Genomic DNA, 56,972 nt, shown 5'->3' on the forward strand with positions numbered 1-56,972 from the left:
GCCAGCCTGCTGGCGAGGAGGCAGGCACCTCATCCACAGGAATGCCCTCCTCGCGGGCAGGCCCGCTCCTACACTGGATCGGTAACCCCACAGGACGTCTCCCAAACCCTGTAGCCACAAAAAAGCCCCGATACCTTCCGGCATCAGGGCTTCTTCGGTTTTGTAGACAGTCGATCAGCCGCCGCCATTTCCTCCGTTGCCGCCAACCAGTTCCATCAGGCCCCCGATCATCTGGGTCACCAGCCTCAATTGGTTATTCAGGCCGTCTACCGTTTCCGAGACACTGTTGATCTGCAGGCCCAGGAACAGGGCCACCAGGACAAACACCAGGGTGGTCAGCATCCACTGGCGTCGCACCTTGCTCACCTGACTTTCCAGCTCTTCCTGGAATCGCGCATCTACACGGGCCATGTGTTGTTTCAGAGTGCGAATATCCTCGTTGGCTTCCTCGTAGGCAATCTCGAGCGTGGAGAGCCGGCCGGTAAGTCGCCTCAGGTAGGATTGATCGGCGACGGTCTGGTAGGGGCTGACATCGGGCTCAGCCAGTTCCGGCTCATCTTCGCCATTTGCCAGGATGGCGTCGATCATACGGATCAGTTGTTCCCGTTCAACCTGCTTTCCAATCACGCCGGCGGCACCTCTGGCCTTGGCGTCCTGTACGTACCGGTCGGCGTTCTGGGATGTGTACATGAAAACCGGGGTATCTCTGGATTCGGGACGGTGCTTGAGCTTCTCAAGTGCGTCAAAGCCGTTCATGCCAGGGAGGAGGTGATCCAGGAAAATCAGATCGAAGTGCTCATGTTGCACAAGGCTCAGGGCTTCTTCGGCCGAACCAACCCCTTTACTGGTAAGGTCGGCCTTTTCCAGCAATCTGGCGAGGATGATCCGCGCGGTGGAGGAATCATCAACGATGAGCGCGTTGCCACGGGGCATGTTTTTCTCCCTGTCAGTACGATGGCCCTCGTCTCACTGCGAGTTAGCAGCGTTGCGGTTCCTTGAGGGCTTGAAACACGGTAATTCTCGATGCCCGGCAATTCAAGTAGCCAGTTGGCAAATTGAGGGACAAGTTGTTGAACGATGGCCTCAATTTCCTACCAATGCACGTTCCTGCCGATCAGGGAAGCCATATTTCAAAGACCCCGCCACCCAGGCTTCCGCCGTTGCGGATACGTATGTCCCCATGGCGACCGCAGTTTTCATGCAGTCGGGCTATGGCCGTGGCAAAGTACAGACCGAGACTGGTTGATCCGGTCCTGAAGTCGGGGGCCTTGATCAGCGCATCCCCTGCATTTTTCATATGAGCCGGGTAGCCAGCGCCGTCGTCCTCGATGCTGATGACCAGCCAGCCGTCCTCTTCCCGGGCCTTCAGAGCGATCCTGGTGCTGGTATACCGGATCGCATTATTCAGGGTGCTGGCGATGATGCCGGCCACCAGCTCTTCGTCGAAATAGCCGGTGGTTTCAGCGCTGGTCTCGATGCTGTATTCGATACCGTATCCCTTCAGCAACGGTTCGTGGCGGGCGACCTGCTCGCTGAGGAAGTCAGCGACATAGTGCTCGTCACTATGAGCGGAAAGCTTGTGCTCCCCCAGTCGGTAAATTCCCAGTAACTGAACCAGATCGCTGTGGACGCGCTCCGCCTCATACTGGAGAGTATTCATTCGCGGGTTGTCGCCGAGCTGGGACTGTTGTTCCTGGCGAAGGTCCTCCAGGGTACTGAGGAGCATCCCAAGGGAATTTTTCATGTCATGCACCGCCGAGGCGATCACCATGGAAAAGTCCGGTACCGGAAGATCCTGAATCTGGCTGGTGGATTTCTCGTTGTCCCGACTCATTCGATATGCTCCAACTTTCTTCTCAGGGCCAGGTAGCGGCGGTACTGACGGTGTTGCGGGGGCAGGTTCTCAAGTGCCTGGAGGCAACGTCTGCACTGTGCTAGGGCGTGCTGTCGCACAACCTGGGTATCGCCTTCGTCCATCTGTTTCATCCGGATCTGGACCAGGTTAAGGTTTAGCGCGGCATGATTGGGCACGATGTCCAAAGCCTTTTCGAAGTGTCCGGCCGCCTCCCCCAAGGCGCCTTTTTCATAGGCCTGGATGCCCTCGCGGTTGAGGGTTCGTGCCTGGAGGCGTTGCTGCAATCCCACCGGCTCATCCATCAGGGTTTCGATCTGTTCCAGTACCTCTGGCTCCGATTCGAATTTCTGGGCCAGGGAAGACAGGAGCCTCTCGGCTTCCTGGTTATTCCCGAGCCGGTAAAGGCTCTTGGCCAGATCCAGTCCGGAATCAGCGGTAAGTTTGTCCTCCGGGAGGGCGGACCTTGCCTCTTCAAGGTATTTTTGGGCGGTCTCGCGATCTCCCCGGGCGGCCTGAATTCGTGATCGTACCAGCATGCTCCGTGCGCCAATATCCGGTGCTTCGGGAAATTTACGTTCCAGCTGCTTCAATATACGGAGGGCTTCGTCCGCCTGTTCTCGACCTTCCCCGGTCGGGTCCGCCTCACTCAGGTCGGACAGGGAGCGACCGAGGGCGAGGTGGTGTTCCGGGCTGTCGTGTACCGACCATGTGCCCAGGGTTACAGCGCGGCGCCAGGCTTCCGCGGCAGTATCGATATCCTGGTTCTGGGTGGCGAGGGTTGCCAGGTCACGCTGGCGCAGCAGGGCGTTCGGTGAGAGCTCGGCGGCTTTCAGCAGGATCTTCTGTGCCTGACCCGGTTTGCCGGTCCGCTTCAGGCTTTCAGCCATCAGATCATAGGCCTCCAGATAATCCGGATGATCTTCGATCAGCTGCTGGAGGTCGCTGGTAACCTCCCCGTGATACCCTTCCGCGAGCATGACCCGGGCCTTGCCGAGTCTGGCCCAGGACAGCGAACGCTGGCTGAGCACCTCGTCATAGATCTTGCGGGCCTGGCCCAGGTCGCCCACACGGAAATAGAGGTCCGCGAGGGTTTTGTAGATCCATGTCCGGTGGCGCCGGTGCTTCGGTAGCAGGGCAAGGCACTGCTGAATGGCTTCCGGGTAATCCTCGAGGTCCATCGCCCGGGTGATTGGCAGCAGTGCCTCCCGCCGCTCCGCGAGGGCGCCCAGGCGCTTCTCCAGCATGGCCCGATTGATAGGCTTGGTCAGGTAGGCGTCGGGGTGGTACTCCCGCGCTCCCATGACCATCTCCCGGGATGTCTCAGCGGTGACCATCAGAAACAGGGAGGAATGATGAAGCAGCTTTCGGTGGCGCAGTTCCTCAAGCACGTGCTGGCCACTTTTGCCTTCACCAAGGTTGTAGTTGCACAGCAGTACATCAAAATGATCGTAGGTACACCGTTGCACGGCGGCAGAGCCGTTATGGACGAGCTCAATCTTTTCCGCGCCGAGGGATCTGAGCATCTGGCGCATGGAGTTGCGGAAATTCTCAAAATCGTCCACCACCAGAAAGCGGAGTTTGCGCAAACTGGGACCATAGTCATGGCTGCCTGATTGATCTGTCATGTTCGCTTTTTCATCAGTTTGTTCACCAGTGCCCGAAGGGCTGCGGGCTTCACGGGTTTATAGAGAATGTGGTAATCCCGGCTCACTGCGTCTTCACGAACCTCTTCACCAAGATAGCCGGTTATCAGGACTCCGGGAATTGTCGCTCCGAAGTCACTCCTGAGACTGTCCATTGCGTCGAGGCCATTGCGGTCGTCGTCGAGCTGATAGTCTGCCAGCATGATATCCGGAGGGGAACCGGCCAGAACATCGCGGGCCTCGTCGAGGCTCAAGGCAGTGGATACATTGCATTTCCAGTTGGTCAGCAGGGCTTCCATCCCTTCAAGAATCTGCGCCTCGTTGTCGATACACAGCACCCGCAGTCCATTCAGCGTTGACAGCCCCCGGCTCGCGGAAGAGGACGGAGCCCGTTGTGGTACCGGCTCTCCAGCAGGAACAGCAGGAACCGTGATCGTGAAGGTACTGCCACGACCCACCTGGGAATGGACATTGACCGGATGGCCCAGCATCCCGCTGATGCGGTCAACGATGGCCAGGCCGAGGCCCAATCCCTTGTTGTCACGACCCTGGCGCAGGCGTCGGAATTCCTCGAAGATATGCGCCAGCTGATCTTCGGGAATGCCCGGACCGGTATCCCACACCTCGATTCTCAGATAGCCTTTCAGGCGTCGGCAGCCCATCAGTATCCGGCCACCGCTATTGGTATAGCGAATGGCATTGGAGAGGAAATTCTGGACCACGCGGCGCAGCAGTTTGGCATCTGAGCGGATCCAGGCCGTACTGGGCACCACGGTAAGGGTCAGATCCTGGTCCTTGGCAATGGCGCTGAACTCCGTGGCCAGGTGGCGCAGAAGGTCGTTGACGGGAAAACTGCTGATGTCCGGTTCGAGGGCTCCCGCATCCAGCTTTGAAATGTCCAGCAGAGTGCTGATGATCTCTTCGGCTGCGCCAAGGGAGCTGTCGAGGTGGTTTGCCAGTTGCCGGGTGTCGTCCGTTGTGACCTTGTTCTGTAGCGCCGAGGCGAACAGCCGGGCGGCGTTCAGTGGCTGCAGCAGGTCGTGGCTGGCGGAGGCCAGAAACCGGGTTTTGCTCTGGTTGGCCTGTTCCGCCACGGACTTGGCCTTGAGCATCTGTTCGTTGATGACCTGCAGCTCCTGGGTTCGTTCCTTGACCCTTTGTTCCAGGTAGATATTGGTTTCCTTCAGGGCCTGTTCGGTCCGCCGCATGGCGGTGATATCCTGGAAGGTGGTGACGAAACCGCCGCCCGGAATCGGACTGCCCTCAACCTTCAGCACGGTACCATCCGGCCGGTGCCTTTCATAGGACATGGGCCGTCCCTGCTTCATGGCTGCGCAGCGGTCATTGATGATTTCGTCGATACGCCGTGCCGGCAGGTTGGCGCTGGTCAGGTTGTAGCGCATCAGATCCTGAACCGGTCGGCCCACCCGGACATACCCCTTGGGGTATGAGAAAAGTTCCAGATAACGCCGGTTCCATACCACCAGTTGCTGCTGGTGGTTGACCACCGATACCCCCAGGCTGATGTTCTCGATGGCCGACTGCAGCAATTCCCGACTGAAGGTCATGGCCTGGGAGGCCTCATCGACGATGCTGACCACATCCTCAATCTGCATGTCGCGACCGGTGAGGGTGGATTCCAGCACCACCCTGGCTGTCGAGGCACCGATAACCGAGGCGAGCTGACGTTCGATGTATCGCATCAGATGACTGGATGCCGGGCGCTGCGGTGCCAGTCTCATGGCATTGCGGCGCTCGTAATTGGTGAACAGAGCTTCGGCGCGCTCCTCTCCCATGAAGCGCTCTGCCAGAGCCTGAAGGTCTGCAGTGAGGATTTCACCCTGCCATACCTGTTGCTGCGAGGTTTCCGCCCGGGGATGGGGTTCATGGAAGAAGGATGCCATCTGGATTTTTTCGCGGACTCTCTGACGGGTCAGCAGCGACAGGGTCACATAGGTCAGGGTATTGATGCCAAGTGACCAGATGATGCCGTGGCTGATCATATCCAGGTCCAGCCACAGCAGGGCGGTCGGGCGAGTCCAGCTCAGGCCCCAGAGTCCCTGATCGATAAGGGTCTCACTGAGCCAGCCAGTTGAGGCCAGGGCGGGGATCAGCAGGGTGTAGCACCACATGGCAAAGCCCAGGCCAAGACCCCAGATAGCGCCATTGTAGTTCCCACGACGCCACAGAATGCCGCCGATGAGCGAAGGGCCGAACTGGGCGGCGGCGGCGAAGGAGAGCAGCCCGAACGCTGTGAGACTGTAATCGGCGCCAGCGAGGCGATAGAAACCATAGGATGCGAGCAGTACCAGGAAAATGGTCACCCGGCGAATGCTCAACAGCAGGTGGCTCAGGTCCGCCCGGCGATTCATCCTTGGTCTGAAAAACTTCAGCAGGCCCGGCATGACAATCTCGTTGCTGACCATGGTGGCGATCGCCACCGAACATACGATTACCATGGCGGCTGCCGCTGAACCACCTCCGAGAAAGGCGAGTATGGCCAGCCAGGTCTGCCCTTCAAGGATCGGCAGACTCAGTATCAGCATGTCCGGGTTGACCCCGGCGGTGTGGTCGTGGAGCAGGCCGGCCGCGGCTATGGGAAGCACGAAGGCGCTGGCAATGACCAGGTAGGCGGGCATCGCCCAGCGCGCTGTGTTGAAGTCCCGGTAATCAGCGTTCTCCACCACCATCACGTGGAACTGGCGTGGCAGGCACAGTATCGCCAGCATGGCGACGATGGTCTGGGTGATGAAGGCCGGTGCCTCTATACCGTCCCAGGTCAGCTGTCCGACAAGATCCGCTTCGCGAACCTGGGTAAGCAGGTCGCCGAAACCGCCGTACATGCCGTAGCCCACGAACATGCCCACGGCGACAAAGGCCACCAGTTTGATCACCGATTCGAAGGCTACGGCCTGAATCATGCCACGATGGTGCTCGGTGGACTCCAGGTGGCGAGTGCCGAACAGCACGGTGAATACGGCGAGCACCAGGGTGATGTACAGGGCCGAATCGTTCCATGCCGGTCGATTGGCGATCTGGGCAACGTCATTGTCAGACAGGGCGCTGAAGCCCAGGGAGATGGCCTTCAGCTGCAGGGCAATGTAGGGCACGCTTCCCACAAGTGCGAAAATGGCGATCAGCGCGGCCAGGGACTGGGATTTTCCGTAACGTGAGGCGATGAAATCCGCAATGGAGGTGCTGTTACTGCGTTTGCTGATGTAGATGATCCGCCGCAGCACCGGTGAACCGAACAGAAAAACCAGCAGGGGTCCAAGATAGATGGGGAGGAACGCCAGGCCTTCCTGGGTCGCTCTTCCCACCGCTCCGTAAAATGTCCAGGAGGTAAAGTAAACCGCCAGGGAGAGGGCGTAGACATGGGGGCGGGCAAGTCTGTTGCGGTACAGGCCCGGGTGGCGGTCGCCTGCCCAGGCAATGGTAAACAGCAGGGAGATGTAGGCGATGGAAATGACTACCAGCAGCCAGACACTGATCACGTCGTGTCACTCCCCCTCATGGTTCAGTTGCAGACCCTCTGGAAAAGGGCGTCCTGCGGACCCAGGCGCCGGGCCTCACTGGTGTCGGGCTTGCCGTTTTCGTCAAGGGCGACCAGTTCACGGCTGGGGCAGTTCAGTAGCCAGGTGCCGCTGGACACACGGCCGCCATAGGTCTGGCGGAAGTGGTGAAGCTGTAACCGGACCGTCTCCGGACTGGCTGCGCTACGTCTGACACTGCTGGTATCCAATACCGTGATGCGGTTGATCTGGGGGTAGAAAAAGCTCCAGGGACGCCAGAACTCAGCCTGTGCCTCTGTGCTGACCACCACCGACTCCGGTGGCATACGAGTGGTCATATGGTCGTACCAGTTGTATTCCATGTAGATCTGAAAACCCATCATGCCCAGTCCGGCGAATACCGGGATCAGCCATCGGGGGGCTTTATTACGTGTCGCTGCGCGAATACCCATGGCAATGCCGGCAGCGCCAAGACCGCAGACAATGGTTGCAACAAAATTCCAGAACATAGTACTTCCTCGAGAAACCTCCGAAATACGCTGTGAGGTTCCGTAAAAAACGGGCCTCCTTGAAAAGGAGGCCCGTTCTGGATCAACCCGTTCAGATCAGCGTCTGAATGCGGGGCATATTATGTCTCAGTGATCCACTGCCTTGCCAGCACCGCGGGGATAGCGAACGCTTTCCACCAGGTCCTGGATCTCCTGAGGCGGTTCTTCGGTAGCGTTGGACACTACGAATGCCACCACGAAGTTGACCAGGGCACCGACGGCGCCGATGGACAGCGGGGAGATCCCCAGTACCCAGTTGGCGGCGGTGTCAGGCAGGTTGTTGGTTCCCGGAATGAAGAACCAGCCTTTGTACACGAAAATGTAAACCAGGGTGAAGACCAGGCCAGCAAGCATACCGCTGATGGCACCGGTGTTGTTTACCCGCTTGGAGAAGATGCCCATCATCAGGGCCGGGAACAGGGAAGCGGCGGCGATACCGAAGGCCAGCGCAACCACCTGTGCGGCGAACCCTGGCGGGTTTGCACCCAGATAGGTGGCGACCACGATGGCGACGGCCATGGCGATCCGAGCGGCCAGCAGTTCGCCTTTCTCGGAGATGCTTGGATTGATGGCGCCCTTGATCAGGTCGTGACTGATGGCGGATGAGATCGCCAGCAACAGGCCTGCCGCTGTTGACAACGCCGCTGCCAGACCACCCGCTGCAATCAGACCGATAACCCAGCCGGGGAGGTTTGCAATTTCCGGGTTCGCCAGTACCAGGATATCCCGGTTGTAGGAGAACTCGTTGCCTTCCCAGCCACGTGCCTCGGCCTCGTCTGCGAACTCAGGATTGGCGTCGTTGTAGTACTGGATGCGGCCGTCGTTGTTCTTGTCCTCATAGGTGATCAGGCCGGTGACCTCCCACTCCTGAATCCACTGTGGGCGCTCATCGTACTCGATGGGCTGTGCCGAAGTACCCTCAGGGTAGATGGTGGTCATCAGGTTCAGGCGAGCCATGGAGGCCACAGCCGGAGCGGTCAGGTACAGCAGGGCGATGAAGATCAGGGCCCAGCCGGCGGACCAGCGAGCATCAGCGACCTTCGGAACGGTGAAGAAGCGGATGATGACGTGGGGCAGACCGGCGGTACCGATCATCAGCGACAGGGTGAACAGCACCATGTTCAGTTTGTTGCTCACGTCGGCGGTATAGGAGGCAAAGCCCAGATCTGTAATGACCTGGTTCAGCTTTTCCAGAATCGGCATGCCGGATTCCGAATGGGTGGAGAACATCGCCAGGGCCGGGATCGGATTATCGGTCAGCTGCAGCGAGATGAAAATAGCCGGAATGGTGTAGGCAATGATCAGCACGCAGTACTGGGCAACCTGGGTGTAGGTGATACCCTTCATGCCGCCAAGTACGGCGTAGATGAAGACCACCACCGCGGCAATGATCAGACCGGTCGTGGCATCGACTTCCAGGAAGCGGGAGAAGGCGACACCGGCACCGGCCATCTGGCCGATAACGTAGGTGACGGAGGCGACAATCAGACACAGTACCGCCACCAGGCGGGCATTGCGGCTGTAGAAGCGGTCACCGATGAACTCGGGTACCGTGAACTTGCCGAACTTCCGCAGGTACGGAGCCAGTAGCATGGCCAGGAGCACGTAACCACCGGTCCAGCCCATCAGGAAGGTGGAGTTGGCGTAGCCGCCGGCCGCAATCAGACCTGCCATGGATATGAAGGAGGCGGCTGACATCCAGTCGGCACCGATAGCCGCACCGTTGGTGATCGGATGAACACCGCCGCCGGCAACGTAGAAATCGCTGGTGCTTCCGGCTTTCGCCCAGATGGCAATCAGGATGTACAGGAGGAACGAGCCCCCGACAAAAATGATGTTAATGGCAAATTGGCTCATTGGAGTTACTCCTCCTCATCCAGACCGAATTGCTTGTCCAGCTTGTTCATTCTCCAGGCATAGAAGAAGATCAGGCCAATAAAGGTCAGGATGGAGCCCTGTTGGGCGAACCAGAACCCGAGATCTGTGCCGCCGACGGGAATTCCGGCAAGCAAAGGGCGAAGCAGGATGGCGAAGCCGTAAGATACGAGGGCCCAGATGATAAGGCTCCCCAGTATCAGGCGAAGGTTCGCCTTCCAATACTGTACAGCATTGCTGTTTGCGTCGGACATAACAGGTCTCCTGTTTTGTTGTTGTAGGGTTTAGACGCTTGAAAGTTAGCTTAAGGTGACAGGCACCCGGTTGTAGGTGAGTCTCCAATGAACAGGTCTCTGGTGGGAGCTGTCCCGGGGGCGCAACCACGAGAGCGTGTTATTCATTGGTTTTACTCCTGCTGGTTAGCATCCCTGACTTTACCTGTCATAAAGTTAATGGATATTGGCAAAAGGTCTAAGTGAGTCGCGCCACTACATAGATAGCTGATTTTTCCCGATAAACAAGGCTTGATCGAGGTCCTTCGGACGCACTTGTCGAGACCTGGTTCACATCCTGCGCAGGGTGTTCAGGTGCCGGAAATACTTCAGCTTCCGATACAGCTCATCGAGGGTGTTTATGCCCTGTTTACGTGCCTCGTTGAAGGCAATCAGGGTGAGCTCGGCAGTGGCGAGGGCATCCGCGGCGGCATGGTGGCGGGCGCCTATCTCCAGGCCGAAATGCTCGGTCCAGTTATCGAGACGTTTGCTGCCCTCCAGGGCATTCGGGAAAAAAGCGGGCATCAGCTCGGCCACGTCAAGCCAGGTGTGGGTCTGGGTATAGCCCAGCTGTTGTCGCAGGGCCTTTTGCAGGAACTTCCGGTCGAAGGCGGAATGGAACGCCAGTATCGGGTCGCCGTTCATCCAGTACAGCAGCCTTAACAGGGCATCCCTGGTTTCATGGCCCCTGGTCAGGGCTTCCGGGCCAATGCCATGGATCAGGACGGTCTCGCTGATGTCCAGCTCGGGGCGGCGGAGGATCAGATCGAACTGATCGACAAGGGGGATCTCCAGGCGATCAATAGTAACGGCGCCAATGGCGATGACCTTGTCCTTGGCGGGATTGAGGCCAGTGGTCTCCAGATCCAGCACGATGAATCGCTGGTCATGCAGTTCCTGGTCGGCGGGTAATTTTGGCACCGGCAGGTCGTTCGGGTCCGGGTGGTCACCCGACCCCGTAAGCTTTTCGCTAATCCAGTCTTTCAGGTCTTCGAGCATGTACCTGGGGCCCCTAAAGCTGATAGGTGATTTCCAGTTTCTGCTGGAGTCGCTGAGCCTGGCGGAATGACTCTCGCAGAATGCGGCGATCGAGGGGGTTGAGGTTGTCCGGATTGATGTAGTTGGACAGTTCCTCCTCCCGTTCCAGTTGTTCCTGGTGGGCCCGCATGCGAATGGCCTGGATCAGGCTGTAGGCCTCCTTCCAGGCATTGGCGTCCTTGGCATCGAAAACGCCCTTGTCGACCAGCTCGTCCATGCGCTCAAGAGTGTTGGCGGTCGCCACGCCATGGGCAAGGGCAAAGACCCGGACCGACTCCACGAAGGGCGCCAGACCCTGTCGTTTCAGATCGAGGCTGTGGCGGTCCCCTTCCTTCACATAACGGAAGCCCCGGAAGATGGTCAGTGGCGGCTTGCGCTGAAGGGCATTGCCGGCCAGCATCTTCTGGAACAGGTCGTTCTTACGGATACGTCCCAGAACCTTGTCGAGTAATTCCTCCAGGGGTTCCCGGGGGCCAAAGACAGCCCGCATATCGAGGAAGATGGAGGAGTACACCAGGTTCTGGGGTGTGGAGGCGTCGATAAACCGGAGGAACCATTCGTCCCATTCGTCGACGCTCAGGCACAGCTTCGGATTACTGGCCATAATGTTGCCCTTGCACCAGGTGAAACCACACTCGGCCAGTTCCCGGTTGACCGTTTCGGCAAAGGGCAGGAGCTTCTCCCGCACCTGATCGGGGGTCATGCCGTCCGGCGTGGTAAAGAGGATGCCGTTATCCTGGTCGGTCAGCAGAGTCTGTTCCTGCCGCCCCTCGCTCCCAAAGGTCAGCCAGGTGAAGGGGATGCCCGGGTCGTTTTTCTTCAGGTTCAGTTCCAGTACGCGACGAACCGTGATGTCATTAAGGGTGGTGATGATCTTCACTACCTGACCGGAGTCCGCGCCATGGGCCAGCATGGAGTCGACCAGCCGGGAAACATGCTCTCTCAGCGTGATCAGGGCCTGCAGGTGTGTGGCGGTGCCGATGGTCCTGGCCAGGTGAACCAGGTCCACACGCTGCAGGGAGAACAGGTCCCGCTCGGAGACCACCCCGATCAAACACTTATCCTCATCAACCACGCAAATGTGGGCAAAGTGGTGTTCCGCCATCATCATGGCGGCTTCGAAGGCATCGGCGCTGGCCGGCAGGCTGCGAGGCTCAGGCGTCATGACCTGGCTGATGGGTGTGTCGAGGGTGCAGCGGTCCTCGGCGACAAGGGTCCGCAGGTCCCTGAGGGTAAAGATACCATGGGGATGACGCTGATCATTGGTGATAATGATGCTGCCGACGTTGTTGTCATGCATCTTGGCCACCGCCTTGCGTACTGGCGTGTCCGGTGAGCATACGATGGGGTTGCGCAGGGCGTAGCGCTCCAGGGGCGTATCCAGTGAGTTCGACGAGCCGAGCGATGCCATGGCACCTGACTGGATGCGCCGGTTCACCTGGTCCAGAAGACTGCTGACACCCCGCAGGCAGAAATCCTGGAAGGGTTCGCTCTCGGAAAACAGGATAACGAAGTGTTCGTGGTCCAGAACCAGGCAGAAGGTATCGCCGGATGCCCGGTGCAGGGTCTGGGTGGGTCGCTCTCCCACCAGGGCCGCCAGCGGGAAACATTCGCCCCGGCTGATTTCGAAGGTGGTTTCAGGTTCACCGCTTTTCGGATTCAGGCGCTCTCCACGGATGCGACCCTGCTTGACAACGTACAGAGAGGTGACCGGCCCGTCGTCCGGGGACAGTACCTTGTCGCCGTCGCCATAGAAACGGAGGCTGGCGTGCTCGGCAAACACCGCCAGGTGGGCGTCGTCCATCCCGGAAAAAGGCGCGTGCTCCCTGAGAAATGCCATGATGGACCGGGTGTTCTGAGGCAGTGAAGCTTCCTGTTCCTGGGTCATGGGTAGTCCGCTCCGATGAGGCTGTCCTGAACTCTTTTATTGTCTTTTGGTCAGTGTAACCCAAGACGCCCGGCGTCTGGTGTCGGTCTTTGGTCGTATAGTGACCAAGGCACACCCCGACCCGGTTTACCGCTTTATGCCGCTGGTGGGCGGTGGTAAAGTGCCTTTTTCAAGTTGCTCAGCCTGGCCAGTACCATGACTTCGAAAGACGAGCGCCTGATATTTCTCGAGCAGATGAAAGATGTCCGTCGCATCCGGCGGCCAAACCGGGCGGAAGTCTCCACGCCGAGGGAGCTGACGCCGGGTCACCTGGAGCGTCAACGTTCAGCCGTGGATTCACCGTTGCGGGATGCCAACCCCCTCACGGCGGCGGATGTGGACCCGTTGACTGCCCACGATATTCTCAGCTGGCAGCGTCCCGGCGTCCAGCACGGCGTGTTTCGCAAGCTGCGCCTGGGCCACTATCCCATCGAGGCCCGGCTTGATCTGCACAGGATGACGGTTGAGACGGCCCGCCGGGAGGTGTTCAGGTTCATCAGGGATTGCGTCCACTATGGACTGCGCTCCGTAATCATCCTCCATGGCAAGGGTGAGCGTAATCCCGATGGCATTGCTCAGTTGAAGAGCTACCTGGCGAAGTGGCTGCCGGAGCTGGAGGACGTCCTGGCGTTTCACTCAGCCCAGAAGCACCATGGTGGTACCGGTGCCGTCTATGTCATGGTGCGCAAGGGCGATCAACAGAAACAGCGTAACCGGGAGCTCCACGGAGCCCGTTAACATTGGCCCATAAGGTGGATTGAATGAAGAAAGCAATCGCAGTATCCATTGTCGTCCTTGCCCTGGCGGGCTGTGAAAACCGGACTATCTGGGACAGTCAGGGCAAGGTAAAGGAAGCCACCACTGACCGGGAGGTCTGGGACTCCAAAGGCAAGCTGGGTGACGGGGAGCGCAAGATCTGGAACGACCGCGAAGGCAAGCCGGTGATCAGGTAATGGCAGGATTTGACGTGATCCGCTACGGCCAGGCGGCCCGGGAAATCTGCGATGCCGGACGGTTCCTGTATGGTCGCGGCTGGTCGCCGGCCACCAGCAGCAATTACTCCCGGCGGATCGACAGCAATCACCTGGCGATTACCGTCTCGGGCCGCCACAAGGGCCGCCTGGCGGAACAGGACGTGATGGTCGTCGACCTGACCGGTAAGCCGGTACAGAGTGACTGCCGTCCATCGGCGGAGACGCTCCTGCATACCGTGCTCTACAGCGACAACGAGGACCTTGGTGCCGTGCTTCACACCCATTCGGTGAAAGCTACCGTACTGAGCCGGCTTGTGCCCGCGGGGGAACACCTTGTCTTTGAGGATTATGAACTGCAGAAGGCATTCGCCGGGGTGAGCACCCACGAAGGCAGGGTAGAGGTGCCGGTGTTCGACAACACCCAGGATATTGCTGCCCTGGCGGCCGACACACGGCAGTGGCTGGCGGACCATCCGCAACAGCCCGGGTACCTGATTCGCGGTCACGGCCTGTACACCTGGGGGCGGGACATGGCGGAGTGCCTGCGTCATGTGGAAGCGTTTGAATTTCTGTTTGAATGTGAACTTGAAACCATGAGGGTCCGCGGATGACTACGCTGAGTATTTTTCAAGAGAGCCGGCCAGAAACTCCCGAGCAGGTGACCCAGAACCCACAGGAGATTGCCCGCCTGCTGAATGAGAAAGGCATTCGCTTCGAGCAGTGGGCGACCCGTTCGCTGCCTGCGGACGCCAGCACGGACGCCATTCTCGAGGCCTATGGGGATGAGATCGCGCGGCTGAAGCAGGAGGGTGGTTTTGTGACCGCAGACGTGGTTGGCCTTACGGCGGACAACCCCGAGAAAGAAGCCTTCCGGCAGAAGTTCCTGGACGAACACACCCACAGCGAGGACGAGGTACGTTTCTTTGTGAGGGGGCAGGGACTATTCTATCTTCATCTGGATCAGCAGGTGTACGCGGTGCTCTGCCAGCAGAACGACCTGATCAGTGTTCCCAACGGCACCCGCCACTGGTTCGACATGGGGCCGGAGCCGGAGTTTACCTGCATCCGGCTGTTTACCAATCCGGAAGGCTGGGTGGCGGAGTTCACCGGTGAGGAGATTGCCAGCCAGCTGCCCCGTTATGAGCGACTCGCCGGAGCGGCATGATGATTCGGGTGATCATAACCGACATAGAGGGTACCACCAGCTCCATCTCCTTTGTCCATGAGGTGTTGTTTCCCTACGCCCGGGAGCATCTGGCCGGTTTCATACGGGAGCGGGAGCAGGAGGATCCGGCCGTCCGGGAGCAGCTGGATGAAGTAGCGGGGGTCTCCGGGTGCGACCGCGATGACGTGGAAGGCCTGATCCAGGTACTTGAGCAGTGGATCGACGAGGACCGTAAGGAAACGGCGCTGAAAACCCTCCAGGGACTGCTGTGGGAGCAGGGCTACCAGAGGGGCGCCTTCGATGGCCACGTCTATCCGGATGCCGCCGAGTACCTGCGTTTCTGGCATGACCGGGGCCTGCGGCTTTATGTCTACTCCTCTGGATCAGTGAAGGCCCAGAAACTGATCTTCGGCTTCTCCAGCGAGGGCGATCTGACTCCCTACTTCAGCGGCTACTTTGACACCAATGTGGGTGGCAAGAAGGAACCATCCTCTTACCAGGCCATTCTGGGGGAACTGGGGGTGGAGCCTTCCACGGTTCTGTTCCTGTCCGATGTCGAGGATGAACTCAGGGCGGCAGAGTCGGTGGGTCTCAAAACCTGCTGGCTGATCCGCGACGGTGACCTGCCCGGGACCACCAGTCGCCCCGTTGCCCGAGATTTCCGTGAGGTCGATGCCAAGCTCCTCAAGCGTTAGCGCCCGTCCCCCGGCTACCCTGCTGCTGGTGGGAGTGCTGGCGGGCTGCAATCCTTTCAGTGCGCCCCAGAGCCTTATGGATGAGTACGTGGAACGCACTGCCCGCGTACTTGACCAGCCCTATCGACTCTCTGCGATTCCACCCGCTGACTCCCTGCCCAGGCGCCGTGACCGGATACTGCAAATGCCCGAGGTTGAGCTGGGCATGCTTGATTTCCTGTCGCTGTTTGGCTGCGACCTGCAAGCCGTGGCGGGAGAACGGGCTTCCATTCTGGGTCGGGTGATGCAGCCCGCGAACCGGCTTCGTTACGAGGTTCGCTTCATAGAGGCGGCAGAGCAGTGCCTGCCAAAAATCGACGATGAGGGACTGAAGGAGGAGGTAGCGCAGGCCATCCGCAGCAAGCGTGAGAATCTTCCCATCGCCATCTGGAACGCGACCTGGGGCGTGGAAGAAATGGAAAAGCTGTTCACTCTCGCTGAAGGACCCTATCCGGTGGAAGCGGCCCCCGTGGCCAATCTTGCCGCCGACCTGCGCAGCCTGAACCACATGCTCGAACCACTGTTTGCCGGTAATACCGGGGTCAGTCTGGAAGGACTTGGCGCGATTCATCAGCAATGGCAGGCTCACGATACTGCCGGTCAGTTGATCCTCTCGGCCCGTATGCTGGTCACCCGCCTGGACGACGCCAGTGATGTGCTGGCGTCAAAGCTGGAGGACCGGCCTCTGTGTCTGGGGGGCAAGCCCAACAGTCAGTCGGACATTGTCCAGGGCATGTTCTTCCGTGTCTTCATCGAACGGGTTCAGCCCTACCTCGCCACAATCCGGCGAGGCCGGAATCAGATCATCCAGCCCCTGACGACCCTGGCTGAGCGTCAGGAAACCGTTATGCCCCAGAGTTTCCGGAGCTGGTACCAGACCTATCTGAGGCTGGGCGGCGACAGCCTCTGGGCGCAGCTGGATCGCAGCCAGCAGCGCCATATCGAATTGTGGCAGCGGCAGTTGGAGCAGTGTGGCCTGCGCCCCGGAACCTGACCGGCTTCAGCGTTGGCTCTCCGGCGTCACCCGCAGTATTTCCTCAATCGTTGTCTGGCCCGCCGCCACTTTCTGGGCACCGCTCAGTCGAAGGGATTTCATGCCATCCCGATAGGCATCCAGGCGTAACTGCTCCAGTTCGCAACGGTCGTTGATCTGGCCGGCGATGGTGCGGGACATACCCAGGATCTCGTAGACTCCGGCCCGGCCCAGGTAGCCGGTGTCGCGACACTCAAGGCAGCCCACGGGCCGGAAAACCCGTTTGGGGACGGGCGCCTTCCAGGGCCTGGTAAGGGTGGTCCAGGCATCTTCCTCGACCGGGGTGGCCTCCTTGCAGTGGGGGCACAGCAGCCGGACCAGTCTCTGGGCCATCGCGCCGATAACCGTGGCGCGGATCAGATAAGGGGGGATGCCAAGTTCAAGGAGTCGGGTGAAGGCACTGGGGGCGTCGTTGGTGTGCAACGTCGATAACACCAGGTGGCCGGTGAGGGCCGCCTGAACCGCCATTTCCGCTGTTTCCAGATCCCGGATCTCGCCGATCATGATGATGTCGGGATCCTGTCGCAGCAGGGCCCTGACGCCGGAAGCGAAGGTCAGGTCGATGTTGTGTTGCACCTGCATCTGGTTGAAGGCCGGCTCCACCATCTCGATGGGGTCTTCGATGGTGCAGATATTCTGGTCCGGCGTAGCCAGTTGCTTGAGGGTGGAGTAGAGAGTTGTGGTCTTGCCCGACCCGGTGGGCCCGGTCACCAGCACAATGCCATGGGGGCGGCTGGTCATATCATGCCAACGATCCCGGTCCTCGACGGAAAATCCCAGCTGCTCGAAGGTCTTGAGCAGCACTTCCGGGTCGAAGATCCGCAGCACCATTTTCTCGCCAAAGGCCGTGGGCATGGTGGCCAGGCGCAGCTCCACCTCCCGGTTGTCGGGCTTGCGGGTCTTTATGCGGCCGTCCTGGGGGCGACGCTTCTCGGCCACGTTGAGCCGGCCCAGTATCTTGAGCCGGCTGGTGACCGCCGTACCCACCTGCTCGGGAAACTCGTAAACATTGTGCAGCACACCGTCGATACGGAACCGGACCCGGGTCGTTTCCCTCCGTGGTTCGATGTGGATATCGCTGGCCCGCTGATCAAACGCGTACTGCAGCAGCCAATCCACAATTTTGACCACATGCTGGTCATTGGCGTCATGGCTGGCGCTCTGGCCGATGTCCAGCAACTGCTCGAAGTTATTGAGGTTACCACCACCCCGGGCCTGCGCTCCGCCCGCCTTGCTCACGGAGCTTGCCAGCTGGTAGAACTCCACGGTATAGCGGCGAATGTCCTCAGGGTTGGCCACCACTCGCCGGACAGGGCGTTTGAGTACATGACGGAGATTGGTTTCCCAGTCGCTCTTGAACGGCTCCGAACTTGCGATCACCGCTTCCTGCTCGGTGACCTCCACCGCAAGAATGTGATGGCGCTGGGCGAAGGCATAGGACATGGCCCGGGCAACGGCGGGAGCGTCGATCTTGAGGGGGTCGATGTGATAGTAGGGCTGACCGGCCCAGCGCGCCAGCCATCGGGTCAGCTTTTCGAGATCCAGGCTGCGGCTGTCCTTCAGGCTGCTGAGACCGGCGATGGCGATTACTTCCAGCGGGTGCCTTGCTCGGGCCTCAGCGCCCAGATTGGCAGTCAGCACCCGGTCCGCGTCCTCCCGGCTGATTTCGCCCTGATCGGCGAGGGCGTTGCATAGCTCCCGCAAGGTCAGGGTGTGGTCGGGCGTGGTCTTGCCGGCGACGGTTTCCAAGTCTCAGAACCTCCTTGTGTCGGTCATGGCCGATTCACCTTCAGGTGCACCATGGCGACGGTAAACAGCGAGCCGGTGAGCACGGCCATAAGAACGGGTATCGCATCGCCCTCGCTCAGCCATGCCGAAACCACCGCCTGGGTGAAGTAGAAAATCACCACGAAACTCATCCAGATATAGCCCCGGTTATGGCCCCGTAGCACCACCCAGGCGAAGGGCAGCAGCGGGATCAGCTTGACCGCCAGCATCAGAGCGACGGATACGTCCTCGACCGGATCGGGCCAGAAGGTGGAGATAACCAGCAGGGCCAGTACCAGAGTATAGAGCGCAATCGTCAGGGCGCGGGTTGTCTTTGCGGTTTCGGAATACAGCATGGAATGTCCTGACAGGTGAATGGGAAATCAGTTCGGGGAGACGTCAGGCGAGCGCCAGCGCGAGCCTGGCGAGCCTTTGGCCGAGGGCCTGGCAAAGGGATTTTTCGTGGTCGCTGACGGACTTTTCCACGTCCGTTCCAGCCCAGTGGGAAGGCCCGTAGGGCGTCCCGCCGGTCTCGGTCTCCGACAGGGCCTTTTCGGTGTAGGGCAGGCCGCAGAGTACCATGCCGTGGTGGAGCAGGGGGACCATCATGGTCAGCAGCGTGGACTCCTGACCACCGTGCAGGCTACCGGTGGAAGTAAAGGCGCCGGCGGGTTTTCCCTCCAGGGCACCACTGACCCAGAGGTCGCCGGTTGTGTCCAGAAAGTGCTTGAGCGGTGCCGCCATGTTGCCAAAGCGCGTCGGGCTGCCCATGGCGAGACCGGCGCAGTTCTCAAGGTCCGCCTTGGTGGCCCAGGGCGCGCCCTCGTCCGGGACCGCCGGCTCCGTGGCTTCGGTATCGGGAGAAACCGGCGGTACAGCCCGGATTCTGGCCTCGATGCCTTCGACCCTGGCGACGCCCCGAGCAATCTGCGTTCCCAGGGTGGCTGTATGGCCGGTACGGGAATAGTACAGCACCAGGATGTAGGGCTGTTCACTGGTCTTGGTGGTCATGGCAAGATCCTGTGGCTGGATAGGGATAATACAGGTAATTACGGTTTACAGGAGCTCCAGGACCTTTTCCGGCGGCCGGCCGATCACGACCCTGCCACCATGGACCACGATGGGGCGCTGGATCAGTCCCGGCTGCCGGCTCAGGGCCGCCAGAAGCTGCTGTTCCGAGAGGGCCTCGTTGTCCAGTCCCAGTTCCTTGTATTCGCTTTCCTTTATGCGGATGATATCCCTTACCTGACACCCCATGGCGCTCACCAGTCCGGCGAGTTCGTCGGCTCCGGGCGGCGTTTCCAGATACCGGACGACCTCCGGCTTCACGCCCCGCTCCTCCAGCAATGCCAGAGCCTGACGGGACTTGGAGCAGTGGGGGTTGTGGTAGATGCGTGTGGTATCGGGCAGCGGATAATGATCGGCCATGATGTCGATGTCTGTCCTGGAATGAAGTTCTCGAAAAACAGTTTGCCGGCGGCGTCAGCCGCAGTAGAAGGCCCAAGTCTATCAGGAGGTCCGATGCGGAAGTACCCCGTTTTTCTGGCAGTGACAATCGCGGTAACCATCGCGTTGGCGGGCTGTGATGAGCCGCCCGGGACCGGCTCGTCGGGGAACGCGGGTGACGGCAACCCTAGTTTCGCCACCGCCACCGGAGACTCTCTGGGGTGGTCGTCTTTGCGGGGGGAGTGGGTGCTGATCAATTACTGGGCGGAGTGGTGCAAGCCCTGCCTTGAGGAAATTCCGGAACTCAACGAAGTGGATGCCGTGGACGGTATCCGGGTGCTGGCGGTGAACTTCGACGGCATCAAAGGCCAGGCACTGGTCGGCCTGGGCGAGCGCATGGGTATCGAGTTTACCATGCTGGCGGAGGATCCGGCGCCCGAGCTCGGCTGGACGCTGCCTGGCGCTCTGCCTGCCACCTTTGTCGTGACACCGGACGGGGAACTGAAAGAGACACTGCTGGGCCCGCAGACCAAAGACGGGTTGCTGGCTCTCACGGGGCAGGACTGAATGCCCCGGTTGGGGTAGAATCCGGGATTGAATGAATAGCGGGAAAGCGAGCACCATGAGCCAGAATTTTGTCCACCTTCGTGTCCATTCCGAATACTCCATGGTGGATGGCCTCATTCGCGTCAAACCGCTGGTAAACCGGGTCAAGGAACTCGGCATGCCTGCGGTGGGGCTGACCGAGCAGTCCAATATGTGTTCCCTGGTCCGCTTCTACAAGGCAGCCATGGGAGCGGGAGTCAAGCCCATTCCGGGGGTGGATCTCTGGCTCGAGAATCCGGATGAACCGGGAAATCCCTTCCGCCTGACCCTGCTGGCCCGCAGTCAGCAAGGCTACCTGAACCTGACTGAAATTGTTTCCCTCGGTTATACGGAAGGCCAGCGTTACGGCAAGCCCATTATCGCGCGGCCCTGGCTCGAGGCCCGCCGGGAGGGCCTGATCGCCCTTTCCGGGGCCAAGATGGGGGACGTGGGGAAAGCTCTGCTGGCGGACAAGCCTGAGCTGGCCCGGGAGCGACTGGCCTATTGGATGGAGCTTTATCCGGACAGCTACTACCTGGAGCTGCAACGCACCGGGCGGGTGAACGACGAGGAAAGCCTCCACCAGAGCGTCGCGCTGGCGGTGGAGACCGGTTGTCCGGTGGTCGCCACCAACGATGTCCATTTCCTGCATCAGGAGGACTTCGAGGCCCACGAGGCCCGAGTGTGTATCGGAGAAAGCCGGACCCTCGCTGATCCGCGTCGGGAGCGCCGCTTCAGTGACCAGCAGTACCTGCGCAGCGCCGAGGAAATGGTGGAACTGTTTTCCGATATTCCCGAGGCCATCGACAATACCATCGAGATCGCCCGCCGTTGCAGCGTCCCGGTGCGGATGGGGGAGTACTTCCTGCCCAAGTATCCCATCCCGGAAGGGATGACCATGGACGAGTATTTCCGCAAGGTCTCCGAAGAGGGGCTTGAAGAACGCCTGGCAAAAACACTCAGCAAGGACGACCCGGAGTATGACGCCAAACGGGAAGCCTATTACAAACGCCTGAACTTCGAGCTGGATATCATCATCCAGATGGGGTTCCCCGGTTACTTCCTGATCGTGATGGACTTCATCAAGTGGGCCAAGAACAATGGCGTGCCGGTGGGCCCGGGCCGGGGCTCCGGTGCCGGCTCCCTGGTGGCCTATGCCCAGCTCATCACCGACCTCGACCCCCTGCAGTACGATCTGCTGTTCGAGCGCTTCCTGAATCCGGAACGGGTGTCGATGCCCGACTTCGACGTTGACTTCTGCATGGAGGGGCGCGACCGGGTCATTGACTACGTTGCCCAGAAATACGGCCGCGAGGCGGTGTCCCAGATCATCACCTTCGGCACCATGGCCGCCAAGGCGGTGGTGAGGGACGTTGCCCGGGTCCAGGGTAAGTCCTATGGCCTCGCTGACCGGCTTTCCAAGATGATCCCCTTCGAGGTGGGTATGACCCTCGAAAAAGCCGTGGAGCAGGAGGAGCCGTTACGGGACTTCCTGGCGCAGGATGAGGAAGCCCAGGAAATCTGGGAGATGGCCCTCAAGCTTGAGGGTATCTGCCGTAACGCCGGCAAGCACGCCGGTGGCGTGGTGATTGCACCCACCAAGATCACCGATTTCTCGCCGCTGTACTGCGACGACGAGGGCGGCAGCCTGGTAACCCAGTTCGACAAGGGTGATGTGGAGGACGCCGGCCTGGTGAAGTTCGACTTCCTTGGCCTGCGGACGCTCACCATCATTGACTGGGCGCTGGACATGATCAACCCGCGGCGGGAGAAGCGGGGCGAGGCGCCCCTGGATATCAGCGAGATCCCCCTGGACGATTCGCCATCCTTCGACATGCTGAAGAAAGCCGAGACCACGGCGGTGTTCCAGTTGGAATCCCGGGGCATGAAAGACCTGATCCGTCGCCTGCAGCCGGACTCCCTGGAGGACATGATCGCCCTGGTGGCGCTGTTCCGGCCCGGGCCGCTGCAATCCGGCATGGTGGATGACTTCATCGACCGGAAGCACGGTCGCCAGCCCATGTCCTTCCCGCATCCGGATTACCAGTACGAAGGCCTCAAGCCGGTTCTGGAGCCCACCTATGGGGTCATCCTGTATCAGGAGCAGGTCATGCAGATAGCCCAGGTCATGGCGGGCTACACCCTGGGCGGAGCCGACATGCTGCGGCGGGCCATGGGCAAGAAGAAGCCCGAGGAAATGGCAAAGCAGAAGCAGATCTTCCTCGATGGCTGCGAGAACAATGGCATCGACAAGACCCTGGCGGAGAACATCTTCGACCTGGTGGAAAAGTTCGCTGGCTACGGCTTCAACAAGTCCCACTCTGCCGCTTACGCCCTGGTGTCCTATCAGACCCTGTGGCTGAAGGCTCATTATCCTGCCGAATTCATGGCCGCTGTACTGACCGCGGATATGCAGAACACCGACAAGGTGGTGACCCTGGTGGAGGAGTGCCGGGCCATGGGACTGGACCTGGTGCTCCCGGATGTAAGCACCTCCGAGTACACCTTTACCGTGAATGACGAAGGCCAGATCGTCTATGGCCTGGGCGCCATCAAGGGTCTCGGTGAAGGGCCCATACAGAGTATTGTCGAAGGGCGCCGGGAGGGAGGGGGCTACAAGGACTTGTTCGATTTCTGCTGCCGCGTGGAGCTGAAAAAGGTCAACAAGCGGGCTCTTGAGGCGCTGATCCGGTCCGGGGCCGTGGACAAGCTGGGGCCGGGCCGGGCCCAGATGATGGCCAGTATCGAGAAAGCGATCCAGCAGGCGGGCCAGCAGTCCCGCAATGAATCGGCGGGGATGACGGACATGTTCGGCGACATTCTGGGCGCCGATGAGGGAACCGATCCCTTCGCGGATGTGGCCCATGTGCGGGAGTGGCCCGAGAAGGAACGCCTCAAGGGCGAGAAGGACACCCTTGGCCTGTACCTCACCGGTCATCCCTTCGATGAGTACGAGAAGGAAGTCCGGCGATTTGTACGTTCATCCATCGCCGAACTCCAGCCGTCCCGCTCACCCCAGCGAATCGCGGGTCTGATCGTTGCCCAGCGAACCATGAAAACCCGCACCGGTTCGACCATGTGCTTCGTCACCCTCGACGATCGCAGCGGTCGTATCGAGGCGACCCTGTTTTCCGAGGCGTTTAACGAGAATCGTGAGCTGCTCCAGTCCGATCAGGTCATAGTGCTGGAAGGGCAGGTGAGCCACGACGATTACTCCGGGCAGATGAAGATGCGGGTCAGTTCCGTGATGGATGTGGCCACCGCGCGACAGTCCTTCAGTCGCGGCCTGCAGCTCAGGCTGGAGGCAAAGCAGCTGCAGAACGGTCTGCTCGACAAGCTGGACAGTACACTTCGACCTTTTCGCAGCGAAGGCAGTCCGGTGTGGATCGATTACGTCAGCGACAATGCCAGTACCCGTATTGAGCTCGGTGAGAGCTGGCGTGTGCAGCCTGACGACAACCTGTTGCACGAGCTGAAATACCTGGTGGGGGATAGTGGCGTTGAACTGGTCTATGATTGAGATTTGCACGCGGGCTGTCACACTCATACCAAGGTCCGCTTTTTTTCAAGGCATTGCGTTGCTATCTTTACCCCAAGCTTAAGGGGCTTCTGGAACCGTCCGGACAGATTCCGGTGGTGAAGATCTTCAGACGCTCCCAACCCTGCGGCGCCCGAGGTGGCGCCGACAAGACTCAAGTTGACGGAACACCATGAACCCAAATTATCTGGACTTCGAACAGCCTATCGCCGACCTGGAAGCCAAGATCGAAGAGCTTCGGCTGGTCGGGAACGACACGGAAATCAACATCACCGATGAGATCAACCGGCTTCGCAGCAAGAGCATCAACCTGACCGAGAGCATCTTCTCGGACCTGGCGCCCTGGGACATCGCCCGGCTGGCCCGCCATCCCCGCCGGCCCTACACTCTCGACTACGTCGAAATGATGTTCGAGGACTTCGATGAGCTCCACGGTGATCGTGCCTATGCGGATGATCTTTCCATCGTGGGGGGCACCGCACGTCTGGACGGCCAGCCGGTGATGATCATTGGCCACCAGAAAGGACGTGAAGTCCGTGACAAGGTGCGCCGCAATTTCGGCATGCCCCGCCCGGAAGGCTATCGCAAGGCCCTGCGCCTGATGGAGATGGCCGAGCGGTTCCGGATGCCGGTGCTGACATTCATTGACACCCCCGGTGCCTATCCCGGCATCGGCGCCGAGGAGCGTGGCCAGAGTGAGGCCATCGCCCGCAACCTGGCGTTCATGTCCCGTCTGAAAACGCCGATCCTCTCCACCGTGGTGGGCGAGGGCGGTTCCGGTGGCGCGCTGGCCATAGGTGTCTGTGATCACCTGTACATGCTGCAGTACTCCACCTACGCGGTCATTTCTCCCGAAGGTTGCGCATCCATACTCTGGAAGAGTGCCGACTATGCGGCCCAGGCGGCGGAAGCCATGGGTGTGACCGCAGAGCGCCTGAAAGAGCTGGGCGTGGCGGACACGGTCATCGGGGAGCCCCTGGGGGGTGCGCACAGAAATCCGTCCGAAATGGCCGACACCCTGAAGGAGGAATTGCTGAAGGGTCTGCACGAGATGGGGAGCCTCAGCCAGGATGAACTGGTCGCGCGCCGCTACGAGCGCCTGACCCGCTATGACACAGGGCGGTAGTCACCGCCTTCCCGAATTCCCCCCGGAAATGCTGGCGCCGCTGCAGGCGCTGGAGATCCGGGGCCGGGTCCGGGTCGCGCTTTCCGGTGGCCTGGACTCAACCCTTCTGCTCTACCTGGCCCGAAAGGTGTTTGCCGATCGCGTCAGTGCCATCCACGTTAACCATCAGTTGCAGCCCGCGGCCGGTGCCTTCGAAGCCTTCTGCCGCGATACCTGCGAAAGACTCGGTATTCCCCTGGACGTGGCAACGGTGACATTGCCGGGATCCTCAGAGGGTCGGGCCGGAGGTATCGAAACCGCTGCCCGGCATGCCCGGTATCGCGCTTTCGCGGAACGGCTTGAAGCGGATGATGTGCTGTTGATGGCCCATCATGGCGACGACCAGCTGGAAACGCTGCTGTTCCGGTTTTTGCGGGGCAGCGGCGTGAAAGGGCTTTCGGGTATTCCGTCACAGCGGTCCCTTGGACCCGCCCGTCTGGTACGTCCTCTCCTGGGATTCCCGCGGTCCCTGCTGCGCCAGCAGGCCCTCGCCGCGGGCATAAGGTGGGTGGAGGATCCCAGCAACGCCGGTGAGCTGCAGGACCGGAACTTTCTCCGTCATCAGATTCTCCCGCAACTGGTCCAGCGCTGGCCCGAACTGGGTAAACGTCTGTCCGCCACCGCGAAGGCCTGCGGCGAGGCGGCGGAACTTGCGGATGCCCTGGCCCGGGAACAGTTCTCCCGCCTGAGCGATCAGCGTGGACGGTTGCAGCTGGAGGGATTGCGTCTGCTGTCCAGGGTGGAGGTAAGGAACCTGTTGCAATGGTGGCTCGGGGGCAGGCTTGATCGCACCCTGACAGATCAGGAGCTGGATGATCTGCTCTGGTCGGCAGCGGACCGAAAGCCCGAGATCAGGGCCGGGGAGTTTGCCCTGCGCCGCTTTCAGGAGCATATTTACCGGGTCTCCCCAACTGCCCCGCCGGTGTTCTCCGGTGTGCCTCTGCTCGCCGGGCAGCCGCTGCGGACAGGCGGCTATCAGGTGTGCCTGCGGGCTTCCGGGGCCCCGCCTGTCCCGTCACCGGAGTTGCGGGTGGGTACCAGGGCGGGCGGCGAGGAAATTCGTCCGAGACCCGGCGGGCCCTCCCGGGCATTGAAGAAATGGTTGCAGGAGCAGGGTGTTCCCCCCTGGGAGAGGGCAGGCCTGCCCCTGGTGTGGCATGATGACGAGCTGGTGGCAGTGGCGGATCTCTGGTGTCATCCGGACTGGAAAAAACCGGCTGGTGCCAGTGGCTGGTGGATAGACTTGCGGCGGGAATGTGATTGAGCGGTGGGGGGCTTTCTGGTAATCTGGCGCCCCATCTTGAGATGACAATCTCCCTCCTTTACTGAACCTGACAATCACGGAATCTGCATGACGCGTTATATTTTCGTCACCGGCGGTGTTGTGTCCTCATTGGGGAAAGGTATCGCATCGGCCTCCCTGGCTGCGATCCTGGAAGCGCGGGGCCTCAAGGTCACGATTCTCAAGCTGGACCCCTATATCAATGTGGACCCGGGCACCATGAGCCCGTTCCAGCACGGTGAGGTCTTCGTTACCGAGGACGGTGCAGAAACCGATCTGGACCTGGGCCACTACGAACGCTTCATCCGAACGCCCATGACCCGCCGCAATAACTTCACCACCGGCCGGGTTTATGAGGAGGTTATCCGCAAGGAGCGTCGTGGTGACTATCTCGGCGGCACCGTGCAGGTGATTCCCCACATTACCGATGAGATCAAGCGTCGCGTCGTGGAAGGCGCCGCCGGCGTGGACGTGGCTCTGGTGGAAATCGGCGGTACCGTCGGGGATATCGAATCCCTGCCGTTCCTTGAGGCCTGCCGTCAGTTGAAGGTTGAAGTCGGCTCCCAGCGGGCACTGTTCATGCATCTCACCCTGGTGCCGTACATCGCCACCGCCGGGGAGATCAAGACCAAGCCCACCCAGCATTCCGTCAAGGAGATGCGCTCCATCGGCCTGCAGCCGGACATCCTGCTGTGCCGTTCCGAGCACGAAGTGGACGCCGGCTCACGGCGCAAGATCGCCCTGTTCACCAACGTTGAAGAGCGGGCCGTCATTCCGTTGCAGGACGCCAAGTCCATCTACGCCATTCCCCGCATGCTCCACGGCTTTGGCCTGGACGGGCTCATCATCGAGCGTTTCAATCTCAAGGCCGGCGAGGCTGATCTGAGTGAGTGGGACTCGGTCGTGGATGCCCTTACCTATCCCCAGCAGGAAGTCACCATCGCCATGGTGGGCAAATACATGGAGCTGCTGGATGCCTACAAGTCCCTGATCGAGTCCCTGTTGCACGCTGGTATCAAGACCAGGACCCGCGTGAAGATCGAGTACATCGACTCCGAGGACATCGAGCGCAATGGCACCAGTGTCCTCGACAAGGCGGACGCCATCCTGGTACCCGGCGGATTCGGTGAGCGGGGCGTGGAAGGCAAGATCCGCACGGTCCAGTATGCCCGTGAGAAAAAGGTGCCTTACCTGGGCATCTGTCTCGGAATGCAGGTGGCGGTTATCGAGTACGCCCGTCATGTTGCCGGCCTGGAGGGAGCCCACTCCAGTGAATTCCGGGAGAACTCGCCGGCACCGGTGGTCGGACTGATTACCGAGTGGCTGGACGCCAGTGGCAATCGTGAGGAGCGCAGCGAGGAATCCGACATCGGCGGAACCATGCGTCTGGGCGCCCAGGACTGTGTACTGACCGAGAATACGACCATCAGTGCCTGTTACGGCAAGACCGTGATCCGGGAGCGGCATCGTCACCGCTATGAAGTGAATAACCATTTCGTGCCCCAACTGGAGCAGGCCGGTCTGCGGGTGGCGGGTCGATCCACCGACGGTAAGCTTGTCGAGGTCGTGGAAGTGCCCGATCACCCCTGGTTCGTGGCCTGCCAGTTCCACCCGGAATTCACCTCCACGCCCCGGGATGGTCATCCACTGTTCAAGGGATTTGTGGAAGCGGCGCTGAAGCATTCGGGGCGATGATCGGCCCCGGATGTTCTGACCAAGGACTGTAATTCAATGGCTCAACACACTCTGTCCATCGCGGACCTGACCATCGCCAACGACCGGCCTTTTGCTCTCTTCGGAGGCATGAATGTGCTGGAATCCCGCGAGCTGGCGTTCGAGATAGCCGAGGCCTACGTCGACGTCACCCGTCGACTCGGCATCCCCTATGTGTTCAAGGCATCCTTCGACAAGGCCAATCGCTCGTCCATAACCTCGTTCCGTGGACCTGGCCTCGAGAAGGGCCTCCAGTTGCTGGCGGATATCAAGGAGCGATTCCAGGTTCCGATCATTTCCGACGTCCACGAGCCCTGGCAGGCGGCGCCCGCCGCGGAGGTCTGCGACGTAATCCAGTTGCCGGCGTTCCTGAGCCGCCAGACGGATCTCGTTGTGGCCATGGCCAGGACCGGCGCTGTGATCAATATCAAGAAGGCTCAGTTCCTGGCGCCCAGGGAGATGGCCCACATTATCCGCAAGTGCGAGGAGGCCGGTAACGACCGGGTCATTCTGTGTGAGCGCGGTACCAGCTTCGGTTATAACAACCTGGTGGTGGACATGCTGGGGTTCGGTCAGATGAAAGATCTCGGTGTTCCGGTGTTTTTCGATGTCACCCACGCCCTGCAGATGCCAGGTGGTCGCTCGGATTCCGCCGGTGGGCGCCGTGCCCAGGTTGGGGATCTTGCCCTGGCGGGAATGTCCCAGGGGCTGGCGGGACTTTTCCTGGAAGCGCATCCGGATCCCGAGCAGGCCATGTGCGATGGTCCCTGTGCCCTGCGCCTCAGCCAGCTTGAACCGTTCCTGAGGCAGGTCAAGGCAATGGACGATCTGGTAAAGGGCTTCGAGCCCCTGGATACCGCCTGAATGCCACAAGCACTGTCGGACCAACCGTGTGCGCCGGCGGGGCAGTCTGAAGTTCCTGGTTACAAACGTTAAGCAAACTTTCCGGAGATAGAGCAACATGACCAAGATCGCAGATATCAAGGCCCGTGAGGTCCTGGATTCCCGCGGTAATCCAACGGTGGAAGCCGATGTCATTCTCGAGGACGGCACCCTGGGCCGCGCCTGCGCCCCATCGGGAGCCTCCACCGGTTCCCGTGAAGCGCTGGAGCTGCGCGATCAGGACAAGAGCCGCTACCTTGGCAAGGGCGTAACCAAGGCCGTGGCCGCGATTACAGGCGACATCCGTAATGCCCTGGTGGGTAAGGATTCTGCCGATCAGCGGCAACTGGACCAGATCATGCTCGATCTCGACGGTACGGATAACAAGGCCAAGCTGGGCGCCAACGCCATTCTGGCGGTTTCCCTTGCCGCCGCGAAGGCGGCCGCCATCTCCCTGGGCAAGCCTCTTTATGAGCACATCGCCGACATCAACGGCACCAGCGGTCGTTTCTCCATGCCGGTTCCGATGATGAACATCCTCAACGGTGGCGAGCACGCGGACAATAACGTCGACATCCAGGAGTTCATGGTTCAGCCGGTATCCGCGAAAAGCTTTGCCGAGGCCCTGCGTATTGGTGCCGAAATCTTCCACAGTCTCAAGAAGGTGCTGAAAAGCCAGGGTCTGAATACCGCAGTGGGTGATGAGGGTGGTTTTGCCCCCAACCTGCCCTCCAACGAAGCTGCCCTGGCGGCCATCAGGGAAGCCGTTGAGGCAGCTGGTTACAAGCTGGGCACGGACGTGACCCTGGCGCTGGATTGCGCGTCCTCGGAATTCTATCGCGAAGGCCAGTACCAGCTCGCTGGTGAAGGCAAGAGCTTCGATTCCGCTGGCTTCGCCGATTACTTGGCCGGGCTCTGTGAGCGTTTCCCCATCGTCTCCATCGAGGACGGAATGGATGAGAGTGACTGGGATGGCTGGAAGATTCTGACCGACAAGCTGGGCAGCAAGGTCCAGCTGGTGGGTGACGATCTCTTCGTGACCAATACCCGGATCCTCAAAGAAGGCATCGAGAAAGGCGTTGGCAATTCCATCCTGATCAAGTTCAACCAGATCGGCAGTCTTTCGGAAACACTGGACGCCATCAGGATGGCCCAGGATGCGGGCTACACTGCGGTGATTTCCCACCGCTCCGGTGAGACCGAGGACACCACGATCGCGGACCTGGCCGTCGCTACCTGTGCGGGCCAGATCAAGACAGGGTCCCTGTGCCGTTCCGACCGAGTGGCCAAGTACAACCAGCTGCTGCGTATTGAAGAGGCGCTGGGTGGCAAGGCCCCGTATCGTGGCCTGAGCGAGATCAAGGGCCAGGGTTAGGCAATCGGGTAGTGCAGGATCGCAATGTCTGAGCTAGACTCTGGGGGCCGTCGGTGTCTGCAGGATAACCTTTTGCAGAGCCGGCGGTTTTTTGGCTCCAGGAGTGGGCGGCCCGTACCCCATGGGACGGCGGCTGCTGACGGTTCAGGATGAAGGCCGTAACAGTGAAGGTTCAAGGATTCCGGTAATGAAAGTGCTCTGGTCCGTCATGGTGGTGCTGATTGTCCTGCTCCAGGTCCGCCTGTGGGTTGGGGAAGGCAGCTTTGCGCAGGTCTGGAGCCTGAGCGAAACCATAGCGGAACAGCGCCGGGAAAACGCCCAGCTGGCCGCCCGCAATGACCGCCTCTACGCCGAGGTACGCAACCTCAGTGCCGGGCAGGGTGCCGTCGAGGAGAGGGCCCGTAAGAACCTGGGGCTTATCCATCGCGATGAAACCTTCTTCCTGGTTGTGGAACCCTGACTTTCTGGTCCTTCACGCTCTATGACATCCCCCCGATCCTGGCTTGTTGTACCCGCCGCCGGCATTGGCCAGCGAATGCGGGCAGACTGCCCCAAACAGTATCTGACCATATCTGACCGCTTTGTACTGGATATTACCCTCTCCAGGCTGATGTCCATCATGGCCTGGCAGGGCTGTGTCGTTGCTCTGAGCAGCACAGACAGGTGGTGGCCCGCAAGCGAGAGCGCGGCCGATGGGCGAATAGACACCTGTGTTGGTGGTTCGGACCGCGCCGACTCGGTTCTTGCCTCATTGCAGTATCTTTCCGGTCGGGCCGCGGAGCAGGACTGGGTTCTGGTCCACGATGTGGCCCGGCCCTGTATCCATCGGGACGATGTGCTGCGGCTTGTGAGTCAGCTGGCCGACCACCCGGTGGGGGGGCTGCTTGCGGCCCCGGTGGCCGATACCATCAAGGAGGTCACACCAGGTACCCAGCAGGTAGCGGGCACCATGGACCGGGGCCGCCTCTGGCGAGCCCTGACGCCCCAGATGTTTCGCTATGGCCCGCTCATGGCGGCCCTGCACAGGGGCGTACGGGATGATCCAGAATCCATTACCGACGAATCATCCGCCATGGAGCGGGACGGCCAGATGCCGGAAGTGATCGCCGGGCGTGCCGACAATATCAAGATTACCGTGCCGGAAGACCTGGCCCTGGCGGAGTTCATCCTCTCCCGTCAGGCCAGTGGTGATTGACGGCCGGTAAACCCTTTCTTTCCGGACAGGCAGGTTTTTATGAGAATTGGTCAGGGTTTCGATGTTCACGCCTTCTGCGACGGCGCGGAGATCATTCTCGGGGGCGTGCCCATCCCCCACAATCGCGGACTGAAAGCGCATTCCGATGGAGATGTCCTCCTTCACGCTCTGGCGGATGCGCTGCTCGGCGCTGCGGCATTGGGTGATATCGGTCACCTGTTCCCGGATACCAGCGATGAGTGGGCGGGGGCCGACAGTCGCGTGTTGTTGCGGGAGGTGCTTCGTCAGGTGTCGGACCGCGGCTTCCGCGTGATCAACGTGGACGCAACCATCATCGCCCAGACGCCGAAGATGGCTCCCCATATGGCCGCCATGCGCCAGCACATTGCCGAAGACCTCGGCGTTTCCATGGACTGTGTCAGCGTCAAGGCCACAACCACGGAAAATCTCGGGTTTACGGGTCGCGAGGAAGGCATCGCCTGCCAGGCCATCTGTCTCCTTGACGACGTGGAGACATGAGTTCCTGGCGACTGTCATGGCCATCGGCTCTGGGTGAGCAGACCGGTTCAGGGGTTCTCAAGCGCTTTCCTGAGGATTTCCGGGTCCACGAGCAGTGGTCAGACACGGATCCTGTCGCGAGTGTGAGTGCTGGCGAAATCACCGATGTGCCGGGCGCGGGTGAGCATCTGCTGCTGTATGTGGAGAAAACCGGCGACAACACTCCCTGGGTCGCCCGCCAGCTGGGCGAAATGGCCGGTTGCGGCGAGGCCGGCATCGGCTACTGCGGTCTGAAGGACCGACAGGCCGTGACCCGGCAGTGGTTCAGCGTCCAGCGGCCGGGCAGGGAGGGGGAAGACGTCGAGTTTGTCCGCGCAGTGCACAGCCAGTGGCCAGTACTGGCGGTGGCCCGCCGCAGCCGCAAGCTGAGACGCGGCGAGCACAGTGCCAACGAATTCGAGATCCGCATACGGGAGCTGCAGGGGGTCGGGGAACGGATCCAGGCCCATCTGGAGCTGATGGCCCGCCATGGCTGTCCGAACTATTTCGGCTCACAGCGGTTTGGCCATGATGGTGCCAACCTGGACCGTGCAATCGCCATGAGTCGTCGGCCCCGGGACAGGGGCCGCCGTCGAAAGTCCTCGGGCGCCCGCGAGGGAATGTATTTTTCCGCGGCTCGGTCGTGGTTATTCAACGAAGTGCTGGCGGCACGTGTGCTGGACGGAAGCTGGCGGCAACGTCTGGAAGGCGAGCCCGACCCCCAGCAGGCCACTGGTCCCCTGTGGGGCGATGGTGGCACCGTCGCCACGGGGGGGCAGGGTCGTCTTGAGCGGGAGGTTGTCGGTGGCTATCCCGCTATGGAGGCCGTGTTCGCCAGTACCCGCATGGCCCCGGAGCGTCGTGAGCTGGTGCTGAGACCGGACGGCCTGAACTGGCAGTTCGTCGAGTGTGACGGCGAGACCACCCTGGACATTCGCTTCAGTCTGCCGCCTGGACAGTACGCGACCACGATGCTGTCCTCGGTTCTCGATCTGCGGGAGACGGACGAAGGGGCGTAATTTACCGAAAACGTTCGCTCAGTCACCATGAATGACACAAAAGTCATCATTAATCCGTTAGAATTTTGTCGCAGAATCATTTTTCAGTCGGGTAAGGGGGGATTCGGGAAAACCCGGTCTCCGCCCGCCAGAACATTTCGGAGAGTCAGGTAATCGTGCGTATCTTGCTGTCGAACGATGACGGGGTTCATTCCCCTGGGCTGGTGGCCCTGCATTCCGGCCTTGAAGGGGTGGCAGAAATCGAGGTGGTCGCCCCGGACCGCGACCACAGTGGTGCCAGCAATTCCCTGACCCTCAACCGACCGCTGACCGTGGAGCAGCATCCCGGAGGTTTTCGTTCGGTGGACGGCACGCCGACGGACTGTGTTCACCTTGCCGTCAACGGGCTGTTCGACGAACCCTTCGACCGGGTGGTTTCCGGAATCAACACCCACGCTAACCTGGGTGATGACATCATCTATTCGGGTACGGTGGCTGCGGCCACCGAGGGCCGCCACCTGGGCCTGCCGGCCATCGCGGTCTCTCTGGTCAATGACGGCCACTTTCATTACGAGACCGCTGCCCGGGTGGTTCGCGAGCTTCTTGAAAGGGAAGACTGGCCGGACCTGGGCGCTCGCTGCATCCTGAATGTGAATGTTCCGGACGTTCCCTGGGAAGCCATTGCCGGTTTTCGTGTCACCCGGCTGGGTCACCGGGCACGGGCCGAGGGGGCGGTACCCATGACCTGTCCCCGCGGCAAGGCCCGGTACTGGATCGGTGCCGCCGGAGAGGGCAGCGATGCGGGTCCCGGTACGGATTTCCATGCGGTCAGTCAGAACTTCGTGTCCATCACCCCGGTGCACATCGATATGACCCGACACGAGGCGCTTTCCTCACTCAGGCAATGGGTGGAGGCCGGTCGCTGATGGTGGCAATTGACGGCATTGGCATGACCTCCCGTCGTACCCGTATGCGACTGATCCAGAGGCTGCGGGAAGCGGGCATCAGTGATGAAAGGGTGCTGGGCGCCATGGAGCAGGTTCCAAGGCATATCTTCCTGGACGAGGCGCTTTCACATCGGGCCTATGAGGATACCTCTCTGCCGATTGGCCACAGCCAGACCCTGTCGCAACCCTATATCGTCGCCCGCATGACAGAAGTGATGATGTCGGCCAGCCCGAAGCGGGTGCTTGAACTGGGGACCGGATCCGGTTACCAGACCACCATTCTGGCAAACCTCTGTGAAGAGGTGTTCAGTGTCGAGCGGATCAAGCCGCTTCAGGACAAGGCCCGTGAGCGCATGCACCTGCTCAGGCTGCGCAATGTCATGCTGCGCCTGGCAGACGGTCCCATGGGCTGGCCTGACCGGGCGCCGTTCGATGGCATCATGGTGACGGCAGCGCCCCGAACACTGCCCGAAGAGCTTCTCGGGCAATTGTCCGATGGGGGTGTGATGGTGGCGCCGGTGGGTGAGGAACAGCAGATGCTGGTCAAGGTCACCCGTCAGGGCAGCCGTTTTCATACCGAGAACATTGAACCGGTCCGTTTTGTTCCGTTACTGGCAGGAGTTGTACGTTGAAGGGAATCCGACACCTCGCGGGGATCTTTCTCCGGGGCATGGCCATGGGAGCGGCCGATATCGTACCCGGAGTTTCCGGGGGCACGATTGCCTTTATCACGGGAATTTACTTCCGTCTGCTCGGCGCCATTTCCGCGATACCCTCCGCGTTTCTCCGGTCATTAGTGAAGGGGCGCGGGCGGCGCTTCTGGCACGAGATTGACGGCTCCTTTCTCATCGTATTGCTCGCCGGCGTTCTGTCGAGCGTGGTCGGGCTGGCGAACGCCATTACCTGGGCGCTGGAAACCTATCCGATTGCACTATGGAGCTTTTTTTTCGGGCTGATCCTGGCGTCAGTGTGGCATGTTCTGGGCAGGCTTAAGAGGTGGCGATGGGTGCTCCTTGTGCCGCTTGCCTTGGGTACCGCGTTTGCCTGGTGGGTTACCACGCTGACAATCAGCCGGGTCGAGCCCGGCGCGTTGATGTTTTTCCTCTCAGGTGCACTTGCCATCTGTGCCATGATACTGCCGGGCCTCTCCGGCAGTTTTATCCTGCTGGTGCTGGGAATGTACGCACCTGTCCTGACTGCGGTGCGGGACTTCGACCCTGTCACCCTGTTGCTGTTCCTGGGCGGGTGTGTAGTCGGTCTGCTCAGCTTCGCCCGAATCCTCGGTTTTGCCCTGCGCAGGGCCCATGATCCAATTCTGGCGTTGCTGACAGGCTTCATGATCGGGGCCCTGAACCGGGTCTGGCCGTGGCAGGTGGTTACCAGCTGGCGGACCGATTCCGGCGGCCACCAGGTGCCCATGGAACAGATCAGCGTCACGCCCATGCATTATGCAGAAGTGACAGGTGAGCCGGCGCAGGTTACCGTAGCTGTAGTGGCGTTGTTGATCGGTATTGCGGTGGTGCTGTCCGGCGAATGGCTCGCCGCCCGTTTCGAACGTGAACAAGGTGACGATGCCCGGGTGTGATGGACCCGGAATTTCTGGGATGTCGCCCTTTTCGGGTGTGAGACCTGTCACGGGCACGGTGAGAAAGTGTTACCTTTCTCCTGAAAACGTTTCCATGAGTAACAGTCGGTCAGATTCGGTAACCAGAATGTGTAATAGAAACCTGCAATAAATTAGCGGGTTAGCCAAAATTGTGCCTGAGGTCAGTACTCTAAATATGAATTTGATATAAAAAAGAATTTAACATATTCGTGAATTATAGACCGGAACAGGGCAAAAGCCGCCCCACACACTCCTCAGCTACTGGTATCCCGTGGCTTCGTTCCCTGCTGTATATTCTGATGGTCGCTGTCTCGCTGCCGGTCATGGTGGGCTGTAATACTTCGGCTATCTATCAGGACGACCGCTATAACCCGCCTGTCTATTGGGGCCGTCATGTTGTGAAAAAGGGTGAGACCCTTTACAGCATCGCCTGGCGCTATGGCCGCGACTATCGTGAGCTGGGCAACGCCAACAACATTCAGCCTCCCTACCATATTCGTGCCGGCCAGGTACTTCGCCTTGACCTCAAGGGTCGCGTTCCCGCCAGCACCCGCACGGCGTCAACCGCGGATCCGAGAGCCGCCTCTTCCGGCGGCACGGCTTCACAGGACAGAAGCGCGCGGTCCACGGCCCCGGCGAAAACCGATCCCAAACCGCAGGTTACTCGCAAGCCTGACCGTGGTGTGGAGCTGGCCAGACAGAGTCAGACGGTTTCCGACATCAGCTGGCAGTGGCCTCATACTGGCACTGTAATTGCTAATTTTTCTACATCGGGGCAGGTCAATAAGGGTATCGATATCGCCGGTAACGCCGGGGATCCGATACGGGCAGCTGCCGATGGCAATGTTGTTTACGCAGGTAATGGACTGCTGGGATACGGCAACCTTATCATCGTTAATCACAACGAGCATTTCCTGAGTGCCTATGCCCACAATCGGCGCATTCTGGTCAAGGAAGGCGAAGATGTGAAGCAGGGACAGACCATTGCGGAAATGGGCGATTCCGGCGCTGAGGGCAATAAGTTGCATTTCGAGATCCGACGAAACGGCAACCCGGTAGACCCGATGCCTTATCTGCCGGCTCGTTGACAGAGCCTTTTGACTGGAAGCGGTTTTATTTTTCGCGTTAGTACCTAGATACGGTAGTACAAATTCATTAAAGAGAGGATCGAAGCCTGACTTTTCCCGAACAGGCCAATAATCGGAAAGCAGGCAGAGACAGGGAGAAGCAGACAAAAAAAACAGACAGTGTCAGTCGTGACGCGGCTGGCCCGAATGCGAAATGTCCTGATCAAGATACGTGTAAACGAGGAATTGGGGTTCGCAACAAAAATAATCAGCGGACGAAAGCCGGCAAGGGGCCCGTAATCGCAGTAAACCTCCGGACGGGCACTTGCCGACAGGATCATTCAAAGGCGGGGCTAGAGTTATGTCAGCAGAGCATGAAGAACTCATCATTGATCGTGTAGCCGATGTAGAAGACACTGACGACGAAGCGGAGACCCCTGAGGTTTCCGGCGAGGATTCCCCAAAGAAAGAGATGGCCTCTGCAGAGGCAGAAGAGAAAGACTTCACCCCCCATGGCCGCTATTTCGGCAGCCAGAAGCAGCTCGATGCAACCCAGCTGTACCTGAACGAAATCGGATTTTCACCCCTGTTAACCCCCGAAGAGGAAGTCTATTTCGCGCGTCTCGCCCGAAAGGGGGAAGAGTCGGGCCGTAAGCGGATGATTGAAAGCAACCTGAGGCTCGTGGTGAAAATCGCCCGGCGATATGTCAACCGGGGCCTGACCCTGCTGGACCTGATTGAAGAAGGCAACCTGGGTCTGATCCGGGCGGTGGAGAAATTCGATCCGGAGCGTGGCTTCCGGTTCTCCACCTACGCCACCTGGTGGATCCGACAGACCATCGAACGGGCCATCATGAATCAGACTCGCACCATCCGTCTGCCGATTCACGTGGTGAAGGAACTCAATCTTTACCTGCGCGCCGCCCGGGAACTCACCCAGAAGCTGGACCATGAGCCCTCTGCGGAGGAGATCGCGCACATGGTGGACAAGCCGGTGAACGACGTGGAGCGGATGCTGGGCCTGAACGAACGCGTGGCTTCCATGGATACGCCTATCGGTGCCGGGGGCGAGAAGTCCCTGCTGGATACCGTGGCTGACGAGGGCGCGTCAGACCCTGCCGACCTTCTGCAGGACAACAACCTGTGTTCCTGCCTGGAACAGTGGATTGATCAGCTCAGCGAGAAGCAGCAGGAAGTGCTGTCCCGTCGCTTTGGCCTGAGAGGTTACCCCACCAGCACACTGGAGGAAGTGGGCCAGGAAATCGGCCTTACCCGGGAGCGTGTTCGCCAAATCCAGGTGGAAGCGCTGCGCCGCCTTCGGGAAATCCTTGAAAACGAGGGACTTTCCAGCACTCTGCTGTTCAAGCAGTAAAAGGACTTTTCCCCGTACCATGAAAAGCCGGCTGCGAGAGTAGCCGGCTTTTTTATCGCCCGGTATTTGCGGCAGTCGTCCTTCTTGCCTCACTGCCCGACTCAAAAGTCGGGTAACATGGAGCTGGAGTGCCCGCAGGCGGGATAAAATAATCAAAACAGGAGCTTATTATGGTTTTTCGCGCGTTGGCTGGTGTGTCGGGGATGATGCTGGCTTTGTTGCTGGCAGGTGGCGCATCGGCGGCCACGGTGGATGGAACGAAGGTTCGAGACACCCTGACCGCCGGTGACACCGAACTTTTTCTCAACGGCGCCGGCACTCGTTCCAAATTCTTTATAAAACTTTATGTAGCCGCCCTCTATCTGCCCGAGAAGTCGACGGACGCATCCGCCATCCTGGCAGCGGAGGAACCCCAGGCCATTGCTCTGCACGTAACCTCCGGCCGCATCAATAGCGACAACATGACCGAGGCCACGCTGGAGGGGCTCGACAAGTCCACGGACGGCAATATGGCACCAATCCAGGATGAGGTCGACGCCCTGCTGGCGGTGTTTGCCGATGAGATCAGTGAGGGGGACGTCTTCGACCTGGTGTACGTACCCGACGAGGGGGTCCAGGTGATCAAGAACGGCGAGCTGGGGAGGACCATCGGAGATCGTCAGTTCAAGGAAGCGCTGTTTGGCATCTGGCTCTCGGATGACCCGGTTCAGGGCAGTCTGAAAGCGGATATGCTTGGCAAGTGAAGCGCTTTCCGGTTTCGGGAGACGCCACGGGATCGGGGGGCTTTTCTGCAGACACGCCCCGAGCTGCCTGTAACTTACTCGATATAGTCCCGCTTATGCCTGTACTCGCATAGGTCCTCAATGATGCAGGAGCCGCACTTGGGCTTCCTGGCGGTGCAGGTGTAGCGCCCGTGCAGGATAAGCCAGTGATGGGCATCCTGCAGGAATTCCCTGGGCACCAGGCGCATCAGGCGTTTTTCCACTTCCAGAACATTCTTGCCCGGAGCTATGCCGGTACGGTTGGATACCCTGAAGATGTGGGTGTCCACCGCCATCGCGGGCTGACCGAACGCCGTGTTGAGGACAACATTGGCGGTCTTGCGACCGACTCCGGGCAGGGCTTCCAGTTCCTCCCGGGTATCGGGCACCTCACCGTCGTGCCTGTCCAGCAGCGCCCGGCAGGTCTTGATGATATTTTCCGCCTTGCTGTTATACAGACCGATGGTCTTGATGTAGTCCTTGAGACCTTCCACCCCCAGATCCAGGATGGCTTCGGGAGTATTGGCCACTGGAAACAGTTTTGCCGTGGCTTTGTTCACTCCGACATCGGTAGCCTGTGCTGACAGTATGACTGCAATCAGCAGTTCGAACGCGCTGTCGTAATTCAGCTCCGTGGTGGGGGATGGGTTCGCGTCCCGCAGACGGGTGAAAATCTCGATTCGTTTCTGCTTGTTCATACCGTTCCGGTTAAGGGGATTGTCGCTCAGGAGATGTGGCCGGTGACCCGGACACGCTTGCTGCCGGCCGCAACGGCTTCGCTGGTTCGGGCCTTGCGACGCTGCTCCAGGGTGTTATCGATGCCGTTTTTCAGGGCGATCAGCAGCCCCAGGCCGACGAAGGCGCCGGGCGGCAATACCATGAACAGGGCATCCGGGTAGTCACGGAATACATTCAGGGTCCAGTCTGCCGCCGTGGGACCCAGCAACAGGTGCATATCCACGAACAGCGTGCCCTGGCCAATCAGTTCACGCATACCGCCGAGTACAATCAGTACCGCCAGGAAACCCAGCCCCATCATCGCGCCATCGAGCAGCGCCGGTACCGGCCCCGTCTTGGAGGCAAACGCGTCAGCCCGGCCCAGGATCGCGCAGTTGGTGACGATCAGGGGGATAAATATGCCGAGAATCTGGTAAAGCTCGTAAGTGAAGGCCTGCATCAGGAGTTCCGCGCAGGTAACGAACGAGGCAATGATCATCACGAAGGCTGGCAGGCGCACCGAGTCACTCACGAAATTGCGGATCACCGACACCGCCAGGTTGGAGCCCATCAGTACCAGCAGAGTGGCGATGCCCAGGCCGATGGCATTGACCACCGTACTGGTGACGGCCAGCAGTGGGCACAGGCCCAGTACCTGGACCAGGGCCGGGTTGTTGGTCCAGAGTCCGTCGCGGATGATCTCGGCGCTGGTCTTGGTGCTCATGTCAGCGTTGTCCCCTGTTCTGTTGGCGCTCGCCCCGGGCCCGCTCGAAGGTGGAAGGCTCGGCTCCGACCGCGCTGAGAATCTCCGGCCGGTGCCTGCGGAAGTAGATCAACGTTTTCTTGACGGCTTTCACCACGGCTCGGGGGGTGATGGTGGCTCCGGTGAACTGGTCGAAGACCCCCCCGTTTTTCTTGACGTTCCAGTTTCGTGGCTCCGGGTCCCCAAGTGACCGGCCCTCGAAGGACGTGATCCAGCTGGATTTCTTCAGTTCAATCCGGTCCCCGAGCCCCGGTGTTTCCCGGTGACTGGTTACCCGAACGCCCAGAACGGTGCCGTCGAGGCTGATGCCCACCAGCAGATGAATATCACCGGAATAGCCATCGGGCGCAACGGCGGGAAAAATCAGTCCGACCGGATCGCCGCTTTTCCGCGCAACCCATGCGGTTAATGGTCCATCAATGGCGAGATTTTCACCGGGTGGCAACGTCACAGTGTCGTTCAGCAGGTCGTTGTCATGATGCGACTCCGGAATGATCTCGTACAGCGCGGCCGCTTCGGCGCGGGCGACCTGCTCCCTGATACGATCCTCGGTAAGCTGCTGGGTCAGGGCGATGGTGCCGCCGGTGATCACGGCGAACAGACCGAGACCGATGGCGCTGCGACGAATGGATTGTGCCAGTGCTGCCATGGTGTTATCCCGTCTTGCCCGGTATGCCCCGTGGGGGCTTATGATGACCGTAGGTACGCGGCGGGGTGTAATGATCGATGAACGGCACCGCGAAATTCATCAGCAGAACGCTGAAGGCCACAGCATCCGGGTAGTTGCCCCAGCTCCGGATGAGGTAGATGAGCACACCGATACTGGCGCCGTAGATCAGCTTACCCTTATGACTGGTGGCTGCGGAGACGGGATCGGTGGCGATAAAAAACGCACCGAGCATGGTGCCACCTGCCAGCAGGTGCATGGATACCGGCGCGTACTGGTCCGGGTTGTTGCCGAAGGCCAGGCTCATCAGGGCGAGGCCGGCCAGAAAGCTCACCGGAATGTGCCAGCTGATGATGCGCAGGGCAAGCAGTACAAGGCCACCGAAAAGGAAGGCACCGTTGACCCACTCCCAGCCTTTGGCCACCCCGGCTCCAAAGGTCGGGTGCTGCAGGACTTCGGCGGCGGTGTGGGTGGCGATCTTGTGCTTGTACTCATCAAGGGGCGTGGCCATGGTATAGGCGTCAATGGCGGTTTGCTGCCCCGAGAAGATGATGTTGAGGGTTTCACCAAAGCCGGGTGCATCCCACAGCATTCCGGCTTCCGCCCAGTTGGTGGTCATGGCGACCGGAAACGATACCAGCACCAGGGCATAGCCAACCATCGCAGGATTGAAGGGGTTGGCCCCGAGACCACCGTAGAGTTGCTTGGCCAGTACAATGGCTGCAATGACGGCTACCGCCGCTACCCACCAGGGCACAAACGGAGGCAAAGACAGTCCCAGCAGGAGTCCGGTGACCGCGGCGGTATGATCACGCAGGAAAAAAGCCACCGGTTTGCCGCGAATCTGAAGTACGGCCGCTTCCGCGGCCAGGGCCAGCAGCATGCACCAGATGACGTTGATGAGATTGCCCCAGCCGAAGAACAGGGTCTGGGCAAACAGACCTGGCAGGGCTGCCAGGATGACCCACTGCATCACCCGGGAGGTGGGTCGCGCACGATGAGCGTGGGGGGAGGACTGTTGCAGCAGGCTCATTCTCCCGGCTCCGTTTCCAGTTGCTTGCGGGCATCCGCCAAGGCGTCTTCCGCCCGTTTCACCCGATCCAGATTCTTGGTTACGGCCCGTTCCAGCTTCTCCACATTGTCGGCCTCGGTCGCCTTCGCGTCCTCAAGCATTCGCTCCATGGTTTCCAGTTTGCCCCTGGCCTGTTCCAACTGTTTTTCCAGGGCCTCGACGTCCGGTTTTTCGGCACCTCCGGCACCGTTCGGCATCGTCTCTTTCGCGGCTGATCTGGCCTTTTTGCGCGCCAGCGCCTCCTGGACCATGGCAGCCTTGGCGTCGCGCTCATCGGGTGCCTCGCCGCTGACCACGGCCTTTTCGGCTTCTGCCTTTTTCTTTGCCTGGGCTTCAGCGGCGGCCTTCGCTCGCTCCTGGCGGCGCAATTCCTTTTCCTGCTGCTCCCTGTCCAGCCGGGCCTGGCGGGCCTCGAACCGTTCACGGGCCCGGTCGGCCCTGACCTGCTCGGCCCGCTGGGTGCGGATCTCCCCCTTGGCATAGCGGTAGTACTGCACCAGCGGGATAGAACTCGGGCAGACGTAGGAGCAGACACCGCACTCGATGCAATCGAACAGATTCAGGTGTTCGGCACGGTCAAAGTCCTGGGCTTTGGCGTGCCAGAACAGTTGCTGGGGCAGCAACTCCATGGGGCAGCCGTCAGCGCAGAGGCCACACCGGATGCAGGGCTGCTCCGGAGGTGGCAGGGGCAGCTCCGCTTCAGTGGCGGCGATGATGCAGTTAGTGGTCTTGACCGCTGGAACCTCTGTGTTCTCCAGGGTATAGCCCATCATTGGGCCGCCAAGGATCAGTCGATTGATACGCTTCGGGTCAAAGCCCGCCTGATCAAGAAGGTGGCGGATGGGTGTACCGATCAGGGTCTCGAAATTCCCGGGCTCGGAGACCCCTTCACCAGTCACGGTGGTGATCCTGGAAATCAGCGGTTCGCCCCGGAAGACCGCGCGGGAAACGGCGATCGCTGTGCCGACGTTCTGGCACATCACGCCGATATCCGCGGGAATTCCGCCATGGGGCACTTCCATCCCGGTGAGAATCTGGATCAGCTGCTTCTCGCCTCCGGAGGGGTATTTGGTGGGAATCACCACCACCTCCGCCTGGGTGCCCTCGCTGGCTCGGCGCATGGCCTCGATGGCCTGCGGTTTATTGTCCTCGATGGCGATGATGCAGCGCTCCGGCCGGAGAACCCAGGCCATGACCTTGAGGCCGCTGTGTATCTCGTTCGCCCGTTCGCGCATGGCCATGTCATCGGCGGTAATATAGGGTTCGCACTCGGCGCCGTTGAGAATCAGGATGTCGACCTTGCGGTCACTGGGGGGCCGCAGCTTGATGTGGGCGGGGAAGCCCGCGCCCCCCATACCGCTGATGCCGGCTTCACGAATCTTTTCGAGAACGCCCTCCCGATCCAGCTTCCGGTACTCGGACGTCGGATTCAGCTCACACCAGCGGTCATCGCCGTCGGGAATCAGGGTTATGCACCAGTCTTCCATACCCGACGGGTGCGGTACCGGGTGTCGGCTTATGGACTCGATAGTGCCGGAAGTAGGGGCGTGGACCGGCACGCCCAAGCCGCCAGTGACGTCTGCCACCTTCTGGCCCTTGAGAACCCTGTCACCCGGGGCAACCACGGGTTCCGCGGGTTCCCCGATATGCTGCTGGAGGGGCAGGACCAGGCGTTCCGGAATGCCTGCCTTGCGGATCGGCCGGCTGGTGGACTGCTGCTTGTTCTCCGCTGGATGGATGCCACCCGGAAAGCTCCACAACTGGCTCATCAGGCACTGACTCCCTGGCGGTCGGTGGCGATCAGGGTGGACCTCGGCGGTTGCCAGGTCCAGGTGCGGATATCCGGCGCGATATTCACCATGTCTATGCAGTCGACCGGGCAGGGCTCCACGCAGAGATCGCAGCCGGTACACTCGCTCTCAATCACTGTATGCATGTGCTTGGCGGCCCCCAGAATCGCATCCACCGGGCAAGCCTGGATACACTTGGTGCAACCGATGCATTCGTCCTCGCGGATCACCGCGACCCGCTTGTCCTGCTCGACCCCGTGTTCCGCATCCAGGGGTTGGGGCTCCACGTCCAGCAGGTCTGCCAGGGCCTTGATGGTGCCTCCGCCTCCCGGCGGACATTTATTGATGGCATCGCCGTTGGCGATCGCTTCGGCGTAGGGCCGACAGCCTGGAAAGCCACACTGGCCGCACTGGGTCTGGGGCAACAGGGCATCAATCTGGTCCACCAGGGGATTTCCCTCCACCCGGAACCGCTCCGCGGCATAGCCCAGCAGGGCACCGAAAACCACCGCGAGGCCAAGAAGGACCAGAACGGCTATGAGGATACCTGTCCACATATTACGAACTCCGTCAGACCCCCACCAGGCCGGTAAAACCCAGGAATGCCAATGACATCAAGCCCGCGGTCACCATACCGATGGCCGCGCCCCGGAAGGCGAGTGGCACATCGGCCACGGCGATCCGCTCCCGCATGGCGGCAAACAGCACCAGCACCAGGGAAAATCCGGCGGCGGCGCCAAAACCATACAGAACCGACTCCACGAAGTTGTTGTTCTTGTTGATGTTGAGCAATGCAACACCCAGCACGGCGCAATTGGTTGTGATTAATGGCAGGAAGATTCCCAGCACCCGGTAGAGCAGGGGGCTGGTTTTACGAACCACCATTTCGGTAAATTGCACCACGACCGCGATCACCAGGATAAAGGTGATGGTCCGCAGGAACATCAGGTCCAGCGGCGCCAGCAGGTAGGTGTAGGCAAGATAACTGCATACGGATGCCAGGGTCAGCACGAAGGTGGTGGCCAGGGACATGCCCATGGCGGTTTCCAGTTTGCCGGACACGCCCATGAAAGGGCAGAGGCCGAGAAACTGCACCAGGACAAAATTGTTCACCAGAATCGTGCTGATCAGGATCAGCAGGTATTCGGTCATTGGCGTGTCGCTCCCAGGTGGCCGTGCCGCCTTACATCACCCGCATGCCCGGAGTTGCGCCGGAATCCGGTGACAGGATGAAGATTTCCTCGCCGCCGGGACCCGCTGCCAGCACCATGCCTTCCGACAGTCCGAATTTCATCTTCCGGGGTTTCAGGTTGGCTACCATCACTGTCATGCGGCCCTCCAGTTCCTCGGGCCCGTAGGCGGACTTTATGCCCGCGAAAACATTCCGTTCACCATGGCCGATATCCAGGGTCAGGCGGAGAAGTTTGTCGGCCCCTTCCACATGTTCGGCTTTGACAATCCTGGCCACCCGCAGATCAACCTTGGCGAAATCCGGAAACTCGATTTCGTCCGCTACCGGCTCCAGGTTGCCGGCCGCCTTCTTCGCTTCCGGCTGGCCACCGGTGGCGGAAACCATCTCTTCCCTGGAGGCCTCGATCATTTTCTCCACCTGCGCCATGTCGACCCGGCTCATCAGGGGGCTGAACTTGTTGATGGCGTGATTTTCCAGCAACTGCGAGCGGTTGTTCCAGTCCAGTGGCGCGTCGAGGAAGCTGTCGGCGCGCTCGGCGGTTTTTGGCAACACCGGTGCGAGATAGGTCATAAGCAGGCGGAACATATTGATGGCGTTGGTGCAGATGGCCTGGAGCTTCCCGTCCTGGCCCTCCTGCTTGGCGATCACCCAGGGTTGTTCCTCGTTCACATACTGGTTGGCAATATCCGCCAGCTCCATGATCCGGCGCATGGCTCGGCCGAATTCCCGGGTCTCGTAGAAGTCGGCGATCTCCTCGCCAGCGTCAATGAAACTCTTCAGCTTCTCCTGCTCGGTCACAGTGCCGAGACGCCCGTCGAAACGCTTGGTTATGAAGCCCGCACTGCGACTTGCGATGTTCACCACCTTGCCCACCAGGTCGGAATTCACCCGGGCGGCGAAGTCCTCAAGGTTCAGGTCCATGTCATCCACACCGGCCGTGAGCTTGGATGCGAAATAGTAACGGAGGTATTCGGGGTCCAGATGGTCCAGGTAAGTGCGGGCCATGATGAAGGTGCCCCGGGATTTGGACATCTTCTTGCCATTGACGGTCACGAAGCCGTGAGCCCAGACCGCGGTAGGGGTGCGGAAGCCGGCGTCATGGAGCATGGCGGGCCAGAACAGGGCATGGAAGTTGATGATGTCCTTGCCGATGAAATGATAGACCTCGGCCTCGGAATCCGCCTTCCAGAAATGCTCGAAATCGATACCGACCCGGTTGCAGAGGTTCTTGAAACTGGCAAGGTAACCGATAGGCGCATCCAGCCAGACGTAGAAGTACTTGCCGGGCGCATCCGGGATCTCGAATCCGAAGTAGGGCTTGTCACGGCTGATGTCCCATTCCTGCAGGCCGGCATCCAGCCATTCAGCCAGCTTGTTCGCCACCTGGGGCTGGAGGGTGCCGCTGCGGGTCCATTCCTTCAGGAAGTCCTCGAAGTCCGGCAGTCTGAAGAAAAAGTGCTCGGACTGCTTCTCCACCGGTGTGGCGCCGGACACCGCTGAGCGGGCGTTAATGAGTTCCGCCGGGGTGTAGGTGGCGCCGCATGCCTCACAGTTGTCACCGTACTGGTCTTCCGCCTTGCACTTGGGGCAGGTGCCCTTGATGAAACGGTCCGCCAGGAACATTTCCTTCTCCGGGTCGAAGAACTGGGTGATCTGGCGGGTGGCAATGTGCCCGTTTTCCTTGAGCTTGCGATAGATGAATTCGGAAAACTGCCGATTTTCCTCGGAATGGGTGGAGTAGTAGTTGTCGAAACGGATATTGAAGCCGGCGAAGTCCTGCTGGTGTTCCTCCCGGATACGCTCAATGAGCTGTTCGGAACTGATGCCCTCGCGCTCGGCGCGCAGCATGATGGCGGTACCGTGGGCATCGTCGGCGCAAACGTAGTAGCAGTTCTGGCCCCGCATGTTCTGATAGCGCACCCAGATATCGGTCTGAATGTATTCCAGCAGGTGCCCCAGGTGAATGGGCCCGTTGGCGTAGGGCAGGGCGCTGGTAACCAGAATGTCGCGCTGTTGCTTGGCTCTCGCTTGCGTCATGTTGCTATCCGAACCTTGGTGATCTGTGTAGGAAAGCTCCGGCGGGAAGCTTCGTATGGTCAGAAACGGGCACAAATGATACCTTCCATGACAACACTTTTCATCTTCCCGGACAGCGTTTTCACTGCTTCCATCCGGATATTTGACCCACGGAGCACATGATGGCCGAGATTTCCCGATCCGCCCTGGAAGGGGCAGTGCGTGAATACCGCGATCCCTATCTTGCAACGGATCTGTACCAGCTTGACGCCGTCAAGGCGCTGGACGCCGATGACCAGGGCAGGGTGACACTGACGGTGGAGCTGCCCTACGCCAGTCAGGGCATTGCCGGCGGCATGGCGGAAATCCTGACCAATGCCCTGGAGGGTGTCGAGGGTGTCGCCAGCGCCGAGGTCCGGGTCGGCCAGCGGATTCACGCCCACAAGGCCCAGCGTGACCTGGAATCCATCGGCGGTATCAAGAACATCATTGCCATTGCCTCCGGCAAGGGTGGTGTGGGCAAGTCCACCACTGCGGTCAACCTGGCCCTGGCGCTGTCGGCGGAGGGTGCCCGGGTGGGCATCCTTGACGCGGACATATACGGCCCCAGCGTCGGCATGATGCTGGGCATTCCCGAGGGTCAGCGCCCCGGCACGGAAGGCGACAAGTACTTCCTGCCCATTCAGGCCCATGGCATCCAGGCCATGTCCATGGCCTTCCTGGTGACCGACAAGACCCCCATGGTCTGGCGTGGCCCCATGGTCAGCGGTGCGGTTCAGCAACTGCTGACCCAGACCCTGTGGAAAGAGCTGGACTACCTGGTGGTGGACATGCCGCCGGGCACCGGGGACATCCAGCTGACCCTGGCCCAGAAGGTTCCGGTGACCGGTGCGGTGGTGGTCACCACGCCCCAGGATATCGCCCTGCTGGACTGCAAAAAGGGTATCGAGATGTTTCGGAAGGTCGAAATCCCGGTACTGGGCGTTGTAGAGAACATGAGCATCCATATCTGCAGCAACTGCGGACATGAGGAGCCTCTTTTTGGACAAGGTGGCGGCCAGCGGGTTGCGGACGACTACCAGACCGAGCTGCTGGGCCAGTTGCCCCTCCACCTGACCATCCGCGAGCAGACCGACGGCGGCAACCCGTCGGTGGTGGCCGAGCCGGATTCGGAAGTGGCCCGGCGCTATCGCGATATCGCCCGCCGGCTGTCCGCCGGTCTGTCCACCCGCGCAAAAAATCAGAGTGGTCCCATCCCCAGCATTTCCATCAGCGATGATTGATATGGCTTTTGCCGCCGGCAACCCTTAGGGGTAAACTATGGCGCCCCGTTCGACCGAGGTCGGCGGGGTCGGGGAATCGACGGCAATTCGGCAACAGCGCAGCGACAGGCGAGAGACGGCATCAATGAGCATCAAATCCGACAGATGGATTCGCCGCATGGCGGAAGAAGAGGGCATGATTGAGCCCTTTGAACCCGGTCAGGTCCGGGAAACCTCCCGAGGACGGGTCATTTCCTATGGCACGTCCAGCTATGGCTACGACGTGCGCTGCAGCAATGAATTCAAGATTTTCACCAACGTGCACTCCGCGACGGTGGATCCAAAGAACTTCGATGATAACAGCTTCGTCAATTACACCGGCGATGTCTGTATTATTCCCCCCAACTCCTTTGCCCTTGCCCGCACGGTCGAATACTTCCGCATCCCCCGCAAGGTACTGACCATCTGCCTGGGCAAGTCCACCTATGCCCGTTGCGGTATCATCGTCAACGTGACGCCCCTGGAACCGGAGTGGGAAGGCCAGGTTACCCTGGAGTTTTCGAATACCACCAACCTGCCGGCGAAAATCTACGCCAACGAAGGGGTTGCCCAGATGCTGTTCTTCGAGTCGGACGAGGAATGCGAAATCAGTTACAAGGATCGGGGTGGCAAGTACCTTGGCCAGATCGGCGTCACCTTACCGAGAGCCTGACCCGTTCAGCTGTTGGCGATTCATGAGCGGGCCCCGGTGGCCCGTTTTTTGGTTGAACCACTGAATGATCTGGACATAACCACCGAATAAAGCAGGAGCCGCACGTGAACGCGAACCAGTTTCTTAAAGCGGTTGAACAGCTCCAGGGCTGGCGCCAGACCGTATTCCTGCTGGCGCTGGCCGAGCGGGCCTTTCCCAATTACGCTCTTTTCAGCGAGGCGATTGGCACCAAGGCGGGTGGCAAGATGCGACAGCTGGCGGACGCCGGGTGGGAGATGTTTGCCGACCGCAGTGGCGAAACCGTCATTCCCCAGATGCTGGCCAAGCTGGAGAGCCTGAGCCCGAACGTGGAGGAATACGATGCCTACGGTGTCTACCCGGCGTTCGATTTCTGCCAGTTACTCGAAGAAGCGCTTCTAAGTCGGCTGAATCCCGGGAAGCACCGGGCGACGGAGGCTTCCCGGGTCGCCACCGGCACGGTAATGAACTTCATTGCCTTCTCGGAAGGCGAGGACCTGGATGAAAGTGAACTGGTGGAATTGCTGGAAAGTCATCCCTTGATGAAGGAAGACAAGATTTTCCAGCGTGACCTGGTCCTTGCCCTGAAGCGACAGCGTACGCCCACTGACGGGTTTATCCAGCGGGTAAGGACCCAGGCCGCCAACGATGGCCTCAGCAACCTGGGCATCACCCTGTCGGATGATGAGCCGGAGACCTGAAGGTTTTCCACATACCACCGGAACGCAGGTGACGTTGCCATGAAACTTTCCGCCTTTGGCCGCAAGTTTACCGCCGATGCCGGCATTACCTCGCTGATGGATGACCTGGGCAATGCTCTGGCTTCCGGCGACGACATGATCATGATGGGGGGTGGTAACCCTGGCCAGATACCGGCGGTACAGGATCGGCTGACCGAGATTCTGGGAGAGATCGCCGCCGATCCCGAGGCAATGAAGCGCCTGGTGGGAGTCTATGATCCCCCCAAGGGCGAAAAACAGTTTATTGCCGCGCTGACGGACCTGCTGAACCGGGAATACGGCTGGGGTCTCACCCCTGAGAACATTGCCCTGACCAACGGCAGTCAGGCGGCGTTTTTCATGCTGTTCAACATGTTCGGCGGTGATTTCGGCGACGGGCTGCGCAAGCACATTCTGCTGCCTCTGGCGCCGGAGTACATCGGCTACGCCGACGCCGGTATTGCTCCCGAGCTGTTCCGGGCGGTGCAGCCGGACATCAGCTTCACCGGCGCTCACGAATTCAAATACCGGGTCGATTTCGACGCCGTGGAGGTGACGGGTGAGACCGGTGCCATCTGTGTCTCTCGCCCCACCAATCCCACTGGCAACGTCATTACGGACGAGGAACTCACCCGGCTTGAAGAAATGGCCCGGGCCCATGACATTCCGCTGATCGTGGATGGCGCCTATGGCACTCCTTTCCCGAGCCTTCTTTACGTGGAGGCGAAACCGCACTGGAACGAGCAGGTCATTCTTTGCCTGAGTCTCTCCAAGCTGGGCATGCCAGCCGCCCGCACCGGCATCGTCATCGCCTCCGGGGAGATCGTGAAGGCCCTGTCCGGTATCAACGCCATCATGAACCTGGCAACCGGGAGCTTCGGCGCCATGCTGGCTGAACCGCTGGTGCGCAGCGGCGAAATCCTGTCCCTGAGCCGGGAGGTTGTCTGTCCGTTCTATAAAGCGAAAATGGAGCGCGCCGTGACCGCCTTCAGGGAAGCCATGGGGGACGACTGTCGCTGGTATGTTCACAAGCCCGAAGGCGCCATGTTTCTCTGGCTGTGGTTCCCGGACCTGCCGGTGACCAGCCTGGAGTTGTACCAGCGCCTGAAAGCGAGGGGCGTTCTGGTGGTTTCGGGGCACTATTTCTTCCCGGGGTTACCGGAGAATGACTGGCGTCATCGCCACGAGTGCCTGCGGGTGACCTATTCCCAGGATGATGAGCGGGTGGCGGCAGGTCTGCGCGCGATTGCCGAAGAGGTAAAGGCCATCTGGCGCGAGGCGGATTGAAATCGAGCCGTTACCTGCCGGCTATCTCCGCCTTGTCCAGAGTTACTTCGTAGCGGCTGCCATCCGGTTCCACCTGAACCAGTCGCACCAGCAGGTAGTCCAGCTCGGGGGCGAACCACAATAGCGTTTCCCGCTTGCTGCCTTCGCCACGGACCTTCTCGACCTTGATCGTTTCGAGGATACCGAATTCGGTTTTCAGCGGCTCGCTGTCCACCACCGTGAAGCGGTCATGATCGTAGTCACCATCATCGGCGACCGGATAGGACATGCTTTCCTTGCCAGCCTTGAGATCCTGACGCAGCTGGAGCTGAAACCCCAACGGGTCCAGGGCACCCTCCTCCAGGGGCATGGTGAAGGTATCACCGTTATAACTGCCGTTGACCGTTCCCGCTGGCCAGTTGAAATTCATGGCCCTGCTACGATTGCTGACCATCAGTCCCTCGAGGGCATAGCGGTACTCCAGTGGCTGGACCCGACCATCCTGCCACCTGAGGGTCAGGGATTCGTCGATATCGGCGATAAAGGATTCCACATCGAAACGATACAGCCAGGTGCCATCCTCCTGGTGGGTCAGGGAGAGCGTGGCGGATCCGTTGATGGAGATCCCTTTGTCCATTGTGGCGCTGTAGGTGGCTTTGAGGGGAGTCAGTTCGACCTCTGCCAGGCCCGGGTTGGCGGGTGTGGTTTCCCGCTCACTGCCGGAGACGGTCCCGGTCATTGCAAGGGTAAGCAGGAGGGCGGGCATGAGATGACGGATGACAGGGGTGTCAGTGGTTATCACTATCAATCTCCGGTACAGCAGGCTTCAGCGGAAACTTATCAAAGGCCGCGCTTTGTTCAGCTCCGAGTGTAACGCTGCTGGGGCACTGGTCGAATGACGGTTTCTTAACGGTTGCACCGCCCCGGTCACCGGGACGGCAGGGTATCGGGATAAGCGATCAGGTCGCAGGCAGCGTCAGGGTCCGGGGCAGGGGCTCGCCGTCGAAAAGTACCTGATCATCACCGGAGAGGGAGAGCCTGCCCTCGCAGAACCAACGCACCACGATGGGATAGAGCAGATGTTCGCGCTCCTGTACCCGCTCCCCCAGGGATTCGATGGTGTCATCGGGGTGGACGGGCACCTCCGCCTGGGCAATGACCGGCCCGCCATCCAGGTCCTCTGTAACGAAGTGGATGGACACCCCGTGTACCCGGTCACCGGCGTCAATTGCCCGCTGATGGGTGTTCAGGCCCCGGTACCTGGGCAGCAGTGACGGGTGAACGTTGAGCATGCGGCCGTGGAAGGCGCGGACGAAATCCTGGGTCAGGATCCGCATGAAGCCGGCCAGCACGATCAGGTCCGGTCGCCTCCGTTCCAGCTCCAGTCTCAACGCGGCGTCGAACTCCTCACGGCTGCCATGGCTGGTATGATCCACCGTAAAGGTTTCTATGCCGGCCTGGGCTGCCCGTTCCAGGGCAAAAGCCTGGGGGCGGTTACTGCCCACCGCGACGATCTCACCGGGGAAGTCCCGCTCCCGGGTGGCCTCCACCAGCGCCTGCAGGTTGGTGCCGCTGCCGGAAGCCAGCACCAGGATGCGGGGTTTCTCCACCGGATCTGCCTGCATGCCACTCACTCCTGCATCAGTCCCGGCGCGTAACGCACATCGGCTGGCGCGTCATGATCGGGCTGACTTTCCAGAACGCCTACCTGCCAGGCAACTTCGCCCATGGCGGCCAGGGTATCCAGAGCCAGGGCCTTCTGATCCTGCGGTACACAGACAATCATGCCGATGCCGCAGTTGAAGGTGCGGTACATCTCATGGTCTTCCACGCCGCCATTGTCCTTCAGCCACTGAAAGACCGCCGGCAGTTCCCAGCTTGTGGTGTCGATAGCGGCGCGGCTGCCGTCCGGCAGTACCCGTGGAATGTTTTCCGGCAATCCGCCTCCGGTAATGTGGGAGAGGGCCCGCACGTCAACGGTTTTGATCAGCTGCAGCAGGTTCTTGACGTAGATCCGGGTTGGCGCCATCAGGGCGTCAGCCAGGGTGGTTTCACCTATGGTCTGGTTCAGGTCGGCTTCGGTGACCTCGAGGATCTTGCGGATCAGGGAATAACCATTGGAGTGGGGGCCGGACGAGGCCAGCGCGATGAGGGCGTCGCCCGCTTGCGCCCGGCCCCCGTCAATAATGCTGTCCCGCTCGACAACGCCGACACAGAAGCCGGCCAGGTCGTAATCATCGCCTTCGTACATACCCGGCATTTCCGCGGTTTCACCACCCACCAGGGCGCAGCCTGCCAGCTCGCAACCCTTGCCGATTCCCTCCACCACATTGGCGGCGACATCGACGTTCAGTTTTCCGGTGGCGTAATAGTCGAGGAAAAACAGGGGTTCGGCGCCACCCACCACGAGATCGTTCACGCACATGGCCACAAGGTCTATGCCGATGGTGTTGTGCCGCTGCAGCTGCATGGCCAGGCGCAGCTTGGTGCCGACTCCGTCGGTCCCGGATACCAGCACCGGCTCGCGATAGCCCGCAGGGAGAGTGACCATCGCGCCGAAGCCTCCGAGACCTCCCAACACTTCCGGCCGGCGGGTGCGGCTGGCGGTGTTCTTTATCCGGTTTACCAGTTCATTGCCGGCGTCGATGTCCACGCCGGCATCGCGGTAGGTCAGGGAGGGCTTGTTCTTGCTCATGTCGGGGTCAGCCATGTTGATCGGTGGTGGGGGTGAGCGCGGGATTTTACCAGCTGGTGGTTGGGGCTCCAAATGTGTTTGACGAAGCTGCGGATCCGACGGTCGGCGGCCATTGCTACTCACCCTCCGGACCATCGTGTATCCTATGGCCCGGATTAAGGAATCTCTGGGTGACTCATGGCTGTAACACATCACTGGCATCAGCTGGGCCAGCGGCTTTTTCTCCTGCTGGCAACCGCATGTCTGGCCTTGCTCACGGCAATGCCGGCCCACGCCGTCGTCGTGGATGGACTCTTTCGGGAACAGGTTCCACTGACCGGGACCGACGAGCAGGCCCTGGCGGAGGGCTACGAGACCGCGCTTCGAGAGGTGCTGGTCCGGGTTTCAGGGAACAGCGAAGTTACCGGGCTTGAGGGTATTGGTCCCGTGCTGGAGGACGCCGAGTCACTGGTGCAGAGCTGGCAGGTGGTGCAGGGTGAAGACGGCGGGAAAGCGCTGGCGGTTACCTTTGGTCAGGTTGCGGTCAACCGGGCCCTCGCCTCCGCCGGAGCCCGGGTATGGGGCGCGAACCGGCCCCTGACCCTGGCCTGGATCGCCGTGCAGGACCGGGGCGATCGGGGCTTGCTGGTCGATCCCGACGAGTCCTCCGGAGAGGGCTGGTCCGCTCACTTTCAGCAGGCGGCGGCCGAGCGTGGTCTGCCTCTCGTGTTTCCCGCCGTGGAGCAGGCTTCCGACCGTCGACTGCTGTCGGAGGTCTGGGGCCAGTTCATGGGGCGCATCTCCGAGGCGTCACAGGGCACCTCTCACGATCTGTTGGCGGTAGTGCGCATCAACCGTCGAAACGATGGCTGGGAGGCAAGCTGGATCTATGAGGGTGAGGGCGTCGATCAGCAGAAAAGCGCCACCGGAGCCAGCCCGAAAGAGCTGACCCGGACGATCATTGATGCCTGGACCAGCGAACTGGCCGACCGCTTCGCGGTGACCGCCAGTGCCGTCGCTACCGGACCTGTCGTTCATATAGAGATTGCGGACGTGGACTCCGTCGCCGATTATGCCGCCATCAAGCGGGCCCTCTCCGGCCTGACCCCGGTGGAAAGTGTGGGGGCACGGCAGGTAACCAGGCAGCGGATTGTATTGCGGGTGGCATTCACCGGTGAACTGGATCAGCTTCGAAGGAATATCGCCCTCGATGATCGGTTCCTGCCGGTAGCTCCCGAGCCTGAATCCACCGATCGTCCTGGGCCGGAGGCGGGGCCCGGCGCAACGGCGGAGCCCGCGCAGGTGAAGACCGGCCAGGACGTTTTTCAGAAGGTCGACCAGACGCTTCATTATCGGTGGCGGGGTGGGGTGATCGCGACGCCATCGGCCGGAGAGTGATAGCCCTGCCAGGAGAGCAAAGGACCTCATGAAAAATTTCTGGCGCTGGATCCCTAACGCACTGACGTTCCTGCGGATACTGCTGGTCATGCCTTTCGCCTACATGCTCGCCAGTGGTCAGTACCGCCTGGCCCTGGCACTGTTCATCATCGCTTCGGTGACGGATGGACTGGACGGGCTGCTGGCAAGGGCGTTCGGCTGGAAAAGCAGACTTGGCGCCATCGCCGACCCCCTGGCGGACAAGTTGCTGATGCTTGCCGCTTACCTGGTGCTCAGCCTGACCATGGTGTTGCCCTGGTGGCTGTTCGCTGTGGTGCTGATCCGTGACGTGGTCATTATCGGAGGCGGTCTGATGTTTCACCGGCTGATCGGGCCCTTCGATGTGACCCCGAGCATGACCGGAAAGCTCAATACCCTGATCCAGATTATGGCGGCGCTGGCGGTCATCATGATTGAGGCAGGGTTCGATCTGCCGCCGTGGAGCCACACCGCTGCCGTCTGGTCCGTTACCGTAATGGCGATTATCAGCGGGAGCCACTACGTCGCCCTCTGGGGCCTGAGGGCCATGCGCGGGAGAGCCTCGTGACCGGTGCCCAACTGACTCTCGGAGTGCGTCTGCGGGATGAAGCCCGCTGGTCCAACTTCCACGGCGAACGCAACGCCCAGGCTGCGGCCCTGATCCGGCAATGCTGTGGCGATCCGGACCTTCCCCTGTTGGTGATCTGTGGCGATGAGGATACTGGCAAGAGTCATCTGCTGCAGGCGGCCTGCCATGAGTTCGAGCAGCAGGGCCGCAGTGCGGTCTGCTTCAGTATTCCCGAGCTGCTTGCCACCGCGCCGGAGGCCCTTGCCGGTGTCGAGACCATGGACCTGGTGGCGCTGGACGATGTTCACATGCTCGCCGGCAATCCCCAGTGGGAAGAGGCGCTTTTCCATCTTTATAACCGCGTGAGGGACCTGGGAAACCAGATTATGGTCACGGTGAATGAAACGCCGGCGAGAGTCGGGCTGGACCTGCCGGACCTTCGCTCCCGCCTGCAGGAAGGGTTGCTGGTCCAGCTTGGCACCTACCGTGACGAGGACCGGATGACCATACTCAAGTCCCGGGCGGAGCAGAGGGGGCTGGTACTCAGTGACGAAGTGGCCGGATTCGTGATGCGCCGGTCGCCACGGGGACTCGGGGCCCTGCTGTCCACGCTGGACACGCTGGACGAGAATTCACTCCAGGCCCAACGGCGCCTGACCATTCCCTTCGTGAAGTCGGTCATGGGATGGTAACCTTTTCCCTGTGACGACACGTATTGCCCAGGAGCCTTTCAATGAGTGACCAACAGGATCCCATCGCTGAAGTGGCGGACCGCCTGCTGAACATCGAGGCGGAAATGCGGCGGATCAGGGTCTGGTCCTTCGAAGCACCCTCCCCGGAAGCCCTGGCAAGCAACCAGCCATTCTGCATCGATACCCTGGACTTTACAGAATGGCTGCAGTTCGTATTCCTGGCCCGTATGAAAGTGATTGTGGAGCGGGGCCATGGTCTGCCAGCCGTATCCGGTATAGCTCCCATGGCCGAGGAGCATTTCCGGGGCCGCCCTGAAGCCGGCGACCGTCTGGTCCGGGAGCTGGAAGCGGTAGACCGTCTGCTCAGCGATTCCTGATGTCGTTATCAAGCACATCGGGCAACAGGTTCCGGCCCTGGCGAACCTGTGCAAACAGCTCGCCAAGCCCATCGCTGGACACCGGTGGGCAGAATCGGTGGCCCTGCAGCAGGTGGCAGCCAGCCTGACGCAGGAAGCGGTGCTGTTCCTCGGTCTCCACTCCGGCGGCGGCCACCCTCAGGGAGAGCTGACGGGCAAGACTGATCAGGGTATGGGTAATGGCAGCGGTGTTTTCATCG

56 protein-coding genes (1 of these 56 running past the window's edge) are annotated in these 56,972 nt (G+C 60.5%); 31 read left to right on the plus strand and 25 right to left on the minus strand.

The window, feature by feature from the left end:
• Positions 1-174: 174 nt before the first annotated feature.
• The 9 genes from BM346_RS00005 to BM346_RS00045 all read right to left on the minus strand — a co-directional run bounded on the left by BM346_RS00005 (position 175) and on the right by BM346_RS00045 (position 12,631).
• Entirely contained in the window at positions 175-933 is a 759-nt protein-coding gene (locus tag BM346_RS00005) for a response regulator (RefSeq protein ID WP_092008282.1), read from the minus strand.
• 181 nt (positions 934-1,114) lie between these two features.
• A complete protein-coding gene (locus BM346_RS00010; protein ID WP_174805173.1) occupies positions 1,115-1,834 on the minus strand; it encodes a sensor histidine kinase in 720 nt (239 codons plus the stop codon).
• A complete protein-coding gene (locus BM346_RS00015) occupies positions 1,831-3,480 on the minus strand; it encodes a tetratricopeptide repeat-containing response regulator (protein WP_092008283.1) in 1,650 nt (549 codons plus the stop codon). Before BM346_RS00015 ends, BM346_RS00010 begins: the two co-directional genes overlap by 4 nt.
• A complete protein-coding gene (locus tag BM346_RS00020) occupies positions 3,477-6,992 on the minus strand; it encodes a hybrid sensor histidine kinase/response regulator (protein ID WP_092008284.1) in 3,516 nt (1,171 codons plus the stop codon). Before BM346_RS00020 ends, BM346_RS00015 begins: the two co-directional genes overlap by 4 nt.
• Before the next feature lie 23 nt (positions 6,993-7,015).
• Complete coding sequence (locus BM346_RS00025; RefSeq protein WP_092008285.1) at positions 7,016-7,519, minus strand: hypothetical protein; 504 nt, start codon at positions 7,517-7,519, stop codon at positions 7,016-7,018.
• A 126-nt stretch (positions 7,520-7,645) separates the two neighbouring features.
• Positions 7,646-9,415: a sodium:solute symporter family protein gene (locus BM346_RS00030; RefSeq protein WP_092008286.1), complete on the minus strand. Its 1,770-nt coding sequence runs from the start codon at positions 9,413-9,415 to the stop codon at positions 7,646-7,648.
• Between the two features lie 5 nt (positions 9,416-9,420).
• Positions 9,421-9,687 (minus strand): DUF4212 domain-containing protein, encoded by a 267-nt coding sequence (locus BM346_RS00035; protein WP_092008287.1) that lies wholly within the window; start codon positions 9,685-9,687, stop codon positions 9,421-9,423.
• A 309-nt stretch (positions 9,688-9,996) separates the two neighbouring features.
• Positions 9,997-10,704 (minus strand): 3'-5' exonuclease, encoded by a 708-nt coding sequence (locus BM346_RS00040; protein WP_092008288.1) that lies wholly within the window; start codon positions 10,702-10,704, stop codon positions 9,997-9,999.
• A gap of 13 nt (positions 10,705-10,717) precedes the next feature.
• Positions 10,718-12,631, minus strand: coding sequence for a putative nucleotidyltransferase substrate binding domain-containing protein (locus BM346_RS00045; RefSeq protein ID WP_092008289.1), 1,914 nt, complete (start codon positions 12,629-12,631; stop codon positions 10,718-10,720).
• A gap of 195 nt (positions 12,632-12,826) precedes the next feature.
• Between BM346_RS00045 and smrA the strand changes: the two genes are divergently transcribed.
• The 6 genes from smrA to BM346_RS00075 are packed head-to-tail and all read left to right on the plus strand — an operon-like array spanning position 12,827 to position 16,537.
• Positions 12,827-13,408: a DNA endonuclease SmrA gene (smrA, locus tag BM346_RS00050; RefSeq protein ID WP_092013101.1), complete on the plus strand. Its 582-nt coding sequence runs from the start codon at positions 12,827-12,829 to the stop codon at positions 13,406-13,408.
• A 23-nt stretch (positions 13,409-13,431) separates the two neighbouring features.
• Positions 13,432-13,623: a hypothetical protein gene (locus BM346_RS00055; protein WP_092008290.1), complete on the plus strand. Its 192-nt coding sequence runs from the start codon at positions 13,432-13,434 to the stop codon at positions 13,621-13,623.
• On the plus strand, positions 13,623-14,255 hold the full coding sequence (locus tag BM346_RS00060; RefSeq protein WP_092008291.1) for a methylthioribulose 1-phosphate dehydratase: 633 nt from the start codon (positions 13,623-13,625) through the stop codon (positions 14,253-14,255). Before BM346_RS00055 ends, BM346_RS00060 begins: the two co-directional genes overlap by 1 nt.
• Positions 14,252-14,809: a 1,2-dihydroxy-3-keto-5-methylthiopentene dioxygenase gene (locus BM346_RS00065; protein WP_092008292.1), complete on the plus strand. Its 558-nt coding sequence runs from the start codon at positions 14,252-14,254 to the stop codon at positions 14,807-14,809. The genes BM346_RS00060 and BM346_RS00065 overlap by 4 nt, the downstream gene beginning before the upstream one ends.
• On the plus strand, positions 14,809-15,504 hold the full coding sequence (gene mtnC / locus BM346_RS00070) for an acireductone synthase (RefSeq protein WP_092008293.1): 696 nt from the start codon (positions 14,809-14,811) through the stop codon (positions 15,502-15,504). The genes BM346_RS00065 and mtnC overlap by 1 nt, the downstream gene beginning before the upstream one ends.
• Positions 15,482-16,537 carry a DUF3080 domain-containing protein gene (locus BM346_RS00075; RefSeq protein ID WP_092008294.1) on the plus strand — a complete coding sequence of 352 codons (1,056 nt, stop codon included), beginning with the start codon at positions 15,482-15,484 and terminating at the stop codon, positions 16,535-16,537. The genes mtnC and BM346_RS00075 overlap by 23 nt, the downstream gene beginning before the upstream one ends.
• Before the next feature lie 6 nt (positions 16,538-16,543).
• On the opposite strand, the gene BM346_RS00080 is transcribed toward BM346_RS00075, so the two are convergent.
• Genes BM346_RS00080 through arsC form a run of 4 tightly spaced genes read right to left on the minus strand, consistent with a single transcriptional unit; the run spans position 16,544 to position 19,753 of the window.
• Positions 16,544-18,325 carry a GspE/PulE family protein gene (locus BM346_RS00080; RefSeq protein ID WP_092008295.1) on the minus strand — a complete coding sequence of 594 codons (1,782 nt, stop codon included), beginning with the start codon at positions 18,323-18,325 and terminating at the stop codon, positions 16,544-16,546.
• Between the two features lie 23 nt (positions 18,326-18,348).
• On the minus strand, positions 18,349-18,699 hold the full coding sequence (locus BM346_RS00085) for a DUF2069 domain-containing protein (protein WP_092008296.1): 351 nt from the start codon (positions 18,697-18,699) through the stop codon (positions 18,349-18,351).
• Between the two features lie 43 nt (positions 18,700-18,742).
• Complete coding sequence (gene wrbA, locus BM346_RS00090; protein ID WP_092008297.1) at positions 18,743-19,354, minus strand: NAD(P)H:quinone oxidoreductase; 612 nt, start codon at positions 19,352-19,354, stop codon at positions 18,743-18,745.
• 45 nt (positions 19,355-19,399) lie between these two features.
• Positions 19,400-19,753, minus strand: a complete 354-nt coding sequence (gene arsC / locus BM346_RS00095; RefSeq protein ID WP_092013104.1) for an arsenate reductase (glutaredoxin) — start codon at positions 19,751-19,753, stop codon at positions 19,400-19,402.
• Positions 19,754-19,864: 111 nt separating this feature from the next.
• On the opposite strand from arsC, the gene BM346_RS00100 reads away from it, so the two are divergent.
• From BM346_RS00100 to BM346_RS00180, 17 genes are all read left to right on the plus strand, one after another.
• The gene (locus BM346_RS00100) at positions 19,865-20,356 is read left to right on the plus strand and encodes a TlpA family protein disulfide reductase (RefSeq protein WP_092008298.1); all 492 of its coding nucleotides are present in this window, start codon (positions 19,865-19,867) and stop codon (positions 20,354-20,356) included.
• Positions 20,357-20,411: 55 nt separating this feature from the next.
• Positions 20,412-23,894 (plus strand): DNA polymerase III subunit alpha, encoded by a 3,483-nt coding sequence (gene dnaE / locus BM346_RS00105; protein WP_092008299.1) that lies wholly within the window; start codon positions 20,412-20,414, stop codon positions 23,892-23,894.
• A 190-nt stretch (positions 23,895-24,084) separates the two neighbouring features.
• Positions 24,085-25,038: an acetyl-CoA carboxylase carboxyl transferase subunit alpha gene (gene accA, locus BM346_RS00110; protein ID WP_092008300.1), complete on the plus strand. Its 954-nt coding sequence runs from the start codon at positions 24,085-24,087 to the stop codon at positions 25,036-25,038.
• A complete protein-coding gene (gene tilS / locus BM346_RS00115) occupies positions 25,022-26,341 on the plus strand; it encodes a tRNA lysidine(34) synthetase TilS (RefSeq protein WP_092008301.1) in 1,320 nt (439 codons plus the stop codon). The genes accA and tilS overlap by 17 nt, the downstream gene beginning before the upstream one ends.
• Before the next feature lie 87 nt (positions 26,342-26,428).
• Positions 26,429-28,054 (plus strand): CTP synthase, encoded by a 1,626-nt coding sequence (locus tag BM346_RS00120; protein WP_092008302.1) that lies wholly within the window; start codon positions 26,429-26,431, stop codon positions 28,052-28,054.
• 36 nt (positions 28,055-28,090) lie between these two features.
• Positions 28,091-28,936 (plus strand): 3-deoxy-8-phosphooctulonate synthase, encoded by an 846-nt coding sequence (kdsA, locus tag BM346_RS00125; RefSeq protein WP_092008303.1) that lies wholly within the window; start codon positions 28,091-28,093, stop codon positions 28,934-28,936.
• 97 nt (positions 28,937-29,033) lie between these two features.
• Positions 29,034-30,329, plus strand: a complete 1,296-nt coding sequence (eno, locus tag BM346_RS00130; RefSeq protein ID WP_092008304.1) for a phosphopyruvate hydratase — start codon at positions 29,034-29,036, stop codon at positions 30,327-30,329.
• A 187-nt stretch (positions 30,330-30,516) separates the two neighbouring features.
• Entirely contained in the window at positions 30,517-30,789 is a 273-nt protein-coding gene (locus BM346_RS00135) for a septum formation initiator family protein (RefSeq protein WP_092013107.1), read from the plus strand.
• A 21-nt stretch (positions 30,790-30,810) separates the two neighbouring features.
• The gene (ispD, locus tag BM346_RS00140; RefSeq protein ID WP_092008305.1) at positions 30,811-31,524 is read left to right on the plus strand and encodes a 2-C-methyl-D-erythritol 4-phosphate cytidylyltransferase; all 714 of its coding nucleotides are present in this window, start codon (positions 30,811-30,813) and stop codon (positions 31,522-31,524) included.
• A gap of 39 nt (positions 31,525-31,563) precedes the next feature.
• Positions 31,564-32,043: a 2-C-methyl-D-erythritol 2,4-cyclodiphosphate synthase gene (gene ispF / locus BM346_RS00145; protein WP_092008306.1), complete on the plus strand. Its 480-nt coding sequence runs from the start codon at positions 31,564-31,566 to the stop codon at positions 32,041-32,043.
• Entirely contained in the window at positions 32,040-33,080 is a 1,041-nt protein-coding gene (gene truD, locus BM346_RS00150) for a tRNA pseudouridine(13) synthase TruD (RefSeq protein ID WP_092008307.1), read from the plus strand. Before ispF ends, truD begins: the two co-directional genes overlap by 4 nt.
• A 155-nt stretch (positions 33,081-33,235) precedes the next feature.
• A complete protein-coding gene (gene surE / locus BM346_RS00155; protein ID WP_092008308.1) occupies positions 33,236-33,985 on the plus strand; it encodes a 5'/3'-nucleotidase SurE in 750 nt (249 codons plus the stop codon).
• A complete protein-coding gene (locus BM346_RS00160) occupies positions 33,982-34,638 on the plus strand; it encodes a protein-L-isoaspartate(D-aspartate) O-methyltransferase (RefSeq protein WP_092013110.1) in 657 nt (218 codons plus the stop codon). The genes surE and BM346_RS00160 overlap by 4 nt, the downstream gene beginning before the upstream one ends.
• A 5-nt stretch (positions 34,639-34,643) precedes the next feature.
• Entirely contained in the window at positions 34,644-35,591 is a 948-nt protein-coding gene (locus BM346_RS00165; RefSeq protein ID WP_227662986.1) for a DUF368 domain-containing protein, read from the plus strand.
• 320 nt (positions 35,592-35,911) lie between these two features.
• On the plus strand, positions 35,912-36,700 hold the full coding sequence (locus BM346_RS00170; RefSeq protein WP_092008309.1) for a peptidoglycan DD-metalloendopeptidase family protein: 789 nt from the start codon (positions 35,912-35,914) through the stop codon (positions 36,698-36,700).
• 340 nt (positions 36,701-37,040) lie between these two features.
• Positions 37,041-38,051: an RNA polymerase sigma factor RpoS gene (gene rpoS / locus BM346_RS00175; RefSeq protein WP_092008310.1), complete on the plus strand. Its 1,011-nt coding sequence runs from the start codon at positions 37,041-37,043 to the stop codon at positions 38,049-38,051.
• A 170-nt stretch (positions 38,052-38,221) separates the two neighbouring features.
• Positions 38,222-38,794 (plus strand): chalcone isomerase family protein, encoded by a 573-nt coding sequence (locus BM346_RS00180; protein WP_092008311.1) that lies wholly within the window; start codon positions 38,222-38,224, stop codon positions 38,792-38,794.
• A gap of 74 nt (positions 38,795-38,868) precedes the next feature.
• On the opposite strand, the gene nth is transcribed toward BM346_RS00180, so the two are convergent.
• From nth to metG, 8 genes are read right to left on the minus strand one after another with little or no spacing between them, the layout of a single operon-like run.
• On the minus strand, positions 38,869-39,510 hold the full coding sequence (nth, locus tag BM346_RS00185) for an endonuclease III (RefSeq protein ID WP_092008312.1): 642 nt from the start codon (positions 39,508-39,510) through the stop codon (positions 38,869-38,871).
• Between the two features lie 26 nt (positions 39,511-39,536).
• Complete coding sequence (locus BM346_RS00190; RefSeq protein ID WP_092008313.1) at positions 39,537-40,253, minus strand: electron transport complex subunit E; 717 nt, start codon at positions 40,251-40,253, stop codon at positions 39,537-39,539.
• 1 nt (position 40,254) lies between these two features.
• Positions 40,255-40,941 carry an electron transport complex subunit RsxG gene (gene rsxG, locus BM346_RS00195; RefSeq protein WP_092008314.1) on the minus strand — a complete coding sequence of 229 codons (687 nt, stop codon included), beginning with the start codon at positions 40,939-40,941 and terminating at the stop codon, positions 40,255-40,257.
• 4 nt (positions 40,942-40,945) lie between these two features.
• Complete coding sequence (gene rsxD / locus BM346_RS00200; protein WP_092008315.1) at positions 40,946-41,992, minus strand: electron transport complex subunit RsxD; 1,047 nt, start codon at positions 41,990-41,992, stop codon at positions 40,946-40,948.
• Positions 41,989-43,800 (minus strand): electron transport complex subunit RsxC, encoded by a 1,812-nt coding sequence (rsxC, locus tag BM346_RS00205; protein ID WP_092008316.1) that lies wholly within the window; start codon positions 43,798-43,800, stop codon positions 41,989-41,991. Before rsxC ends, rsxD begins: the two co-directional genes overlap by 4 nt.
• Entirely contained in the window at positions 43,800-44,378 is a 579-nt protein-coding gene (rsxB, locus tag BM346_RS00210; protein ID WP_092008317.1) for an electron transport complex subunit RsxB, read from the minus strand. Before rsxB ends, rsxC begins: the two co-directional genes overlap by 1 nt.
• 13 nt (positions 44,379-44,391) lie before the next feature.
• Entirely contained in the window at positions 44,392-44,973 is a 582-nt protein-coding gene (gene rsxA, locus BM346_RS00215) for an electron transport complex subunit RsxA (protein ID WP_092008318.1), read from the minus strand.
• Between the two features lie 31 nt (positions 44,974-45,004).
• Positions 45,005-47,050, minus strand: coding sequence for a methionine--tRNA ligase (metG, locus tag BM346_RS00220; RefSeq protein WP_092008319.1), 2,046 nt, complete (start codon positions 47,048-47,050; stop codon positions 45,005-45,007).
• A 161-nt stretch (positions 47,051-47,211) separates the two neighbouring features.
• On the opposite strand from metG, the gene apbC reads away from it, so the two are divergent.
• From apbC to BM346_RS00240, 4 genes are all read left to right on the plus strand, one after another.
• Complete coding sequence (apbC, locus tag BM346_RS00225) at positions 47,212-48,312, plus strand: iron-sulfur cluster carrier protein ApbC (RefSeq protein WP_092008320.1); 1,101 nt, start codon at positions 47,212-47,214, stop codon at positions 48,310-48,312.
• Between the two features lie 124 nt (positions 48,313-48,436).
• The gene (gene dcd, locus BM346_RS00230) at positions 48,437-49,003 is read left to right on the plus strand and encodes a dCTP deaminase (RefSeq protein WP_092008321.1); all 567 of its coding nucleotides are present in this window, start codon (positions 48,437-48,439) and stop codon (positions 49,001-49,003) included.
• A 104-nt stretch (positions 49,004-49,107) separates the two neighbouring features.
• Positions 49,108-49,722, plus strand: a complete 615-nt coding sequence (locus BM346_RS00235; RefSeq protein ID WP_092008322.1) for a YjaG family protein — start codon at positions 49,108-49,110, stop codon at positions 49,720-49,722.
• A 39-nt stretch (positions 49,723-49,761) separates the two neighbouring features.
• Positions 49,762-51,027 (plus strand): valine--pyruvate transaminase, encoded by a 1,266-nt coding sequence (locus BM346_RS00240; protein WP_092008323.1) that lies wholly within the window; start codon positions 49,762-49,764, stop codon positions 51,025-51,027.
• A gap of 10 nt (positions 51,028-51,037) precedes the next feature.
• On the opposite strand, the gene BM346_RS00245 is transcribed toward BM346_RS00240, so the two are convergent.
• From BM346_RS00245 to purM, 3 genes are all read right to left on the minus strand, one after another.
• A complete protein-coding gene (locus tag BM346_RS00245) occupies positions 51,038-51,808 on the minus strand; it encodes a DUF3108 domain-containing protein (protein ID WP_092008324.1) in 771 nt (256 codons plus the stop codon).
• A 157-nt stretch (positions 51,809-51,965) separates the two neighbouring features.
• Positions 51,966-52,631: a phosphoribosylglycinamide formyltransferase gene (gene purN / locus BM346_RS00250; RefSeq protein ID WP_092008325.1), complete on the minus strand. Its 666-nt coding sequence runs from the start codon at positions 52,629-52,631 to the stop codon at positions 51,966-51,968.
• Positions 52,632-52,636: 5 nt separating this feature from the next.
• Positions 52,637-53,701 carry a phosphoribosylformylglycinamidine cyclo-ligase gene (purM, locus tag BM346_RS00255; RefSeq protein ID WP_092013116.1) on the minus strand — a complete coding sequence of 355 codons (1,065 nt, stop codon included), beginning with the start codon at positions 53,699-53,701 and terminating at the stop codon, positions 52,637-52,639.
• Positions 53,702-53,878: 177 nt separating this feature from the next.
• Between purM and BM346_RS00260 the strand changes: the two genes are divergently transcribed.
• From BM346_RS00260 to BM346_RS00275, 4 genes are read left to right on the plus strand one after another with little or no spacing between them, the layout of a single operon-like run.
• A complete protein-coding gene (locus BM346_RS00260) occupies positions 53,879-55,078 on the plus strand; it encodes a DUF2066 domain-containing protein (RefSeq protein WP_092008326.1) in 1,200 nt (399 codons plus the stop codon).
• A gap of 28 nt (positions 55,079-55,106) precedes the next feature.
• Positions 55,107-55,664, plus strand: coding sequence for a CDP-alcohol phosphatidyltransferase family protein (locus BM346_RS00265; RefSeq protein ID WP_092008327.1), 558 nt, complete (start codon positions 55,107-55,109; stop codon positions 55,662-55,664).
• Entirely contained in the window at positions 55,661-56,356 is a 696-nt protein-coding gene (hda, locus tag BM346_RS00270) for a DnaA regulatory inactivator Hda (RefSeq protein ID WP_092008328.1), read from the plus strand. The genes BM346_RS00265 and hda overlap by 4 nt, the downstream gene beginning before the upstream one ends.
• A gap of 41 nt (positions 56,357-56,397) precedes the next feature.
• Positions 56,398-56,733: a YqcC family protein gene (locus BM346_RS00275; protein WP_092008329.1), complete on the plus strand. Its 336-nt coding sequence runs from the start codon at positions 56,398-56,400 to the stop codon at positions 56,731-56,733.
• Here the strand turns inward: BM346_RS00275 and BM346_RS00280 are convergent.
• Positions 56,720-56,972, minus strand: the end of a protein-coding gene (locus BM346_RS00280) for a putative bifunctional diguanylate cyclase/phosphodiesterase (RefSeq protein WP_139229879.1). It continues 1,823 nt past the right edge of the window; the window shows 253 of its 2,076 coding nt (coding positions 1,824-2,076); its start codon lies beyond the right edge, outside the window — the gene reads right to left on this strand; it ends in the stop codon at positions 56,720-56,722. The two genes, BM346_RS00275 and BM346_RS00280, sit on opposite strands and share 14 nt — an antisense overlap.

It is taken from the genome of Marinobacter daqiaonensis (assembly GCF_900115285.1).
GTDB classification, from domain to species: domain Bacteria; phylum Pseudomonadota; class Gammaproteobacteria; order Pseudomonadales; family Oleiphilaceae; genus Marinobacter; species Marinobacter daqiaonensis.

Bases quoted from the DNA above. Each gene is read 5' to 3' on its own strand.
- BM346_RS00005 (WP_092008282.1), bottom strand. From the start codon at position 933: ATGCCCCGTGGCAACGCGCTCATCGTTGATGATTCCTCCACCGCGCGG.
- BM346_RS00010 (WP_174805173.1), bottom strand. From the start codon at position 1,834: ATGAGTCGGGACAACGAGAAATCCACCAGCCAGATTCAGGATCTTCCG.
- BM346_RS00015 (WP_092008283.1), bottom strand. From the start codon at position 3,480: ATGACAGATCAATCAGGCAGCCATGACTATGGTCCCAGTTTGCGCAAA.
- BM346_RS00025 (WP_092008285.1), bottom strand. From the start codon at position 7,519: ATGTTCTGGAATTTTGTTGCAACCATTGTCTGCGGTCTTGGCGCTGCC.
- BM346_RS00030 (WP_092008286.1), bottom strand. From the start codon at position 9,415: ATGAGCCAATTTGCCATTAACATCATTTTTGTCGGGGGCTCGTTCCTC.
- BM346_RS00035 (WP_092008287.1), bottom strand. From the start codon at position 9,687: ATGTCCGACGCAAACAGCAATGCTGTACAGTATTGGAAGGCGAACCTT.
- BM346_RS00040 (WP_092008288.1), bottom strand. From the start codon at position 10,704: ATGCTCGAAGACCTGAAAGACTGGATTAGCGAAAAGCTTACGGGGTCG.
- BM346_RS00045 (WP_092008289.1), bottom strand. From the start codon at position 12,631: ATGACCCAGGAACAGGAAGCTTCACTGCCTCAGAACACCCGGTCCATC.
- smrA (WP_092013101.1), top strand. From the start codon at position 12,827: ATGACTTCGAAAGACGAGCGCCTGATATTTCTCGAGCAGATGAAAGAT.
- BM346_RS00055 (WP_092008290.1), top strand. From the start codon at position 13,432: ATGAAGAAAGCAATCGCAGTATCCATTGTCGTCCTTGCCCTGGCGGGC.
- BM346_RS00060 (WP_092008291.1), top strand. From the start codon at position 13,623: ATGGCAGGATTTGACGTGATCCGCTACGGCCAGGCGGCCCGGGAAATC.
- BM346_RS00065 (WP_092008292.1), top strand. From the start codon at position 14,252: ATGACTACGCTGAGTATTTTTCAAGAGAGCCGGCCAGAAACTCCCGAG.
- mtnC (WP_092008293.1), top strand. From the start codon at position 14,809: ATGATTCGGGTGATCATAACCGACATAGAGGGTACCACCAGCTCCATC.
- BM346_RS00075 (WP_092008294.1), top strand. From the start codon at position 15,482: ATGCCAAGCTCCTCAAGCGTTAGCGCCCGTCCCCCGGCTACCCTGCTG.
- BM346_RS00085 (WP_092008296.1), bottom strand. From the start codon at position 18,699: ATGCTGTATTCCGAAACCGCAAAGACAACCCGCGCCCTGACGATTGCG.
- wrbA (WP_092008297.1), bottom strand. From the start codon at position 19,354: ATGACCACCAAGACCAGTGAACAGCCCTACATCCTGGTGCTGTACTAT.
- BM346_RS00100 (WP_092008298.1), top strand. From the start codon at position 19,865: ATGCGGAAGTACCCCGTTTTTCTGGCAGTGACAATCGCGGTAACCATC.
- dnaE (WP_092008299.1), top strand. From the start codon at position 20,412: ATGAGCCAGAATTTTGTCCACCTTCGTGTCCATTCCGAATACTCCATG.
- accA (WP_092008300.1), top strand. From the start codon at position 24,085: ATGAACCCAAATTATCTGGACTTCGAACAGCCTATCGCCGACCTGGAA.
- tilS (WP_092008301.1), top strand. From the start codon at position 25,022: ATGACACAGGGCGGTAGTCACCGCCTTCCCGAATTCCCCCCGGAAATG.
- BM346_RS00120 (WP_092008302.1), top strand. From the start codon at position 26,429: ATGACGCGTTATATTTTCGTCACCGGCGGTGTTGTGTCCTCATTGGGG.
- kdsA (WP_092008303.1), top strand. From the start codon at position 28,091: ATGGCTCAACACACTCTGTCCATCGCGGACCTGACCATCGCCAACGAC.
- eno (WP_092008304.1), top strand. From the start codon at position 29,034: ATGACCAAGATCGCAGATATCAAGGCCCGTGAGGTCCTGGATTCCCGC.
- BM346_RS00135 (WP_092013107.1), top strand. From the start codon at position 30,517: ATGAAAGTGCTCTGGTCCGTCATGGTGGTGCTGATTGTCCTGCTCCAG.
- ispD (WP_092008305.1), top strand. From the start codon at position 30,811: ATGACATCCCCCCGATCCTGGCTTGTTGTACCCGCCGCCGGCATTGGC.
- ispF (WP_092008306.1), top strand. From the start codon at position 31,564: ATGAGAATTGGTCAGGGTTTCGATGTTCACGCCTTCTGCGACGGCGCG.
- truD (WP_092008307.1), top strand. From the start codon at position 32,040: ATGAGTTCCTGGCGACTGTCATGGCCATCGGCTCTGGGTGAGCAGACC.
- BM346_RS00170 (WP_092008309.1), top strand. From the start codon at position 35,912: ATGGTCGCTGTCTCGCTGCCGGTCATGGTGGGCTGTAATACTTCGGCT.
- rpoS (WP_092008310.1), top strand. From the start codon at position 37,041: ATGTCAGCAGAGCATGAAGAACTCATCATTGATCGTGTAGCCGATGTA.
- BM346_RS00180 (WP_092008311.1), top strand. From the start codon at position 38,222: ATGGTTTTTCGCGCGTTGGCTGGTGTGTCGGGGATGATGCTGGCTTTG.
- nth (WP_092008312.1), bottom strand. From the start codon at position 39,510: ATGAACAAGCAGAAACGAATCGAGATTTTCACCCGTCTGCGGGACGCG.
- BM346_RS00190 (WP_092008313.1), bottom strand. From the start codon at position 40,253: ATGAGCACCAAGACCAGCGCCGAGATCATCCGCGACGGACTCTGGACC.
- rsxG (WP_092008314.1), bottom strand. From the start codon at position 40,941: ATGGCAGCACTGGCACAATCCATTCGTCGCAGCGCCATCGGTCTCGGT.
- rsxD (WP_092008315.1), bottom strand. From the start codon at position 41,992: ATGAGCCTGCTGCAACAGTCCTCCCCCCACGCTCATCGTGCGCGACCC.
- rsxC (WP_092008316.1), bottom strand. From the start codon at position 43,800: ATGAGCCAGTTGTGGAGCTTTCCGGGTGGCATCCATCCAGCGGAGAAC.
- rsxB (WP_092008317.1), bottom strand. From the start codon at position 44,378: ATGTGGACAGGTATCCTCATAGCCGTTCTGGTCCTTCTTGGCCTCGCG.
- rsxA (WP_092008318.1), bottom strand. From the start codon at position 44,973: ATGACCGAATACCTGCTGATCCTGATCAGCACGATTCTGGTGAACAAT.
- metG (WP_092008319.1), bottom strand. From the start codon at position 47,050: ATGACGCAAGCGAGAGCCAAGCAACAGCGCGACATTCTGGTTACCAGC.
- apbC (WP_092008320.1), top strand. From the start codon at position 47,212: ATGGCCGAGATTTCCCGATCCGCCCTGGAAGGGGCAGTGCGTGAATAC.
- dcd (WP_092008321.1), top strand. From the start codon at position 48,437: ATGAGCATCAAATCCGACAGATGGATTCGCCGCATGGCGGAAGAAGAG.
- BM346_RS00240 (WP_092008323.1), top strand. From the start codon at position 49,762: ATGAAACTTTCCGCCTTTGGCCGCAAGTTTACCGCCGATGCCGGCATT.
- purN (WP_092008325.1), bottom strand. From the start codon at position 52,631: ATGCAGGCAGATCCGGTGGAGAAACCCCGCATCCTGGTGCTGGCTTCC.
- purM (WP_092013116.1), bottom strand. From the start codon at position 53,701: ATGAGCAAGAACAAGCCCTCCCTGACCTACCGCGATGCCGGCGTGGAC.
- BM346_RS00260 (WP_092008326.1), top strand. From the start codon at position 53,879: ATGGCTGTAACACATCACTGGCATCAGCTGGGCCAGCGGCTTTTTCTC.
- BM346_RS00265 (WP_092008327.1), top strand. From the start codon at position 55,107: ATGAAAAATTTCTGGCGCTGGATCCCTAACGCACTGACGTTCCTGCGG.
- BM346_RS00275 (WP_092008329.1), top strand. From the start codon at position 56,398: ATGAGTGACCAACAGGATCCCATCGCTGAAGTGGCGGACCGCCTGCTG.